Annotated in this window: 54 protein-coding genes and 1 riboswitch; of the genes, 40 read left to right on the top strand and 14 right to left on the bottom strand. The window is 66.2% G+C overall.

Going from position 1 to position 57241, the window contains the following annotated elements; all coding sequences use genetic code 11:
- The first annotated feature begins 43 nt into the window (after nt 1–43).
- Together J7I92_RS10650 and J7I92_RS10645 are read left to right on the top strand one after the other, a co-directional pair.
- Nucleotides 44–1807, top strand: coding sequence for a dynamin family protein (locus J7I92_RS10650; RefSeq protein ID WP_251039800.1), 1764 nt, complete (start codon nt 44–46; stop codon nt 1805–1807).
- A complete protein-coding gene (locus tag J7I92_RS10645; protein WP_214840298.1) occupies nt 1804–3417 on the top strand; it encodes a GTPase in 1614 nt (537 codons plus the stop codon). Before J7I92_RS10650 ends, J7I92_RS10645 begins: the two co-directional genes overlap by 4 nt.
- 15 nt (nt 3418–3432) lie before the next feature.
- On the opposite strand, the gene J7I92_RS10640 is transcribed toward J7I92_RS10645, so the two are convergent.
- Both J7I92_RS10640 and J7I92_RS10635 read right to left on the bottom strand, forming a co-directional pair.
- The gene (locus tag J7I92_RS10640) at nt 3433–3984 is read right to left on the bottom strand and encodes a DUF1697 domain-containing protein (protein WP_214840291.1); all 552 of its coding nucleotides are present in this window, start codon (nt 3982–3984) and stop codon (nt 3433–3435) included.
- A gap of 92 nt (nt 3985–4076) precedes the next feature.
- The gene (locus J7I92_RS10635; protein WP_011692361.1) at nt 4077–4796 is read right to left on the bottom strand and encodes an IclR family transcriptional regulator; all 720 of its coding nucleotides are present in this window, start codon (nt 4794–4796) and stop codon (nt 4077–4079) included.
- Between the two features lie 112 nt (nt 4797–4908).
- On the opposite strand from J7I92_RS10635, the gene leuC reads away from it, so the two are divergent.
- The 6 genes from leuC (at nt 4909) to J7I92_RS10605 (ending at nt 11491) form a co-directional block, all read left to right on the top strand.
- Complete coding sequence (gene leuC / locus J7I92_RS10630) at nt 4909–6363, top strand: 3-isopropylmalate dehydratase large subunit (RefSeq protein ID WP_214840289.1); 1455 nt, start codon at nt 4909–4911, stop codon at nt 6361–6363.
- 52 nt (nt 6364–6415) lie between these two features.
- On the top strand, nt 6416–7018 hold the full coding sequence (gene leuD / locus J7I92_RS10625) for a 3-isopropylmalate dehydratase small subunit (protein ID WP_214840287.1): 603 nt from the start codon (nt 6416–6418) through the stop codon (nt 7016–7018).
- A 189-nt stretch (nt 7019–7207) separates the two neighbouring features.
- A complete protein-coding gene (gene murA, locus J7I92_RS10620; protein WP_214840285.1) occupies nt 7208–8533 on the top strand; it encodes a UDP-N-acetylglucosamine 1-carboxyvinyltransferase in 1326 nt (441 codons plus the stop codon).
- Nucleotides 8534–8544: 11 nt separating this feature from the next.
- Nucleotides 8545–9291, top strand: coding sequence for a 1-acyl-sn-glycerol-3-phosphate acyltransferase (locus J7I92_RS10615; RefSeq protein ID WP_214840283.1), 747 nt, complete (start codon nt 8545–8547; stop codon nt 9289–9291).
- Nucleotides 9288–10340, top strand: coding sequence for an NAD(P)H-dependent glycerol-3-phosphate dehydrogenase (locus J7I92_RS10610; RefSeq protein ID WP_214840281.1), 1053 nt, complete (start codon nt 9288–9290; stop codon nt 10338–10340). Before J7I92_RS10615 ends, J7I92_RS10610 begins: the two co-directional genes overlap by 4 nt.
- 2 nt (nt 10341–10342) lie before the next feature.
- Entirely contained in the window at nt 10343–11491 is a 1149-nt protein-coding gene (locus tag J7I92_RS10605) for a D-alanine--D-alanine ligase family protein (RefSeq protein ID WP_214840280.1), read from the top strand.
- Nucleotides 11492–11494: 3 nt separating this feature from the next.
- Here J7I92_RS10605 and J7I92_RS10600 read toward each other — a convergent pair whose 3' ends face one another.
- The gene (locus J7I92_RS10600; protein ID WP_214840279.1) at nt 11495–12004 is read right to left on the bottom strand and encodes a DUF3515 domain-containing protein; all 510 of its coding nucleotides are present in this window, start codon (nt 12002–12004) and stop codon (nt 11495–11497) included.
- A 104-nt stretch (nt 12005–12108) separates the two neighbouring features.
- Here J7I92_RS10600 and J7I92_RS10595 point away from each other — a divergent pair, with 104 nt between their 5' ends.
- The 4 genes from J7I92_RS10595 to rsmD are packed head-to-tail and all read left to right on the top strand — an operon-like array spanning nt 12109 to nt 17027.
- Nucleotides 12109–13134 carry a thiamine-phosphate kinase gene (locus tag J7I92_RS10595; RefSeq protein ID WP_214840278.1) on the top strand — a complete coding sequence of 342 codons (1026 nt, stop codon included), beginning with the start codon at nt 12109–12111 and terminating at the stop codon, nt 13132–13134.
- Between the two features lie 22 nt (nt 13135–13156).
- Nucleotides 13157–14158: a DAK2 domain-containing protein gene (locus J7I92_RS10590; protein WP_214840539.1), complete on the top strand. Its 1002-nt coding sequence runs from the start codon at nt 13157–13159 to the stop codon at nt 14156–14158.
- Complete coding sequence (locus tag J7I92_RS10585; protein ID WP_214840277.1) at nt 14148–16409, top strand: ATP-dependent DNA helicase RecG; 2262 nt, start codon at nt 14148–14150, stop codon at nt 16407–16409. Before J7I92_RS10590 ends, J7I92_RS10585 begins: the two co-directional genes overlap by 11 nt.
- A 39-nt stretch (nt 16410–16448) precedes the next feature.
- Nucleotides 16449–17027, top strand: coding sequence for a 16S rRNA (guanine(966)-N(2))-methyltransferase RsmD (rsmD, locus tag J7I92_RS10580; protein ID WP_214840276.1), 579 nt, complete (start codon nt 16449–16451; stop codon nt 17025–17027).
- Nucleotides 17028–17081: 54 nt separating this feature from the next.
- Here the strand turns inward: rsmD and J7I92_RS10575 are convergent, their stop codons facing one another.
- Together J7I92_RS10575 and J7I92_RS10570 are read right to left on the bottom strand one after the other, a co-directional pair.
- A complete protein-coding gene (locus J7I92_RS10575) occupies nt 17082–17867 on the bottom strand; it encodes a spermidine synthase (protein WP_214840275.1) in 786 nt (261 codons plus the stop codon).
- A gap of 2 nt (nt 17868–17869) precedes the next feature.
- On the bottom strand, nt 17870–19105 hold the full coding sequence (locus J7I92_RS10570; protein WP_214840273.1) for an aminotransferase class I/II-fold pyridoxal phosphate-dependent enzyme: 1236 nt from the start codon (nt 19103–19105) through the stop codon (nt 17870–17872).
- 43 nt (nt 19106–19148) lie between these two features.
- On the opposite strand from J7I92_RS10570, the gene coaD reads away from it, so the two are divergent.
- From coaD to ftsY, 7 genes are all read left to right on the top strand, one after another.
- On the top strand, nt 19149–19649 hold the full coding sequence (coaD, locus tag J7I92_RS10565; protein ID WP_214840271.1) for a pantetheine-phosphate adenylyltransferase: 501 nt from the start codon (nt 19149–19151) through the stop codon (nt 19647–19649).
- Between the two features lie 175 nt (nt 19650–19824).
- A complete protein-coding gene (locus J7I92_RS10560) occupies nt 19825–20349 on the top strand; it encodes a DUF177 domain-containing protein (RefSeq protein WP_214840537.1) in 525 nt (174 codons plus the stop codon).
- A gap of 36 nt (nt 20350–20385) precedes the next feature.
- Nucleotides 20386–20589: a 50S ribosomal protein L32 gene (rpmF, locus tag J7I92_RS10555; protein WP_003806041.1), complete on the top strand. Its 204-nt coding sequence runs from the start codon at nt 20386–20388 to the stop codon at nt 20587–20589.
- An 18-nt stretch (nt 20590–20607) separates the two neighbouring features.
- Nucleotides 20608–21330: a ribonuclease III gene (rnc, locus tag J7I92_RS10550; RefSeq protein WP_214840269.1), complete on the top strand. Its 723-nt coding sequence runs from the start codon at nt 20608–20610 to the stop codon at nt 21328–21330.
- Between the two features lie 7 nt (nt 21331–21337).
- Complete coding sequence (gene mutM / locus J7I92_RS10545) at nt 21338–22336, top strand: bifunctional DNA-formamidopyrimidine glycosylase/DNA-(apurinic or apyrimidinic site) lyase (protein WP_214840267.1); 999 nt, start codon at nt 21338–21340, stop codon at nt 22334–22336.
- A gap of 96 nt (nt 22337–22432) precedes the next feature.
- On the top strand, nt 22433–26050 hold the full coding sequence (gene smc / locus J7I92_RS10540) for a chromosome segregation protein SMC (protein ID WP_214840265.1): 3618 nt from the start codon (nt 22433–22435) through the stop codon (nt 26048–26050).
- A 74-nt stretch (nt 26051–26124) separates the two neighbouring features.
- Complete coding sequence (gene ftsY, locus J7I92_RS10535) at nt 26125–27339, top strand: signal recognition particle-docking protein FtsY (RefSeq protein WP_214840263.1); 1215 nt, start codon at nt 26125–26127, stop codon at nt 27337–27339.
- 11 nt (nt 27340–27350) lie between these two features.
- Here ftsY and J7I92_RS10530 read toward each other — a convergent pair whose 3' ends face one another.
- A complete protein-coding gene (locus J7I92_RS10530; protein WP_396020371.1) occupies nt 27351–28625 on the bottom strand; it encodes an MFS transporter in 1275 nt (424 codons plus the stop codon).
- A 237-nt stretch (nt 28626–28862) separates the two neighbouring features.
- Between J7I92_RS10530 and J7I92_RS10525 the strand changes: the two genes are divergently transcribed.
- Complete coding sequence (locus tag J7I92_RS10525) at nt 28863–30215, top strand: ammonium transporter (RefSeq protein WP_214840261.1); 1353 nt, start codon at nt 28863–28865, stop codon at nt 30213–30215.
- The gene (locus J7I92_RS10520) at nt 30212–30550 is read left to right on the top strand and encodes a P-II family nitrogen regulator (RefSeq protein ID WP_011692333.1); all 339 of its coding nucleotides are present in this window, start codon (nt 30212–30214) and stop codon (nt 30548–30550) included. The genes J7I92_RS10525 and J7I92_RS10520 overlap by 4 nt, the downstream gene beginning before the upstream one ends.
- A gap of 81 nt (nt 30551–30631) precedes the next feature.
- Here the strand turns inward: J7I92_RS10520 and J7I92_RS10515 are convergent, their stop codons facing one another.
- Nucleotides 30632–32020: a glucose-6-phosphate dehydrogenase gene (locus J7I92_RS10515; protein ID WP_214840259.1), complete on the bottom strand. Its 1389-nt coding sequence runs from the start codon at nt 32018–32020 to the stop codon at nt 30632–30634.
- Nucleotides 32021–32171: 151 nt separating this feature from the next.
- On the opposite strand from J7I92_RS10515, the gene ffh reads away from it, so the two are divergent.
- Together ffh and J7I92_RS10505 are read left to right on the top strand one after the other, a co-directional pair.
- Nucleotides 32172–33761 carry a signal recognition particle protein gene (ffh, locus tag J7I92_RS10510; protein ID WP_214840257.1) on the top strand — a complete coding sequence of 530 codons (1590 nt, stop codon included), beginning with the start codon at nt 32172–32174 and terminating at the stop codon, nt 33759–33761.
- A 123-nt stretch (nt 33762–33884) separates the two neighbouring features.
- Nucleotides 33885–34517, top strand: a complete 633-nt coding sequence (locus J7I92_RS10505; RefSeq protein ID WP_214840256.1) for an alpha/beta fold hydrolase — start codon at nt 33885–33887, stop codon at nt 34515–34517.
- Between the two features lie 22 nt (nt 34518–34539).
- Here the strand turns inward: J7I92_RS10505 and thiC are convergent, their stop codons facing one another.
- Entirely contained in the window at nt 34540–36354 is a 1815-nt protein-coding gene (thiC, locus tag J7I92_RS10500; protein ID WP_214840254.1) for a phosphomethylpyrimidine synthase ThiC, read from the bottom strand.
- Nucleotides 36350–36457: riboswitch (TPP riboswitch) on the bottom strand. It overlaps the preceding gene by 5 nt.
- 101 nt (nt 36458–36558) lie before the next feature.
- Here thiC and J7I92_RS10495 point away from each other — a divergent pair.
- The 17 genes from J7I92_RS10495 (at nt 36559) to J7I92_RS10415 (ending at nt 50313) form a co-directional block, all read left to right on the top strand.
- Nucleotides 36559–37641 (top strand): amidohydrolase family protein, encoded by a 1083-nt coding sequence (locus tag J7I92_RS10495; RefSeq protein ID WP_214840252.1) that lies wholly within the window; start codon nt 36559–36561, stop codon nt 37639–37641.
- 84 nt (nt 37642–37725) lie between these two features.
- Nucleotides 37726–38601: a VOC family protein gene (locus J7I92_RS10490; protein WP_214840244.1), complete on the top strand. Its 876-nt coding sequence runs from the start codon at nt 37726–37728 to the stop codon at nt 38599–38601.
- A 111-nt stretch (nt 38602–38712) separates the two neighbouring features.
- A complete protein-coding gene (locus J7I92_RS10485; RefSeq protein WP_214840242.1) occupies nt 38713–39150 on the top strand; it encodes a hypothetical protein in 438 nt (145 codons plus the stop codon).
- A gap of 183 nt (nt 39151–39333) precedes the next feature.
- Nucleotides 39334–39756 (top strand): 30S ribosomal protein S16, encoded by a 423-nt coding sequence (gene rpsP, locus J7I92_RS10480; RefSeq protein ID WP_214840240.1) that lies wholly within the window; start codon nt 39334–39336, stop codon nt 39754–39756.
- Nucleotide 39757: 1 nt separating this feature from the next.
- Complete coding sequence (locus J7I92_RS10475) at nt 39758–40000, top strand: RNA-binding protein (protein WP_011692324.1); 243 nt, start codon at nt 39758–39760, stop codon at nt 39998–40000.
- Nucleotides 40001–40139: 139 nt separating this feature from the next.
- On the top strand, nt 40140–40718 hold the full coding sequence (gene rimM, locus J7I92_RS10470) for a ribosome maturation factor RimM (protein WP_214840237.1): 579 nt from the start codon (nt 40140–40142) through the stop codon (nt 40716–40718).
- On the top strand, nt 40719–41543 hold the full coding sequence (gene trmD / locus J7I92_RS10465; RefSeq protein ID WP_214840236.1) for a tRNA (guanosine(37)-N1)-methyltransferase TrmD: 825 nt from the start codon (nt 40719–40721) through the stop codon (nt 41541–41543). It begins immediately after the preceding gene.
- 256 nt (nt 41544–41799) lie between these two features.
- Complete coding sequence (gene rplS / locus J7I92_RS10460; protein ID WP_214840235.1) at nt 41800–42159, top strand: 50S ribosomal protein L19; 360 nt, start codon at nt 41800–41802, stop codon at nt 42157–42159.
- An 83-nt stretch (nt 42160–42242) separates the two neighbouring features.
- The gene (gene lepB, locus J7I92_RS10455) at nt 42243–42938 is read left to right on the top strand and encodes a signal peptidase I (RefSeq protein ID WP_214840234.1); all 696 of its coding nucleotides are present in this window, start codon (nt 42243–42245) and stop codon (nt 42936–42938) included.
- On the top strand, nt 42939–43859 hold the full coding sequence (gene lepB / locus J7I92_RS10450) for a signal peptidase I (protein WP_251039783.1): 921 nt from the start codon (nt 42939–42941) through the stop codon (nt 43857–43859).
- Nucleotides 43860–44525 carry a ribonuclease HII gene (locus J7I92_RS10445; RefSeq protein WP_214840233.1) on the top strand — a complete coding sequence of 222 codons (666 nt, stop codon included), beginning with the start codon at nt 43860–43862 and terminating at the stop codon, nt 44523–44525.
- 41 nt (nt 44526–44566) lie between these two features.
- On the top strand, nt 44567–44893 hold the full coding sequence (locus J7I92_RS10440) for a DUF2469 domain-containing protein (RefSeq protein ID WP_003806068.1): 327 nt from the start codon (nt 44567–44569) through the stop codon (nt 44891–44893).
- Between the two features lie 488 nt (nt 44894–45381).
- On the top strand, nt 45382–45738 hold the full coding sequence (locus tag J7I92_RS10435; protein ID WP_214840230.1) for a YraN family protein: 357 nt from the start codon (nt 45382–45384) through the stop codon (nt 45736–45738).
- Nucleotides 45739–47283 carry a YifB family Mg chelatase-like AAA ATPase gene (locus J7I92_RS10430; RefSeq protein ID WP_214840229.1) on the top strand — a complete coding sequence of 515 codons (1545 nt, stop codon included), beginning with the start codon at nt 45739–45741 and terminating at the stop codon, nt 47281–47283.
- Between the two features lie 9 nt (nt 47284–47292).
- A complete protein-coding gene (dprA, locus tag J7I92_RS10425; RefSeq protein WP_214840228.1) occupies nt 47293–48477 on the top strand; it encodes a DNA-processing protein DprA in 1185 nt (394 codons plus the stop codon).
- A gap of 87 nt (nt 48478–48564) precedes the next feature.
- Entirely contained in the window at nt 48565–49494 is a 930-nt protein-coding gene (locus J7I92_RS10420; RefSeq protein WP_214840226.1) for a tyrosine recombinase XerC, read from the top strand.
- A gap of 315 nt (nt 49495–49809) precedes the next feature.
- Nucleotides 49810–50313: a DUF3145 domain-containing protein gene (locus J7I92_RS10415; RefSeq protein ID WP_214840224.1), complete on the top strand. Its 504-nt coding sequence runs from the start codon at nt 49810–49812 to the stop codon at nt 50311–50313.
- Between the two features lie 82 nt (nt 50314–50395).
- On the opposite strand, the gene J7I92_RS10410 is transcribed toward J7I92_RS10415, so the two are convergent.
- The 6 genes from J7I92_RS10410 to J7I92_RS10385 all read right to left on the bottom strand — a co-directional run.
- Entirely contained in the window at nt 50396–51634 is a 1239-nt protein-coding gene (locus J7I92_RS10410; protein WP_214840222.1) for a beta-ketoacyl synthase, read from the bottom strand.
- Between the two features lie 159 nt (nt 51635–51793).
- Nucleotides 51794–52039, bottom strand: coding sequence for an acyl carrier protein (locus J7I92_RS10405; protein WP_214840220.1), 246 nt, complete (start codon nt 52037–52039; stop codon nt 51794–51796).
- A 122-nt stretch (nt 52040–52161) separates the two neighbouring features.
- Nucleotides 52162–53223 carry a beta-ketoacyl-ACP synthase III gene (locus J7I92_RS10400; protein ID WP_214840218.1) on the bottom strand — a complete coding sequence of 354 codons (1062 nt, stop codon included), beginning with the start codon at nt 53221–53223 and terminating at the stop codon, nt 52162–52164.
- A complete protein-coding gene (locus J7I92_RS10395; RefSeq protein WP_214840216.1) occupies nt 53220–54149 on the bottom strand; it encodes an ACP S-malonyltransferase in 930 nt (309 codons plus the stop codon). The genes J7I92_RS10400 and J7I92_RS10395 overlap by 4 nt, the downstream gene beginning before the upstream one ends.
- An 87-nt stretch (nt 54150–54236) precedes the next feature.
- Nucleotides 54237–55481: a CdaR family transcriptional regulator gene (locus J7I92_RS10390; protein WP_214840214.1), complete on the bottom strand. Its 1245-nt coding sequence runs from the start codon at nt 55479–55481 to the stop codon at nt 54237–54239.
- A 292-nt stretch (nt 55482–55773) separates the two neighbouring features.
- The coding region (locus tag J7I92_RS10385) for a transketolase-like TK C-terminal-containing protein (protein ID WP_396020370.1) at nt 55774–57241 on the bottom strand (1468 nt) is incomplete at its 5' end.

Below are 57241 nucleotides of genomic sequence, written 5' to 3'. Positions count from 1 at the left end.
CGGCGACGCGCTGTTTCCGAACAGTGCATCCCCTGCCGACGCACTGCCCGGCGGCCGGAAGCAGTCATCCCCGGGGCAGGCAGCTGAAGCTGTGGCCGTTCTGGAGGACGTTCACCGTGATCTGGCCGCCCTCTCGCTTCCGCTGGCCCTGCCCGGCGTCGAGGAAGCCCGGCTGGACATCCGCAAATCCGTGGCGCAGCTCGAGGATTACATCCTGCCCCGATACCGAAGCCTGGACGCGCCGCTGCTGGCCGTAGTCGGCGGCTCCACGGGCGCGGGCAAATCCACACTGGTCAACGCCCTCGTTGGCCATCCCGTGACACGGGCAGGAGCAATCCGGCCCACCACACGGCAGCCCATCCTCCTCCATCATCCTGCCGATGCTGCCTGGTTTGAGGACCAGCGTGTCCTGCCGCACCTCAGCCGCATCCGCGGCGCCGTCGTCTCCACCCGGATCCCGGCCAACCAGGCCGGGCCGGCTCCGGACCCGGCCTCGATCCCTTCGCTCGTTCTGGTGGGCGACACCGCCGTGCCTGCAGGAATAGCCCTTCTTGACGCCCCGGACGTTGATTCCGTCTCCGATGAAAACCGCAGGCTCGCGGGCCAACTGCTGGCAGCGGCTGACCTGTGGGTTTTTGTCACCACTGCCAACCGCTATGCAGACGCGGTGCCGTGGAAGCTGCTGCTGGACGCTGCTGCCCGGGACATTATGGTTGCCGTGGTGCTCGACCGGGTTCCCGCGGCCGCGGAAGAGGAAGTCAGCGCTGACCTGCGTGCCATGCTGGCACGCGAGGGGCTTGGCGAGGCGGAACTGTTCATCGTCCCCGAAGTCGTCCTTGACGCCCTCGGCATGCTTCCGGCTGCCGCCGTCGAACCGTTGAAGACCTGGCTGACAGGTCTTGCCGCCGATGCCGCGGCCCGCGGGGACATCGCCCGGCGCACCCTCAATGGGACAGTGAGGGCATTGGGACAGCGGGTCCTATCCGCTGCGGATGCAGCCGGCGGGCAGAAGAGGGCAGCCGGGTTGCTTGCCGCCGATGCCCGGAGCGCATACCAGGACGCAGTGGCCAGGATTCTCAATGCCACCAAGGACGGTGCCCTCCTGCGGGGCGAAGTGCTGGCACGCTGGCAGGACTTCGTCGGAACCGGCGAATTCTTCCGCAATGTCGAACAGAACATCGGCAGGCTCAGGGACCGGATGGGAGCATTTTTCCGGGGTGAGCCCCCTCCTGCGGTCAAGGTGGAAACTGCCATCGAAACGGGGCTGCAGGCCGTTATCCTCGACGAAGCAGCCAACGCGGCGGAAGACACGGACCAGCGCTGGCGCTCCCACCCGGCGGGCAGGCAGCTGCTCGGAACAGATGACCTCTCGGGAACGGCCCCGGGCTTTGCCGATGATGTTGCGGCCGAAATCCGGGCGTGGCAGGGGAGCCTGATGGAACTGATCCGGACCGAAGGACAGGACAAGCGGACCCAGGCCAGATGGCTGTCGTTTGGCATCAACGGCCTCGGCGCGGCCCTCATGATTGTGGTGTTTTCGATGACTGCGGGCCTGACCGGACTGGAAATCGGCTTGGCGGGCGGCACCGCCGTTGTTGGTCAGAGGCTGCTCGAGGCCTTCTTTGGCGAGGACGCCGTGCGCCGCCTTGCCCAGACCGCCCGTGAGGACCTCCATGCCCGGTGCCAGAAACTTCTGCAGGGCGAGCAGGAGCGGTTCCTGGAACGGCTGGACTTTGATGAGGGCCCCTCGGCCGAGGTCCTGGCCGGACACGCAAGGTCACTGGCCCGGCTGGCGGACGCCGCATGAGCCGCCACGGCCTGGCCCGGGAAGCCACCCGACTGGGAGCCAGGCTGGAGGCGCTCAACAGAGCCCGGGAACTGGCCGAAGGGGTGCTGCCGGATACGGCGCTGGACGACGTCTTTCAGGTGCTGGACCGTGCCGGTTCGCGGCGCTCCCTGTCGGCGGATCACACCGTGGTGGGGTTTTTCGGTGCCACGGGCAGCGGCAAGTCAACGCTGTTCAATGCGGTCAACGGGGCTGAAATAGCGACGGCGGCGGCGCGCCGGCCCACCACATCGGAACCGCTGGCCAGTGTCTGGGGAGCCGAGGGCAGCGAGCCTCTCCTTGACTGGCTGGATGTACGCCAGCGCCATTATGCCGATCCGGTCCCGGGGTTCGCAGACGAATCCAGCGGGCTGATCCTCCTGGACTTGCCGGACTTCGATTCGACGAGGACCGCCAACCGGGAAACGGTGCAGCGGCTCGTGGGCATGGTGGACGTCCTCGTCTGGGTGCTCGATCCGCAAAAGTACGCCGACGCGGCCGTGCATCAGGATTTCCTCACCCCACTGGCGTCCCATGGCGCCGTAACACTGGTGGTGCTGAACCAGATCGACAGGCTCCCCGCAGCCGATGTGCCGCTGGTCTTGGAATCACTGAAGGGAATCCTCGCGCAGGACGGCCTGGGCAAAGTCCAGGTCATTGGGGCTTCTGCGCTTTCCGGTGCGGGGGTTGACAAGGTCCGGGCTGCAATCCGTGGAGTCGTCGCGCAGAGGGCGGCCCTTTCCTTGCGCCTCTCCGCCGATGTCACCCGGGCCGCTGCCCGCCTGCTTGAGGTCTCCGGTGACGGGGAGGCTGCCGGGGTGAAAGGAAGCGCCCGCTCCCGGCTTGCCGAAGAGCTGGCAGTGGCAGCCAATGTCCCCCTTGTGGTCGACGCAGTAGGCCGGTCCTACAGGCAGGAGTCTGCCCGCCGCACCGGCTGGCCGGTCACAAGGTGGCTCGTGCGGTTCAGGCCGGACCCGCTGCGGCGCCTGAACCTGCGAAGCGATACCAGCCCGGAAGTAAACAGAACCTCGCTGCCAGCGGCGGGAGCGCCGGAACGGGCCCGGACCGACGCTGCAGTCCGGGAATTTGCAGACACCGCGAGTGACGGCGCGCCCGGTCCTTGGCGGGCATCGATCCGGAGTGTTGCCCGTGCGGGCCGCGACAGGCTTCCGGACGCCTTGGACCAGGCGATTGCGGGCACTGACCTGAAGGCCGGAAGGAAATCCTGGTGGTGGGGCCTCTTCAACGTGGTCCAGTGGCTGGCGCTGCTGACAGCCGTGGGCGGTCTGGCATGGCTCGGTGTACTCGCCGTCCTAGGCTACCTGCAGCTGCCGGTCCCCGAGGTGCCCCGGGTGGAGGGCTGGCCAATCCCCACTCTCATGATCGCGGGCGGGGTGCTGCTGGGGATCCTGCTCGCCGTCACCGCGAAATTCATTACCGCGGGATTTGCACGTGCGCGGGCAACGGCGGCGGGTAAACGCCTTAAGGCGGCAGTCAGCCGGGTGGCGGGGCAACACGTCATCGAGCCGGTGGAAGCGGAAATCGGCCGATTGAGTGCCTTCAACGAGGCACTCAAGGCTGCCGGCAAGTAGCCGGGCTGCGGGTAGTCAGGCGGCGCCGGGTTCGGTGGCGGCTGCCGCGTCGCGGACCTTGATCATGGTGCGGAGGTTCCGCGTCGTCGTTGAGGCCTTGTACCTTGGCTTGGCGGCGAGCTTGCTGAAGGGGCTCTCCAGGGTTCCTCCGGCCGGTGCCAGCCATGCTGTGGCTTCCGGCCCCAGCCTGGCCTGTTCCACCCCGCCAAGTCCCGCCGCGGCGTCGAAAAGTTCGTCAAGTGCCGCGGGGTCCGAAGCCAGGGTGATATACGTATGCGTCGCCTTGTCATCGGCAGGGTAGGGGCAGGCCTGCACCAGTTCGGCCACCCGGTCCGCAGTCAGTACCACCACCCAGGCGACGTAGCCGAAAGAGTCCCGGAGGCAGGCCTCGAAAACGCCTTTGACGGCGGCAGGGTCCAGCTCGCTCGCCAGCACCACGTTGCCGCTGGCCAGCAGCGTCTTCACACCCTCGAAGGGGCATGCCTTGAGGGCCGTCTTGAGATCCGCCATCTTGATGTTGATGCCACCCACGTTGATGCCGCGGAGGAAGACTGCATAGCTGGTCATCGGCCCAGAATACTGCCTGCACGGCTGATGAGGCTCAGGCGGGACCCGCTGTGGCCAGCTGCGCCACGATGCCGGTCCCGGGTCTGGTGCACCTAGTCGTTGTTCTTGCGGAGCGCCTCTGTGAGCACGCGGGCGGCGTTGCAGACGACTTCGGCGTGCAGCCTGCCCGGCTGGCGGGTCAGTCGTTCGATCGGACCGGAAATGGAAACCGCGGCAATCACCCGTCCGGACGGTCCGCGGACAGGCGCCGAAACGGAGGCGACTCCAGGCTCGCGTTCGCCGAGGCTCTGGCCCCAGCCCCGCCGTCGTACCCCTGCCAGGACGGTGGGCGTGAAACGCGCCGCCTGCAGCCCTTCCAGGAGCCGGTCGTGGTCCTCCCAGGCGAGCAGCACCTGGGCCGCGGAGCCGGCCTTCATGGAGAGCTGCGTTCCCACCGGAATGGTGTCGCGGAGGCCGATGGGGCGCTCGGCGGAAGCGACGCAAACGCGCCAGTCACCCTGCCGGCGGAAGATCTGCGCGCTTTCGCCGGTGGCGTCGCGCAGCTGCATCAGGACCGGTCCGGCGGAGGCGATCAGCCGGTCCTCGCCGGCGGCGGAGGCGAGCTCCACCAGGCGGCTCCCCAGCACAAAGCGTCCCTGGATGTCGCGGCTGACAAGCCGGTGGTGAACCAAAGCCAGGGCAAGCCTGTGTACCGTCGGCCTGGCGAGGCCGGTGGCCGCCACCAGCTGCGCCAGAGTGGTGGGGCCAGCCTCAAGTGCGTCAAGCACATGGGCCGCTTTATCGATGACACCGACTCCACTAGAATTGTCCATGTACTGATATTGCCGTCTCAATATCTGAGATGCAAATCATTTCGCTGGCGTAGGGCAAGGGCGTGCTGGTTCAGTGGATACAAACAGCCAACAGCAGTGAAGGGAGATGGCCATGGCAAAGACATTGGCCGAGAAAGTCTGGGACGCGCACGTGGTGCGCAAAGGCGACGGTGAAGGTGCCAACGCTCAGCCGGACCTTCTCTACATCGACCTCCACCTGGTGCACGAAGTCACCTCGCCGCAGGCCTTCGAAGGACTGCGCCTGGCCGGCCGCCGGCTGCGCCGCCCCGACCTCACCATTGCCACCGAGGACCACAACACCCCCACGCTGGACATCGATAAGCCTATCGCGGATCTCACCAGCCGGACCCAGATCCAGACCCTCCGCAACAACTGCGAGGAATTCGGCGTCCGGCTGCACAGCCTCGGCGACGCCGAGCAGGGCATTGTCCATGTGGTCGGCCCGCAGCTCGGGCTGACCCAGCCCGGTATGACGGTGGTCTGCGGCGACTCGCACACCTCCACGCACGGAGCTTTCGGCGCGCTGGCCATGGGCATCGGCACGTCCGAGGTGGAGCACGTCATGGCTACCCAGACGCTGTCCCTGAAGCCGTTCAAAACCATGGCGATCAACGTCGAGGGCACGCTCCGCCCCGGCGTTTCCGCGAAGGACATCATCCTGGCGGTCATCGCGAAGATCGGCACCGGCGGCGGCCAGGGCTATGTGCTCGAGTACCGCGGCTCCGCGATCCGCGCGCTGTCCATGGAAGCCCGGATGACCATCTGCAACATGTCCATCGAGGCCGGTGCACGTGCAGGCCTGGTGGCCCCGGACCAGACCACGTACGACTACATGTACGGACGCCCGCACGCGCCGCAGGGCGCGGAGTGGGACGCCGCCGTCGAGTACTGGAACACGCTCCGCTCCGAAGACGACGCGACGTTCGACGTGGAAGTGGACCTTGACGCCGACACCCTGGAGCCGTTTGTTACCTGGGGAACCAACCCGGGCCAGGGCGTTTCGCTGTCATCCAATGTTCCTTCGCCCGAGGACTTCGGCGACGAGAACGCCAAGGCAGCTGCCGAACGCGCCCTGCAGTACATGGGCCTGGAGGCCGGCACGCCGATGAAGGAGATCCGGGTGGACACGGTCTTCCTGGGCTCCTGCACCAACTCCCGGATGGAAGACCTGCGCGCCGCCGCGGACATCATCCGCGGCCGCATCAAGGACCCGAAGATCCGGATGCTCGTTGTTCCCGGCTCGGCACGCGTCCGGCTTGAGGCTGAAGCGGAAGGCCTGGACAAGGTCTTCAAGGACTTCGGTGCCGAATGGCGCTTCGCAGGGTGCTCCATGTGCCTGGGCATGAACCCGGACCAGCTGGAGCCGGGCGAACGCTGTGCGTCGACGTCGAACCGCAACTTCGAGGGACGCCAGGGCAAGGGCGGCCGCACGCACCTCGTCTCACCGGTTGTGGCCGCAGCCACGGCCGTCCGCGGCACGCTCAGCTCGCCGTCGGACCTGGACCCCGCTCCGGAGTCCGCCGCCGTGCGCATCGATGCAGCTTAGACGCGCAGCCTAGCCACGCCTCCCAGACCTCCCCAGCACCGAAGGATCCGCCATGGAAAAGTTCAGCACCCACACCGGGATCGGCGTACCGCTGCGCCAGAGCAACGTGGACACCGACCAGATCATCCCCGCCGTCTACCTCAAGCGCATTACCCGCACCGGCTTCGAGGACGCCCTGTTCGCGGCCTGGCGCAAGGACCCGGCCTTCATCCTGAACCAGGAACCCTTCAACGCCGGCTCCGTCCTGGTGGCCGGACCCGACTTCGGCACCGGTTCCTCCCGTGAGCACGCCGTCTGGGCCCTGAAGGACTACGGCTTCAAGGCAGTCCTTTCCTCCCGGTTTGCCGATATCTTCCGCGGCAACTCGGGCAAGCAGGGCCTCCTGGCAGCCGAAGTGGCACAGGACGACATCGAACTCATCTGGAAGGTGCTGGAGAACGCGCCCGGCACCGAAGTGACCGTGGACCTGGTTTCGAAGACCGTCATGTGCGGCAACGTCGTGGCACCGTTCGAGATCGACGACTACACGCGCTGGCGCCTCCTGGAAGGCCTGGACGACATCGGCCTGACCCTCCAGCACGAAGAGGACATCACGGCCTACGAGGCCACCAGGCCCGCTTTCAAGCCCAAAACCCTGCCCGCGCGCCTGTCCTGAACCTGGGCCGGACGCCGCTCCGAAGCCTGTGCCGGGACGGTCCGAAAGCGGGCGGTATTACCGGACCGGCCCGGCACGCCACGGGCGCGTCCGGCATGCCCTTATTTCTGATCGGTAACGCTAGCTCCTATGCTTAGCTGGAGCCTTTGTAAGGATTTGGGGGGCGAGTAGTCGTGAGGAAACCGGTACATGAGTAGTGTTTTGACAATCCGCGGAGGCGTCCCGCTGACTGGACGCGTCACCGTTCGCGGGGCCAAGAATCTTGTCCCCAAGGCCATGGTGGCCGCCCTGCTGGGCAACGAGCCGTCCGTTTTGCGCAACGTTCCTGAGATCAAGGACGTTGAGGTTGTCACCAGCCTGCTCCAGCTTCACGGCGTCACCGTGGAAAAGGACCCGGTCAGCGGGGACCTGACCCTGGATCCGAAGGGTGCCAAGACCGCGTCCAGCACGGCCATTGACGCCCACGCGGGCGACTCCAGGATCCCGATCCTGCTGTGCGGTCCGCTGATCCATGCCATCGGTGAAGCCTTCATTCCCGACCTTGGCGGGTGCAAGATCGGCGACCGGCCCATCGACTACCACCTGAACGTCCTGCGGCAGTTCGGCGCCGTCGTCGAAAAGCGTCCGGGCGGGATCCACATTTCGGCGCCCAAGGGACTCCAGGGGGCCAAGATCTCCCTGCCGTACCCGTCCGTGGGAGCCACCGAGCAGGTCCTGCTCAGCGCCACCCGGGCCGAGGGCATCACGGAACTTTCCGGCGCAGCCACGGAACCGGAAATCATCGACCTCATCGCGGTGCTGCAGAAGATGGGCGCCATCATCAGCGTCCAGACGGACCGCACCATCCGGATCGAAGGCGTGAAGGACCTTGGCGGCTACAACCACCGGGCCCTTTCGGACCGGAATGAGTCCGCGTCCTGGGCATCCGCCGCTCTTGTCACGCGCGGGGACATCTTCGTGGAAGGCGCTTCGCAGCGCGACATGATGACCTTCCTGAACACCTACCGCAAGGTGGGCGGTGGCATGGACATCGGTGAGGACGGCATCCGTTTTTACCACCACGGCGGCAAACTGGCCCCGCTCGTCCTTGAAACAGACGTGCACCCGGGCTTCATGACCGACTGGCAGCAGCCCCTCGTTGTGGCGCTCACCCAGGCGGAGGGCGTGTCAATCGTCCATGAGACCGTCTACGAGAACCGTTTCGGCTTCACCGATGCGCTGATCCGGATGGGTGCCAACATCCAGGTACACCGCGAATGCCTCGGCAGCGTCCCGTGCCGGTTCGGCCAGCGCAACTTCCTGCACTCAGCCGTCATCTCGGGATCCACGCAGCTCAAAGGCACTGACATTGACGTCCCGGACCTTCGGGGCGGCTTCAGCCACCTGATCGCCGCGCTCGCCGCCACAGGCACGTCCCGTGTGACCGGAATCGACATCATCAACCGCGGCTACGAGCGCTTCACCGAGAAGCTCGCCGGCCTGGGCGCCGATTTCGACATCACCGCAGCCAAGTAAACGGGGTCCCAGTGAAGGAAACGGCCAAGAGCCGCATCACCTTTGTCATCGTCGCCGGGATCGTCAGGCCCGTGATGAACCTGCTCATGAACAAGAAGTGGGAAGGGCTGGACAAGCTCCCGGCCGGCGGCTTTATCGCCGCGCCCAACCATTGCACCGAGATCGACCCACTGGTCATCGGGCACATGCTATACAACCAGAAGCGGATGCCCCACTTCCTCGCCAAGGCCGGGCTGTTTAAGGTGCCGGTGGTCGGGGCGGTGCTGCGGGCCACCAAGCAGATCCCGGTGGAACGCTCGACGGCGGGTGCCAACCGTTCGCTGAACGTCGCCAGGGAAGTGGTTGACGAGGGCGGTGCAATCATCATCTACCCGGAAGGCACCCTGACGCGGGACCCGGAGCTGTGGCCGATGAAGGGGCACACCGGCGCCGCCAGGATGGCGCTCGAAAGCGGAATTCCGGTGGTTCCCATGGCCCACTGGGGAGCCCACCAGGTGTTCCCGCGCTACGCGAAGCGCTTCCACCTGTTCCCCCGGCGGACTTCCCGCGTCATCGTCGGCGATCCCGTGGACCTCAGCGCCTTTGAGGGCCGCCCGCTGGACAAAGCCACGCTGACGGCTGCCACCGCCCTCATCATGGATGCTGTCACCGGGCTGCTGGCAACCCTGCGGTCGGAGCAGCCTCCGGCAGAGCGGTGGGATCCGGCCGCCCACAGCCGGAGCAAACACGGACGCAACATCGAGCGGGGTCGCAAATGAGCCCTGAACAGGCCGCAGCGGGCTCAGCGCTGTCGGTAGCCGTCCTCGGAGCAGGCTCCTGGGGCACCACGTTTGCCAAGATCCTCGCCGATGCTGCCACGGCATCAGGCGTTCAACGGAGCATCAGGCTCTGGGGACGCCGCAGCGAGGTTGTTGAGCAGATCAACTCCGAACACCGGAATCCGCAGTACCTGAAGGAAATCGACCTCCCGCACAGCATCACCGCATCCACTGACGTGGCCGAGGTGCTGTCCGGCGCCGACCTCGTGGTCCTGGCGGTTCCCGCCCAGTCCCTGCGGCTGCAGCTTCGCGAGTGGCGGCACCTGATTTCGCCCGATGCCCTGGTCGTCTCGCTGATGAAGGGCCTGGAGCTCAGTTCGGACGCCCGGATGAGCGAGGTCATCTCCGAGGAACTCGGAATTAAAGCCGGCCGGATTGCCGTGGTATCCGGACCGAACCTGGCCATGGAAATCGCCCGGGAAGAACCGACCGCATCGGTGGTGGCCTGCTCTGACGCCGAGGTGGCGTCATGGATCGCCCGCAGCTGCACCGCACCGTATTTCCGCCCGTACACCACCACCGACGTCATCGGGGTTGAAATCGGCGGCATCGTCAAGAACGTCATAGCCCTGGCGGTGGGCATCTGCGAAGGCAAGCGGATGGGCGACAACACCAAGGCATCGGTCATCACCCGCGGGCTCGCGGAAACGTCCAGGCTTGCCCTGGCCCTGGGCGGCGAGGCGCAGACCATGGCCGGGCTGGCCGGCCTGGGAGACCTCGTTGCCACCTGCTCATCGCCGTTGTCCCGGAACCATACCGCCGGACGGCTGCTCGGCAAAGGCCTGACCCTGGAAGAAGTGGCCGCGGAAATGACGCAGACGGCCGAAGGCATCAAGTCCGGGCAGGCGGTGCATGAGCTCGCCGGAAAGCTCGGCGTCGAGATGCCGATCACCGCGGCTGTCGTGGCCGTGCTGGACGGAAAATTGTCCGTTGACCAACTGGGACCGCTGCTGCTGGCCCGGGACCTGAAACCCGAAGGCGATTACTGACTGTGTCGGAAGAAATTTTGAACAAGAACACCGGGCACGGCCACGTCAAACCCCGGGTCGCCGTTTTGTTTGGCGGCCGCTCCAGTGAGCACGCCGTCAGCTGCGTAACGGCTGCCGGTGTGCTGGGTGCCATCGACTACGACAAGTACGACGTCATTCCCATCGGCATCGCCAGGACGGGCCAGTGGGTGCTCGTGTCGGGCGACATCCGTCAATGGTCCCTCTCGGCCTCTGCACTTCCGGAAGTGGCGCCGTCGGCCCGTACGGTGGCACTCGCTGAGATCGGCGGTGAGCACCAGCTGATCGTGGCATCTCCGAACGAAGTCCCGCAGGAACTCGGCACGGTGGACGTCGTCTTTCCGCTGCTCCACGGCCCGTTCGGTGAGGACGGCACCATCCAGGGGTTGCTGGAACTCTCGGACACCCGTTACGTGGGCGCCGGAGTCCTCGCGTCGGCCGTCGGGATGGACAAGCACTACATGAAGGTCGTTTTCGAAGCGGCCGGACTGCAGGTCGGCCCCTACATCGCGGTGACGGACCGGCAATGGGTCACGGACCCGGAATCCGTCCGCAAACGCGTTGACCTGCTGGGCTACCCGGTGTTCGTGAAGCCCGCGCGGGCCGGATCCTCCATGGGCATCTCCAAAGTGGACTCACTGGAGGGCCTGGATGCCGCCATCGAGGCTGCCCGCGAGCACGACCTCAAGCTGGTGATCGAAGCGGGGATCGTGGGCCGCGAAATCGAGTGCGCGGTCCTCGAGGGGCGCGGCACCGACGCTCCGCGGACTTCCATGCCCGGCGAGATCGTCGTCGCGCCGGGAGAGCACCAGTTCTATGACTTCAATGCAAAGTACGTGGAAGACGACGCCGCCTCGCTGAGCTGCCCGGCCGACATCCCCGACGAAGCAATCGTCCGGGTCCGCGAGCTTGCCGCCGCCGCGTTCGACGCCGTGGGGGCGGAGGGCCTCAGCCGGGTGGACTTCTTCTACACTCCCGACGGTGGGCTGATCATCAACGAAATCAACACCATGCCCGGCTTCACGCCGAAAAGCATGTATCCGCAGATGTGGGCGGCCTCGGGACTGGCCTACGCGGACCTCATTGATGAACTGATCCACCTGGCGCTGAACCGGAAGACCGGGCTGCGCTAGCCGCTATTGACCGGTGGGCAGGTTCTGCAGTTCTTCCTGGCCCACGCAGTTCCTGGTGGCCTTGATCTTTCCGGCGGCGGCGGAGAGTTCGGCCAGGACGGTCGCGGAACTGATCTGGTCCGAGTCAGGGTCCATGAGGATTTCAGTGGCCGGTTCGCGGCCGAATGTTGTCAGCGTCCACACGGAGTCGCCTTCCTTGATGACCCAGTCGACACCGTTGACGCTGACGCAACGGTCGGTGGTGGGGCCCGGAACGTTGACCCCGCAGCGCAGGATCACTTTGGACGGGTCGCCCCAGGCCGCAGTCCCCTGGCTGTTGGTCTTCCGCAGATGCTCATCACCCATGGTGTCCGGAAGTGCCACCATCATGGGAGCGCAGGCGGGGTTGGCTGCATCCTTGGCCGGTGCGACGTCCACTGCCGGGGTGCACGCGCTCAATGCCAGGACCAACGCCGCGGCCGTTGCCGGCAGGCGAAGCGAGCGTAAGGAAACAAGGGTGCGCGGCTGGTGCATGGTTTAAGCCTATCCCGGTCCGGCCGGCCCGCCGGACGGGGAGCCCGCAGGCCGCCCGCCGTTCCGCGGGACCGGATGTCGGTCCCTGACGGTACCGTAGTGCTGTGCCTGAAACTCACCTTACCGTCGCCGGACTTTCCGAATCCGAGCTCCTTGCCAAGATCTTTCCGCGCCTCAACAACGGATCCGTTCAAGGCACCATGCTCCTGCTTGGGCCGGGGGACGACGCCGCCATCGTAGCGGCTCCGGACGGCCGGACGGTGGTCAGCATCGACACCCAGGTCCAGGACCAGGATTTCAGGCTGGAGTGGAACAACGGATACCGGACCACAGGTTTCGACGTCGGCTGGAAAGCCGCGGCCCAGAACCTCAGCGACATCAACGCCATGGGCGCACGGTCCACCTCCATGGTGGTAAGCCTTACCCTGCCGCCGGATACGCCGGTTTCCTGGGTGGAGGAATTTGCGGACGGCCTCTCCCATGCCATCCGGGACCTTGGTGCGGCCGGATGCTCCGTGGCCGGCGGGGACCTCGGCCGTGGACGGGAACTGGCTGTGACAGTGGCCATCCTGGGGACCCTGGACGGACAGGATGCCGTGTTGCGCTCCGGTGCCCGGCCCGGCGATACGGTTGCCCTGGCCGGAACGGTGGGCCATGCCGCTGCCGGGCTGGCCCTGCTTGAATCCGCGCGGAGCGTTGATCAGCTGACCGCGGAGCAGCGAACCATCATGGACAGGCAGTGCCGGCCCCTGCCGCCGCTGGCGGCCGGGCCGTCGGCGCTCGCTGCCGGAGCCTCGGCCATGATGGACATTTCCGACGGCCTGGTCCGCGACGGCAGCAGGCTGGCTGCCGCCAGCGGCGTTGTCCTGAACCTGGATCAGGACGCCCTGAAGCAGCTCACCGGGCCGCTGTCAGCGGCCGCTGACGCAGTCGGAGGGGATCCCATGGCCTGGGTGCTCGGGGGCGGGGAAGATCATGGACTTCTTGCCACATTCCCTCCGGATGTTCAGCTGCCTCCGGGTTTCGCTGCGATAGGCTCAGTAGAGGCCCTTGCACCAACGGAAAGCACTGGCGTAAAAATTGCGGGCCGGCCCGCGGACGCTGTGGGATGGGATCACTTTGCAGACTAAGATTGCCGCCAACGCGCAAGCGATGAAGCGGTGGTTGGGCAAAGCCGAAACAGCGCTGGGCAACCACAGCGACCGCCTCAACGCCATCAACATTTTTCCCGTGGCCGATGGCGATACCGGCACCAACCTCTACCTGACGGTGCGTGCGGCTGCGCAGGCGCTCAGCAGTACTCCGGCGTCGCCCGACGCCGGAGGTGCGCACCCGCCGGAGGGGCCGCCGGGTCAGCAGGACGTAGGGGCGGTGCTTGCCCGGGCGGGCCAGGCAGCCATGGAACAGGCACGCGGCAACTCCGGAACCTTGTTCTCTGTCTTCCTGTGCGCCGCGGCGGAGCCCCTGATGGGCCATGCGCGCCTGAGCTCGCCCTTGCTGGCCGCCGCGTTGAACCGCGCCCAGATCCGGGCGTGGTCAGCCCTCAGCGATCCTGTCCCGGGGACCATGCTCTCGGTGATGGAGGCGGCTGCCCGCGCCGCGGCCGCAGTGGACGCGGACCAGAACGGCGACGACAGCAACCACGCCCTGGGCCTCGCCCTCGATGCGGCCGTTGAAGCGGCACTGGAGGCGGTTGTCCTCACCGAGGACCAGTTGGCGGCGCTGCACGAGGCCCATGTTGTCGACGCCGGCGGGGTGGGTATGCTCCTTATCCTGGACTGCCTGCGATCAGCCGTGCTGGGCGAAGAACTCCAAAGCGATCTGCTCGACGGACTGCACGGCTACGATGTGCAGGATCCGCACATCCACGCGGACATGCCCGACGACGACGGCGTGGAAGTCATGTGCACCATCAACCTTTCGCCGCTGGATGCAGCCACGCTCCGTCAGCGGCTGGACGAAATGGGCGATTCGGTGATCATGAGCCAGGTGGGCGGTGCAATGGACGCGGACGGAACCTACCGTTGGCGCGTGCATGTCCATGTTGCCGCTGCCGAACCGGCCGTCGCCCTGATCGGCTCCCTGGGCGAACCCACGGAAATTTCGGTAAGCCAGCTCGCCCTGCCGAGGAACCCCGACGGAAATGACCGCTGAGCTGCACCTGGGCCTGGAACGCCGCATCGGCAAGCGTTCCGCAGCGGTCATCGAAAAGCACCTGGGCATCACCACGGTCGGCGGCCTGCTCAACTACTTTCCCCGCCGGTACCTCACCCGCGGCGAGCTGACGCCCATCAGCGAAGTTCCGCTGGATGAAGAGATCACCCTGATCGCGCGCGTCGTGACCACCAGCACGCGCGCCATGCGTGCGCGCCGCGGCACCCTGACCGACGTCATCATTACCGATGACTCGGCCCAGGACTCCGGCGCGCCGGCCAGGCTGCCCGGCGCCGGGATCCCGGGCACCCTGAAAGTGAGCTTTTTCAACGGACACCGCGCCAAAGCGGAGCTGCTGCCGGGACGGCGGGCAATGTTCTCGGGCAAGGTCACCCGCTTCGGCCGGGCCCTTAGCCTCACCAACCCCGACTTCCAGCTGCTGGACGAGGATCCGGACACGCCGGCAACGGACCCGGAGAAGCTCGCCGGCATGCCCATCCCGGTCTACCCGGCCACTGCCAAGCTCACCAGCTGGTCCATCCAGAAAGTGATCTCCACACTGCTGGACACTGCCGATCTTGACGACCTGGACGACCCCCTGCCCGCCGAGGTGTCGGCCAGGGAGAAGTTCCTTCCGGCTGCCGAAGCGTACCGGCTGATCCACGTCCCGGAGGTGCCGGCGGACTGGCAGCGGGCACGGGACAGGTTCCGCTACCAGGAGGCGCTGGTGCTGCAGTCCGCCCTCGCCCGGCGCCGCGCCCAGCTGGCCGCGGAGGAGGCCACGGCCCGCCGGCCCGTCGCTGACGGACTGCTGAATGCGTTTGACCGCCAGCTGCCGTTTACGCTCACTGCCGGCCAGTCCGCCGTCGGCAAGACATTGGCGGAGGAACTGTCGCAGGACAGCCCCATGAACCGCCTCCTCCAGGGCGAGGTGGGATCAGGCAAAACCATCGTTGCCCTGCGCGCCATGCTCCAGGTTGTGGACGCCGGGGGACAGGCCGCCCTTTTGGCCCCCACGGAAGTCCTGGCGGCCCAGCACTTCGAATCCATCCGCCGTACGCTCGGTCCGCTGTCCCGCGACGGACTCCTGGGCGGATTGGGCCCCGACGCAGTGCAAGTCACGCTGCTCACGGGCTCCATGCCCGCGGCGGCCCGCAAACAGGCCATGCTGGACGCAGCTTCCGGCACCGCCGGCATTGTCATCGGCACGCACGCGCTGCTGGGTGACACGGTCTCGTTCTACGACCTCGGGCTCATCGTGGTGGATGAACAGCACCGCTTCGGCGTCGAGCAGCGTGACGCCCTCCGCGCCAAGGCGAGCAAACCGCCGCACCTGCTGGTCATGACCGCCACGCCCATCCCGAGGACGGTGGCCATGACCGTTTTCGGAGACCTCGAAACCTCCATACTGGACGAACTTCCCGCGGGACGTGCCCCCATCGCCACGCACGTGGTTGGCCTCGCCGAAAATCCCGGCTGGGCAGGCCGGATCTGGTCCCGCTCCCGGGAGGAGATCGACGCCGGCCACCAGGTTTACGTAGTGTGTCCCAAGATCGGAGAGGACGACGACGGCGACTTCAGCCCCGGGGAAGCGGAGCCGTCCGCAGCGGACCTGGAAGGGGAGGGGCCGGCGCGCGAACTCGCGTCCGTCACGGCCGTCGTCGAACACCTCCAGGACGAACCGGCCCTGGCCGGTGTGCCCCTCGCTCCTTTGCACGGCAGGCAGGATCCCGTGCTGAAGTCCGCCACCATGGCCTCGTTCACCGCGAATGAGACGAAGCTGCTCGTCTCCACCACGGTGATCGAGGTGGGCGTCGACGTCCACAACGCCACGCTTATGGTGATCCTGGATGCGGACAGGTTCGGTATTTCCCAGCTGCACCAGCTGCGCGGCCGCGTGGGCCGGGGCGGACTGCCCGGTACCTGCCTCCTGGTGACCACACTGGAAACCGGACACCCCAGCCGCCGCCGGCTGGACGCCGTCGCCGCCACCACGGACGGCTTTGTGCTGTCCCAGGAGGACCTGAAGCTTCGGCGCGAGGGAGACATCCTGGGCGCCTCACAGTCCGGTGGACGGTCCGCGCTCAAACTGCTGCGGGTACTGGAGCATGAGGCCGTCATTGCGAAGGCACGCCAGGACGCGCAGCGGATTGTGGCCGCCGATCCCGGCCTGGTGGATCATTCCGCCCTTGCGGTCGCGATCGAAGAATACTTGAACCCTGAAAAGGAGGCGTTCCTTGAGCGTGGCTAAGGGATGGCGCGCGGCGGCGACGGGCCGTAGGGCGCGGGCATGAGCCGCATCATCGCCGGCTCTGGCGGCGGCATGCCCCTGGCGAGCGTGCCCGGTTCCATGACACGTCCCACCACGGACCGTGTCAAGGAAGCACTCTTCTCCCGGCTCGACGCCTTCAATGTGGTGGCGGGCGCCCGTGTCCTTGACCTTTACGCCGGCTCCGGTTCGCTGGGAGTCGAGAGCGCCAGCCGCGGCGCGGAAACAGTTGACCTCGTGGAGTTCGGCGGCAAAGCCAGCGAGGTCTGCCAGCGCAACGCCGACCTTATTAACGGTGCGGTGGGCCGGAAAGTGGTTTCGGTGCACCGCTCCCGGGTGGAGTCGTTCCTCGAAAGGACCGTCCCGGGTACGCTGTGGGACCTCGTGTTCCTGGATCCGCCTTATCCGCTCGACGAGCCAGCCATGGGTTCGGTTCTGGAAGAGCTATCGCCGTACCTGGCGGAGGGCGCCGTTGTGGTAGTGGAGCGCTCATCCCGCAGCCCGGAACCGGCGTGGCCGGCGTCCCTCGAACGGTTCGCCGAGAAGAAATACGGCGAAACCAAACTGTGGTTTGCCGAACCCGTGGGCGGGGGCAGCTGACAGGCCCGGACTCACCCAGCCGGAAGCAAAGCGGCCCGGGGGATGTGCCGCGGACTAGTCGGAGAGCGCGTCGAGGTCCACGCCGGCCAGCACCCTCGCCGGGTGCGGGCCGCGTGCCGTCAGCTCCGTGGTCCATTCCGCGGGCCACGCACCCTGGGTCCCGATGAGGATGATGTTGCCCGGATGGCGGCCAGCAAACATGCCGGACTCGGCGAACGCGGCAACCCCGTTCACCGCGTGCCCCAATGCTGCGACCTGGCTCCGCACCAGCGTCAGGCCCGGCTCGTCGCCCACGTTGACAATGAGCACCCCTTGCGGCGTCAGTTTTGCCGCCGCTTCCCGGTAGAACCCGGTGCAGGCGATGTGCTCCGGCGCATCCGGGCCGGAGAAGATGTCCAGGATCACGACGTCGAAACGCAGGTCCGCCGGCAGCTCCGCCAGGGCGTCCCGGGCGTCCGCGATCAGGGTGTGCAGCACGGTTCCGTCGGGCAGCGGCAGGTGCTGCAGGACGAAGTCCAGCAGTTCGCGCTCGAGCTCCACGGCATATTGCAGGGATCCCGGGCGGGTCGCCTGGATGTAGCGGGCCAAGGTCAGGGCGCCGGCGCCGAGATGCAGGGCGGTAACGGGCTCGCCGGCAGGGGCCGCCAGGTCCACAACGTGCCCGATCCGGCGAAGGTACTCGTAGAAGATTTCGCCCGGTTCCGCAAGATTCACGTGGGACTGTTCCGCCCCGCCGATGCTGAGCACGTAGGCGCCGTCGGTAAAAGCGTCCGGTTCGATGGCAGCGTGCCGGCCCGTGGTCCGGAGGAAGCGGGAGGCGGCCCCCGGCGCTACTGCCATTGTCAGAGCCTGTCGCGGAGCGTCGCGAGCCTGGCTGCGGCCTCTTCGAGGACTTCGGTCTTCTTGCAGAAGGCAAAGCGGAGCAGGCTGCGGGTCCGTTCGGCGCCTTCGGGATGGCAGAAGACGGGCACCGGGATAGCGGCAACGCCCACAAGTTCCGGAAGCCTCCGCGCCAGGTCCACCGAGTCGGAGATCCCCAGGGGGGCCGTGTCCACATTCACGAAGTACGTTCCCTGCGGTGTGAAGACGTCCAGGCCGGCGGCTTTCAGCCCGTCACTGAGGATGTCCCGTTTGTGCCTGAGCGTGGCGGCTATTCCCGCGTAGAAATCGTCGGGCAGGCCCAGCCCCACCGCGATGGCGGACTGGAACGGCGTACCGGAGCTGTAGCTCAGGAACTGTTTCACCGTCCGGATGGCCGCCACGAGGTGTTCCGGCCCGCTCAGCCAGCCGATTTTCCAGCCCGTGAAGGAGAACGTCTTGCCGGCGGAGGAAATGGTGACCGTCCGGCCGGCAGCGCCGGGCAAAGTGGCGACGGGAATGTGCTGCGCGCCGAACGTCAGGTGCTCATAAACCTCATCGGTGACGATCACGGCGTCGTGCCTTGCAGCGAGCTCGACGACGCGTTGAAGCATTTCACGGGGAAACACCGCGCCCGTGGGGTTGTGCGGATTGTTGATCAGCACCACTTTGGTGCGGCTGCTGAAGGCCGCCTCCAAAGCGGCCATGTCCGGCATGAAATCGGGCGCAAGCAGCGGCGCCGTCACATGGGTCGCTCCCGCCAGTCCGATGATGGCGCCGTAGGAGTCGTAGAACGGTTCGAAGGTGAGCACTTCGTCACCGGCTTCCACGAGCGCCATCAAGGAAGCGGCAATGGCTTCGGTGGCCCCGGTGGTGATGATGACCTCCGTCTCGGGGTCGGGCGTCAGCCCGTAGAACCGCTGCTGGTGCGCCGAGACGGCCTCACGCAGGGGAAGGATTCCCTTTCCCGGTGCGTACTGGTTGGCGCCGGAAGCGATGGCCGCCTGTGCAGCCGCTTTGATCTCCGCCGGGCCGTCCTCATCGGGGAAGCCCTGCCCCAGGTTGATCGCGCCGGTCCGGACCGCAAGGGTGGTCATCTCCTCGAAGATGGTGACGCCCAGGGTGCCGTTGGCTGCCAGCAGGTTGGCTCCCGAGGCCGCCCGTTGCCACGGTGCCGGAACAGTCGTGGTCACGGTGGAGGGAATGTTCGACTCGGCCATCCAGTCATGTTATCCCGGCCAGCGGATGCGGTAGGTTCGAAGAATGAGACGTGCCGTATGCCCAGGCTCCTTCGATCCGATTCACAATGGCCACCTGGAAGTCATCGCCAGGGCCGCGGGCCTCTTTGACGAAGTCATCGTGGCCGTGTCCACCAACTACGCGAAGAAGTACCGCTTCCCGCTCGAGGAGCGGATCGACATGGCGCGGGAGACGCTCGCTTCGCTGCGCGGCATTGTGGTCGAACCCGTGGGGGAGGGCCTGCTGGCGGAATACTGCAAGCAACGGGGTGTGTCTGCAATCGTAAAAGGCCTGCGCTCGTCGTCGGACTTTGACTACGAGCTGCCGATGGCAACCATGAACAGGCAGCTAAGCGGCGTGGAAACGGTCTTCCTTCCCACTGAGGGCAACTACCTCCACTTGTCGTCGACGCTCATCAAGGAAGTCTTCACACTCGGCGGCAGCGTCTCCGACTACGTGCCCCGGTCCGTATTGAAACGGCTGCTGGCAGGCGAGTCGTCCTCGGATCAGCCCGGCAGAGGGTAGGCTTGACCGGTACGCAACGGCCCCTGCCGGTTTTGCGACCCATTCCCTGATTGTCCCGCGGTGCTGAACTGTGTGGCGTTCGGCCGGTTTGAGTCCGCCCGGGAGATCAGGCTAAGATAGTACGTCGGTCATATGTTCAACAGGAGTTCTCATTAAACGAGATGCTAGTTCGCCCCTGGCGTTCGACGTCAAGGACCTCGGACGCAGTCCGGGGAGCATGCGGACGCTGAAGGAACATGTACCTGCACCAAGTGATCTTGGTGTGGCACTCATTGGCGTGCAGGAAGGTTCGGAGATCGAGCTGGATCTGCGGCTGGAGGCCGTACACGAAGGAATTCTGGTATCAGGAACCGTTCTCGTCGAAGTAACCGGCGAGTGCGGCCGATGCCTGGATCCCCTTGCGTATGACCTTGAGGTCGATGTGCAAGAACTTTTCTTCTACGAGGACGCCCAGTTCTCCGGCGAAGAAGACGAAGAAGAGCAATATCGAATCGAGCACGATTTAATCGATCTTGAGCCGGTGTTGCGGGACGCGGTTGTCACCAACCTGCCGTTCCAGCCGGTGTGCCGGGAAGACTGCCAGGGCCTTTGTTCCGAATGCGGAATACGCCTGGAAGACGAGCCGGGGCACCACCACGAGGTCGTAGATCCTCGCTGGGCTGCCCTAGCTGATCTGGCTAAGCCTGACCGGCAAAATTGATTTGTAAGTGTTTTTCTAGAGAGAAATGAGTTAGCCGTGGCTGTTCCCAAGCGGAAAATGTCTCGCTCGAATACCCGCGCCCGCCGCTCCCAGTGGAAGGCAACTGCCCCCCACCTGGTGAAGACCATTGAGAACGGCCAGGTTACCTACAGCCTGCCGCACCAGGCAAAGGTCGTTACCGACTCGGCTGGCACTGCGCTGTTCCTTGAGTACAAGGGCCGCAAGGTCGCAGACGTCTAATCGGCCCACTGGCTGAAAATGACGTCTTCAACTGAAGAGCTTTTGAAGCGTCTCGGTGTCTCCATTGACGCCGGGACGCTTCGTCTTGCTCTGACACATCGTTCGTACGCCTACGAAAACGGCGGCATCCCCACCAACGAGCGCCTCGAGTTCCTGGGCGATTCCATCCTGGGCTTCTCCGTGACGGACGCGCTGTACCGTGACAACCCCGAACTGCCTGAAGGCGACCTCGCCAAGCGGCGTTCGGCCGTCGTGAGCACCCGGGCGCTGGCAGGTATCGGCCGCAGCCTTGGCATCGGCGAATACATCTACCTCGGACAGGGCGAAAAGCTCACCGACGGTAAGAACAAGTCGTCCATCCTCGCGGACACCATGGAGGCGCTGATCGGTGCCACGTACGTGTCCAACGACATCGAGACTGCCCGCCAGCTGGTGATGCGCCTGATCGGTCCGCTGCTCCAGGACGCCGCCGCCCTGGGCGCAGGAACCGACTGGAAAACCAGCATCCAGGAGCTCGCGGCAAGCCGCCAGCTGGGCAGCATCTACTACGCCGTGGAGGGTTCAGGCCCGGACCACGCACGGACTTTCATCGCCGTGCTCCGGATCGGCGGCACCGACTGCGGTCAGGGTACGGGACGCTCCAAGAAGGAAGCCGAACAGGAAGCCGCCGCTGATGCCTGGCGGAAGCTGTCAGCAGCCGGCACGGCAAGCATCCCGGCGGAATCCGAAGCCGGCATCTAGGCTTTCCGTGCCCGAACTGCCGGAAGTCGAAGTTGTCCGCCGCGGCCTGGTGAGCTGGGTCCGCGGCAGGACAATCACCTCTGTTGACGTCCTGGACCCACGGTCCATCCGCCGGCACGCGCTCGGCGCAGGGGATTTTGCCGGGAACCTCGAAGGTGCCCGGGTGGTGGACGTGGTGCGCCGTGGAAAGTTCCTCTGGCTTCCGCTGGAAGAGGCAGCAGCGGTGCATCCGCGGACGGACACCGCGGACGGTATCCCCGTCCATGCTGTGGAGGGTAATGCGCGCCCGCCGGTGGCCCTGATGGCCCATCTGGGCATGAGCGGCCAGCTGCTGATGCAGGATTCCGCTGTGCCGGACGAGAAACACCTGAAGATCCGGCTGCGGCTGAGCCCGGCGGAAGGAATGCCGGAACAGCTGAGATTTGTGGACCAGCGGATTTTCGGCGGCCTGTTTGTGACTTCCCTGGTCCCCACTGCCGACGGCGGTCCCGGCGGCCTCGGGGAGTCTCCGGCTCCGCTTATCGCCGAGGAAGCCGCCCATATTGCCCGGGACCCCCTGGACCCCCACTTCTCCTTCGATTCCTTTTACCGCCGGCTACGGATCCGGAAGACCGGCCTGAAACGCGCGCTGCTGGACCAGGGCCTGGTCTCCGGGATCGGCAACATCTACGCGGATGAGGCACTGTGGCGGGCGCGGCTCCATTACGCGCGGCCCACGGATACGCTCCGCCGCAGCGAAGCATTGCGGGTGATCGATGCCGCCCGCGACGTGATGCTGGACGCCCTGGACGCCGGCGGCACCAGCTTCGACTCGCTGTACGTCAACGTGAACGGCGCGTCCGGGTACTTTGACCGATCCCTCAACGCCTACGGCAGGGAAAGCCAGGAGTGCAGGCGCTGTGCGGCAGCAGGAATAGTCAGCCTCATGAAACGCGAACAGTTCATGAACCGCTCCTCCTACACCTGCCCCGTCTGCCAGCCGCGTCCCCGCAACGGCCGCTGGTAAGCGCGGGAAGGCTGCAAATCCGGGTTTTGTCGTTCCCGCGCAGTAGATTTAGGGCAGGAACCAGCCGCATCAGCCAACCAGGAGATCCGAACCACCTTGCACCTCAAGAGCCTGACCGTCCGCGGATTTAAGTCGTTCGCGTCAGCCACGACGTTCGACTTTGAGCCGGGCGTCACCGCAGTGGTCGGCCCGAACGGCTCCGGCAAATCCAACGTGGTGGATGCCCTCTCCTGGGTCATGGGGGAACAAGGGGCCAAGACCCTGCGCGGCGGCAAGATGGAAGACGTTATTTTCGCGGGCACGTCCGGCCGCCCGCCGCTGGGCCGTGCGCACGTCTCGCTGACCATCGACAACACCGACGGCGCCCTGCCGATCGACTACAGCGAAGTGACCATATCGCGGACCCTCTTCCGGACCGGGGGATCAGAATACGCAATCAACGGTGCCGGCTGCCGGCTCCTCGACATCCAGGAACTGCTGTCCGATTCGGGCCTCGGCCGTGAAATGCACGTCATTGTGGGGCAGGGCCAGCTGGACAGGGTCCTCCATGCCACTCCCGAGGACCGGCGCGGCTTCATTGAAGAAGCGGCCGGCATCCTCAAGCACCGCAGGCGCAAGGAAAAGACGGTGCGGAAGCTGGAAGCCATGCAGGCGAACCTGCAGAGGCTGAGCGACCTCACGAGCGAAATCCGGCGCCAGCTGACCCCGCTTGGCAAGCAGGCCGAAGTGGCGCGCCGGGCCCAGGGCGTCCAGTTCGAGGTCCGGGATGCCCGGGCGCGGCTCCTTGCCGACGACCTGGTCCAGCTGCAGTCCGCATTGGCGCAGGACGTCGCTGACGAGTCTGCGTTGAAAGCACGCAGGGCAGTGGTGGAGCAGTGCCTGGAAGCCGGCCGCCGGCGGCAGGCGGATTTGGAGCGGCTCGCCGCCGAAGCAACGCCTAAGCTCAACGCTGCCCGGGACGCGTGGTACCAGCTCTCGGCCGGGCGGGAGCGGCTGCGGTCCCTCGGTTCCCTGGCCGGGGAACGGCGGCGGTTGCTGGGTGCTGCGGATGGTGTACCGGACGCCGGCCGGGACCCGGAGCAGCTTGAAAGGAATGCCGCGCGGGTCCGCGCAGAACAGGCTGCCCTGGAACATGGGATCGTGGAAAAGCGCGCAGCGCTGGAAGCCGCAACAGCAGCCAAAGCCGAAGCCGAAAACGCGGCCGCCGCGGAAGACAAAAGGTTTGCCGCGGTACTCCGCGCAGCTGCCGACCGCCGTGAAGGGCTGGCAAAGCTGGCCGGCCAGGTGGGGGCCGCCCGCTCCCGGGTGGAGTCGGCGCAGGCCGAACTTGGCCGGCTCCGGGAATCGCAGGCTGCCGGTGACGAGCGGCGCCGGCGCGCCCAAAGCGAGTTCGCAGCACTGGAATCCCAGGTGGCAGGCGTCGAAGAGGGCGAGGAATCCCTTGATGCCGACTACGAGGACGCCGGCGCCGCCCTGGACGCCGTCCTGGCGGACATCGATACGCTGAAATCCGCCGAGCGTGAGGGCGAACGGGAACGTGACGCCCTGATCGCCCGTCGGGACGCCCTGCAGCTCGGGCTCAACCGGAAGGACGGCTCGGGCCGGGTGGCGGACTCGGGGCTGCCGGGGATCGTGGGGCCCCTCGCGTCGATGCTTACCGTCGAAGCCGGCTACGAAGCGGCTGTTGCCGCCGCATTGGGCGCTTCCTCGGAAGCCGTAGTGGTCAGGGACGCCGCAACCGCCGTCGGGGCCCTCCACCTGCTAAAGGACGACGACGCCGGCGTCGCCTCGCTGCTTCTTGCGGGCCCTGCCGGATCACCCGTTCCGGACCCGGAGTCCGGGGCCCCGGCGCCACAGGCACTGCCACGAGGCGAGCTTCCGGCCGGTGGCCGCTGGGCAGCGGAACTTGTCACTGCCTCGGACGGGTTGGACGGCGTCCTGCGCAGGCTGCTGGCGGGAACCGCGGTTGTTGAAGACCTCGAGTCCGCGGCCGGCCTGATCCAGGCCCACCCCGGCCTGACAGCGGTCACTCGGGCGGGCGACGTCTTCACCGCCTTCACTGTCCGGGGCGGCTCGGCAAACGCACCGTCGCTACTGGAAGTCCAGGCCGCCGTCGACGACGCCGAAGCGCGGCTCGCCACGGTGGGCGCGGAACTTGAGCGGAACCGGTTCGCGCTGGCCTCCGCCCAGGCCCGCCGGACGGAAGCCCAGGAGCGCGCCGATGCCGCGCTGGACCGGCTCCACGAATCTGATGCCCGGTTCGCGGCCGTGGCCGAACGGCTCGGCCATCTGAACTCGGTGCTGCGCAGTGCAGTCGGCGAAAGCGAGAGACTGGGGGCCTCGCTGGCCAAGGCGGAAGCCAATATTACTTCCGAGCAGGAGGCACTGAGGGCGGCGGCGGATCGCCTGGATGCCGCCCAGCAGGCCCCGGCGGATGAGGAGCCGTCCGCCGAACTGCGCGATGAACTGGCGGCGGCAGCCGCTGCCTCGAGGGCGGCCGAGATGGAGGCCAGGCTGTCCCTGCGGAGCGCGGAGGAGCAGTTGACCGCCACCCGCAACCGTGCGCTTTCCTTGGAACGGGCGGCCGCAGCCGAGCGCCGGGCACGGGAAGAGGCCGCGGAGCGCGCCCGCCGGCGGAAGCTCCAGGCCGGCCGGGCCGCTGCGGTATCGGCTGCCGTTGAGCAGATCATCGGGTTCATGGACGTGTCCGTGTCCTTGGCCCTCCGTGCGCGAGACCTCGCGGAGGAAGAGCGGGAACACCGGGACCGCGAACTCGTGGAAGTCAGGTCACAGAACGACGCCCTGGCCCGGGAACTGGCGGAACTGACTGACTCGGTCCACCGCGACGAACTTGCCCGCACCCAGCAGCGGGTGCGGATCGAAGCCCTTGAACTCCGTTCGGTCGAGGAGCTCGGGTTGTCGCCGGACCAGCTGGTGGCCGACTACGGGCCGGACCAGCCCGTCCCCGTGGCCGCGCGGGAGTCCGGCGACAAGTGGGCGGCACTCCGGGCGCCGGTGACCGAAGACGGCACGCCGATTGTCGAGGGCAAGCCGTTCGTCCGTGAAGAGCAGGAAAAACGGCTCAGGAAGGCCGAGCGGGACTTGGCCTCGCTGGGCCGCGTGAATCCGCTGGCACTGGAGGAATTCGCCGCCCTTGAGGAACGGCACCAGTTCCTCAACACCCAGCTTGAGGACCTCAAGTCCAGCCGCAAGGACTTGCTGGACATCATCAAGGAAGTGGACGACCGCGTCCAGAAAGTGTTCGCCGAAGCGTTCGCGGACACCTCGGCGCAGTTCGTCCGTGTTTTCGCACGGCTTTTCCCCGGCGGTGAAGGCCGGCTCGTGCTGACCGATCCCTCGGATATGCTCACCACCGGGATAGAGGTAGAGGCCCGGCCGGCAGGCAAGAAGATCAAGCGGCTCTCCCTGCTGTCCGGGGGTGAGCGTTCGCTGACCGCGGTGGCCCTGCTCGTGGCCATCTTCAAGGCAAGGCCATCGCCGTTCTACGTGATGGACGAGGTCGAGGCCGCCCTGGACGACACCAATCTCGGCCGACTCATCACCATCTTCGAGGAACTGCGCGAGTCCAGCCAGCTGATCGTCATCACGCACCAGAAGCGGACGATGGAAGTAGCGGACGCGCTGTACGGGGTCACCATGCGCGGCGACGGAGTTTCGACGGTCATCAGCCAGCGGCTCGGCGCGGACGTCTAATTAGCCCTGACCAGCCCCGGGGCCCCGCCCTGAGGCTCCGGCAGTGTCCCGGGCGATTGTGAGAAGCTAGGGGAGTGAATGACATCCTCCCCATAATTCTTGCCATCCTCGCTGCCCTGGTGGTCATTGGCGGGCTGATCCCGGTCCTCATGAAGACCCGCCGGAACATCACCAAGTACCCGGGCACCCGTGACGCCAACGATCCAGGCGAACCCGTGCGCGGCGCGGGCGGAACGCTGGTGGAGGACCGCCCGGCGGTGACAACTGATCGCTCGGTGACCGACGCCGTCGACCTTGAAGGCCTGGAAACGGCCCAGGTCCCCGACGACGCCGCCGGCCTTGAAACCATCGCCGTGGAGACCCCGCTTCCTGTTGCGGGACGGTTGACCAGGCTCCGCGAACGCCTGGTCCGGTCCAACAACATCCTCGGCAAGGGCCTGCTCGCGCTCCTGTCGAGCGACAACATTGATGAAAACGTCTGGGACGAGGTCGAAGAAACCCTCCTGCTGGCGGATCTCGGAACCGAACCCACCATGCAGCTGGTGGATGCCCTCCGTGAGCGCGTCAAGGTCCTGGGCACCAGGACCCCGGAGCAGGTCAAAGCACTCCTGCGCGAAGAACTGATCAAGCTCGTGGACCCGACGATGGACCGGAGCCTGCGCACGGAACGCCACGCGGACAAGCCCTCCGTCATGATGGTGGTCGGCGTCAACGGCGTGGGCAAGACCACCACCGTCGGCAAACTGGCGCGCGTGCTCGTGGCGGAGGACAAGGACGTCCTGCTGGGCGCCGCGGACACCTTCCGCGCGGCCGCCGCCGAACAGCTCGCCACGTGGGGCCAGCGGGTGGGCGTGCCCACCGTCAAGTCCGACGTCGACGGCGCCGATCCCGCCTCCGTCGCCTATGAGGCGGTCAAGGCCGGAATCGACCAGGAGGTCGACGTGGTGATGATCGATACGGCCGGCCGGCTCCAGAACAAAGTGGGCCTGATGGACGAACTCGGCAAGGTGAAGCGTGTCATCGAGAAGCTAGCCGAAGTGGACGAGGTCCTCCTGGTGCTTGACGCCACCACCGGACAAAACGGCCTGAACCAGGCCCGCGTCTTCTCCGAGGTGGTCAACATCACCGGCATCGTGCTCACCAAGCTGGACGGCACCGCCAAGGGCGGCATCGTGGTGGCCATCCAGAAGTCGCTCGGCGTACCGGTCAAGCTCATCGGGCTGGGTGAGGGCGCGGACGACCTCGCCCCGTTCGAAGCCGAGAGCTTCGTGGACGCGCTGCTGAACTAGGTGCAGTACAACTAAGCCCGCGAATCAACCGGCCGCCGGAAGGTTTCCCGCGCGGGCAGCCAACCGGCAGCAGCAATAACCAGCACGGCCCCAGTCACGCCGAATGCCCAGCCGTACCCCAGCCGGTCGGCGAGGAGGCCAGCGAGGACCGGGCCAATAATGGCGCCCGCGTCGGACACCATCTGGAAGACAGCCAGCACGCGGCCGCCGGAGCGTTCACTGCCGATCACGTCGGCGATGGCGGCCTGCTGTGCCGGGCCCAGCAGGCCCGAGCCGATGCCGGCGGCTGCGGAGGCAGCAAGGAACCACACCATGTCGTGGGTCAGTCCGATGCCCGCCGTCGCCACGCCCGTCAGGACGAGTCCCGAAATCAGGAGCGGCTTGCGGCCCAGCGAATCGGCGAGTTTTCCCGAGACGGTGAGTGCGGCCGCGTTGCCGCCGGCAAAGACCGCCAGCGCCCAGCCGGCCGCAGTTGTCCCGCCACCAAGCGCCGCCACAGCGAAGAGCGGCACGGTGGCCATGCGGACGCCGAACGTTGCCCAGCCGTTGGCGAAGCTCGAGAACAGTCCGGCCCGGTAGGCGCTGTCATGCAAGGCCTCACGAAGGCCCATGGCCGACGGCTGGCTGCCGTCCTTCCGGGACGCACCGGGCACGTGGCTGAGCTGGGTCTGCACTACCAGGGCAGCGAGGACCAGCGCAGCGGCGTACGCCAGGAACGGAATGCGGAGGCCGAAACCGGCAAGGAGCCCGCCGACGATGGGGCCGCAGACATTGCCGATCAGGAAAGCGGAAGCGTACGCGCCGGACACCCGGCCACGGCTTTCCGGCGGTGCAAGCCGGACGACGAGCGCCATTGACGCGACCGTGAACATTACCGACCCCGCGCCGCCCAGTCCCCGGAAAATGAGCAGCTGCCAGTAGTTCTGGGCGAACGCACACGCCGCTGTCGAGGCGGCAACGATCAGCAGCCCTGCCACATAGACGGGCCGTTCCCCCAGCTTCACGATGAGGGCGCCGCCGGCAGGTGCGAAGAGCAGCCGCATGAAGGCGAAAATGCTCACGATCACGGCGGCGGCAGTGGCGCCGACGTCGAAAGTGGTGGCGAATTGTGGCAACACCGGCGCCACCAGCCCGAAACCGAGCGCGATCAGGAACGCAGCGGCCAGCATCACCTTAATGTCGCGGGGGAGCCCTGCGGCGGCGGGCTGTGGCGCCCCGTCCGTGCGGCCTGGTTGCCCGCTATTCTGGCGCCGGAGGGCCTTGCCCGGCCGGAAACGATCGCTCATGATGCCGTCGTCCTTGGTGTGCTGTGGAAGTGGGGTTTGGGACTGCTGAAACATATCTGTAACAAGCAGGATATGCACCATTTACTTCCGGGAGGTTGTTGTAACAACCCGGACATCTAATTCCTCCGCCGGCGAAACACAGCCCGGGAAAAATCTTCTTAGAACGCAAAAAGGCGTTGGGAACGCGGAAGGGTCCGCGGGATCAACTAAGCATCTAGGCAAGGGAGGACGTGCACCATGGAACTTACCGCAGGTCACGTATGGCTCATGGTTGCGGCGGCACTCGTGCTGTTCATGACACCAGGACTGGCATTTTTCTACGGCGGCATGACACGTGCGAAGGCCGCGCTGAACATGATGATGATGAGCTTCATCTCCATCGGCATGGTCGGCGTGGTGTGGGTGCTCTGGGGCGCATCGATGAGCTCCGGCGAAGGCTTCATGGAGATCGTCGGCAACCCGTTCGCAACGTTCGGACTTGAAGGCATCACCACTCCGGACGGACTCATCAAGGTCGGCTACGCCGCAACCTTCGCCATCATCACGGTGGCACTGATCAGCGGTGCCATCGCGGACCGCGCAAAGTTTGGTGCATGGACGGTGTTCGTTCCCGTCTGGGTCACGTTGGTGTACTGCCCGATCGCCTACATGGTGTGGGGCGGCGGTCTCTTCGGTGCTGAAGGCGCGATCGGCAAGGCGCTCGGCCCGGCCATCGACTTCGCCGGCGGCACAGTCGTTCACATCAACGCCGGTGTTGCAGCGCTCATCCTCGTCCTGATCATCGGCAACCGCAGGGGCTTCGGCAAGGACCCGAACCACCGCCCGCACAACATCCCGTTCGTGATGCTCGGTGCAGCCATCCTGTGGTTCGGCTGGTTCGGCTTCAACGGCGGCGCGGCAACCACCGCCGAACAGGGCGGCCTGATCTGGATCAACACCCTCGCAGCTCCGGCGGCGGCAATGCTGGGCTGGCTCGTTACCGAACGCGTCCGTGACGGCCACCCGACTTCGCTTGGTGCCGCATCAGGCGTCGTGGCCGGCCTTGTTGCCATCACGCCGGCCTGTGCCAACGTCAGCCCGGTCGGCGCCCTCGGACTCGGTGTCGTGGCAGGTGTGGCTTCCGCCCTCGCCGTCGGCCTGAAGTTCCGCTGGGGCTTCGATGACTCCCTGGACGTTGTGGGCGTCCACCTTGTTTCCGGCATCATCGGCACCGTGGCGCTGGGCTTCATCGCCCTTCCGGTTGAGGGCGTCGGCGGCGGTCTCTTCTACGGCGGCGGACCCACCCAGCTGTGGGCCCAGCTTGCAGCGGCAGGCATCGCCATCGCGTACTCGGCAGTCCTGACCACCATCATCGCGCTGGCCATCCACAAGACCATGGGCTTCCGGGTCTCCCAGGAGCAGGAAGTTGTGGGCGTGGACCTCAGCCTGCACGCAGAAACCGCGTACGAATTCGGCGTCGGCGGCCACGGCGGGAGCTTCCAGCCGCTGCATGAACTGATCACCGGCAAGCAGGGCGACGGCTCCGCTCCGGCATCCGAAGACGGCAAGAAGACTGATGCAGCAACAGGCAAGGAAAGCGTGGGGGCATGAAACTGATTACAGCAATCGTCCGGCCGGAAAAGCTCGACTCCATCCGGGAGGGGCTTGAATCCTACGGCGTGCAGGGCCTCACGGTCAGCGCCGCCAGCGGATACGGCAGGCAGCGCGGCTACACCGAGGTGTACCGCGGGGCTGAGTACAACGTGGACCTGCTTCCCAAGATCCGCGTAGAGGTGCTGGCCACGGACGAACAGGCGGACGACATCCTGGATGTCATCATCGCCAGCTCCAACACCGGCCGTGCCGGTGACGGAAAGGTCTGGACGGTGGATGTTTTTGAAGCTGTCCGGGTGCGGACGGGTGAACGCGGCTCAGCCGCCATCTAGCCCAGGGGCTCGCACAAAGCGGGCCCGGAACCTGAGAAGGTTCCGGGCCCGCTTTGGCGTTGCACCGGGGCCGTGCAGTGCCTAGACGGTCCAGCTTTCGGGACCGGTGGATCCCGCCGGGTATTCTTCCGGCGGGACAGTGTCGCTCGCCCATGCCCTGATCACCGGCTCAAGGATCCGCCAGCAGTCCTCAGCGGTGTCCGCCCGCACGGACAGCAGCGGATCACCGGCGAGGACGCCCTCCAGCACTTCACCGTAGGGCAGCAGTTCGGAGGCGCTGAGTTCGGCATTCAGGGTGATCCGGTCAAGGCTCAGAACGTTTCCCGGACCGTTGACGTCGACGTCGAACTGCAGCGTATCCGGCCCGAAGCCGATGCGGAGCTCGTTGGGCGAATCGACCCCGATGAAGCCTTTGGGCAGGTGCGGAACGGGCTTGAAGGTGACCACGGCTTCCTTGCGTTTAGCCCTCATGGCCTTGCCCGAACGAAGGATGAACGGAACACCCTGCCAGCGCCAGTTATCGATGTCCACCTGCACCTCGGCCAGCGTCTCAGTGTTCCGGGCGGCGTCCACTCCGGTTTCCGCGGCGTAGTCCGGGACCTGCCGTCCTGCGATGGATCCTGCCGTGTACCGGGCGCGCCGGGTGCTTGAACGGTACGGCGCCTTAATGCTGCTGGCGCGCAGGAGCGTTGCCACTGCGTCCCGGAGGTCCCGCTCGTCGATGGATGCCGGCGGCTCCATCGTCATGAGCGCCATGATCTGCAAAAGGTGGCTCTGGATCATGTCCCGGAGCGCGCCGGCGCCGTCGTAATACCGGGCGCGCCCTTCCAGGGCGAGGTCCTCATCAAAGATGACCTCCACCTTCTCGATGAAGTTCCGGTTCCAGACCGGTTCCAGGAACGTGTTCGCGAAGCGCAGACCCAGGATGTTCAGCACCGTTGCCTTGCCCAGGAAGTGGTCCACCCGGTGGATGTGGTCTTCCGGGACCAGCGCCGCCAGGGTCGTGTTGAGGTGGCGGGCGGATTCCTCGCTGGATCCGAACGGCTTCTCCATCACCAGCCGGGTGCCCGCGGGCACCTCCTCCGGGGTCAGCACCTCACACGCCTTCTGGCTGACCTGGGGAGGCAGCGCGAAGTACACCGCCACCGGAGCTGGCAGGCCGGACAGCAGGGCGGAAAGCTCACCGCCGGCCGTCACATCAAGCTGGTGGTAGCTGGTGGAGCCTGCGAGACGTTTGAGTTCGCGCTTGCCCGCTGCATCCGCCTCGGATTCCGCATCGGCAAAGGAGGCCTCGACGCGTTCCAGCCACTGTTCCCGGGTCCAGGGATCCGAGCCCGCTCCAACGAGCGTCAGCCCGTCCGCGCGCCCCTTGGCGGCCAGGCGGGCGAGTCCGGGCAGCAGCAGCCTGCCGGTCAGGTCTCCGGATGCACCAAGGATCAGCAGGGTTTTTACAGTTGTTTGGGTGGCCATCCTGCCAGCATGCCATCTTGAAGGCCTGTCTTGGTACCCTAGATAGTCGAGTCCCGTTGTCGAGGCGGTTGGTCCAGGCCAACAACAGTCACGACTCTGGCGCGCCGCACCGGCCGCCAGCCTCAGATCCACTGAAAGAAGTGCACGGCGCGTGTTCAATTCACTCTCTGACCGGTTGACAGCAACCTTCAAGAATCTCCGTGGCAAGGGCCGCCTCACCGAGGCGGACGTTGACGCCACGGTCCGCGAGATCCGGCGGGCCCTGCTGGACGCCGACGTTGCCGTGCCCGTGGTCCGTGAGTTCACCGGACACGTGCGCGAACGCGCCCTCGGTGCTGAAGTCTCCGGTGCGTTGAACCCGAGCCAGCAGATCGTCAAGATCGTCAACGAGGAACTCGTTGAGATCCTCGGCGGCGAGACCCGCCGAATCCGCCTGGCCAAGACCGGGCCCACCATCATCATGCTTGCCGGCCTGCAGGGTGCCGGTAAGACCACCCTCGCGGGCAAGCTCTCGAAGTGGCTGAAGTCCCAGGGCCACAGCCCCATGCTGGTGGCCTGTGACCTCCAGCGCCCCAATGCCGTCACCCAGCTCCAAGTGGTGGGCCAGCGCGCCGGTGTCCCGGTGTTCGCACCCCACCCCGGCGCCACTTCCATGGAACTGGAGCACCCGGCCGGCGACCCCGTGGCGGTTGCCCGCGCCGGCGTCGAGGAAGCAAAGCAGAAGCTGCACGACGTCGTAATCGTTGACACCGCCGGCCGGCTCGGCGTTGACGCCGAAATGATGGAGCAGGCCCGCCAGATCCGACGCGCCATTGTTCCCAATGAAGTGCTGTTCGTTATCGACGCCATGATCGGCCAGGACGCCGTCAACACGGCGCTCGCCTTCGATGAGGGCGTCAACTTCACCGGCATCGTGCTCTCCAAGCTCGACGGCGACGCCCGCGGCGGTGCCGCACTGTCGGTTGCGTCCGTCACGGGCAAGCCCGTCATGTTCGCGTCGACGGGTGAAGGAGTGGACGACTTTGAGCTGTTCCACCCGGACCGCATGGCCTCCCGCATCCTCGACATGGGCGACGTCCTCACCCTGATCGAACAGGCTGAAAAGTCCTGGGACAAGGACGAAGCTGCCCGGATGGCGAAGAAGTTCGCCGACCAGGAAGACTTCACCCTGGATGACTTCCTGGCCCAGATGCAGCAGATCCGCAACATGGGCTCCATGAAGAAAATGCTCATGATGATGCCGGGCGCGCAGAACATCCGCCAGCAGCTGGAGCAGTTCGACGAACGCGAAATTGACCGTGTGGAAGCGATTGTCCGCTCCATGACGCCGCACGAGCGCGTCGCCCCGAAAATCATCAACGGCTCGCGCCGGGCGCGCATCGCCAAGGGCTCCGGCATGCACGTGTCGGACGTCAACGGCCTGCTGGAGCGCTTCGCCCAGGCGCAGAAGATGATGAAGAAGATGGCGGCCGGCGGCGGCATGCCAGGAATGCCTGGAATGCCGGGCACGGGCGCCGGCGGAGGAGCCCGCAAGGGCGGCAAGAACGCGCCCAAGAAGAAGGCCAAGTCCGGAAACCCGGCCAAGGCCGCCCAGGAACTGCGTGACGCCGAGGCCCGGCGCGCAAACGCAGCCAAGTCACTGCCCACGGGTGCGGCCTTCGGCCAGCAGTCCGGTGATTTCGATCCGTCGCAGCTGAACCTGCCCAAGGGCTTCGACAAGTTCCTCGGCGGGAGCAAGTAGTTCCGGCAGGAGTAATTCCTGCCGGAGCAGCCTGGCGGAGCAGTTCCGCACGGGCAACTCGGATACGGGCAACTTTCGATGTCGACGGGCCGGATTGTCCGGCGATTGCCATAGGGTTGGGGCATGTTTAAGCAGCGCGTAGTGTTCGTCCACGGTCCGGGGGCCTCAGGCTCAGCCGCGTGGACCAAACAGCACGGCATGGCCCTGGCCTATGACGCGCTGTTCCTGCGCCGCCACGGCTTTGGCGCGCCGGCGGAACCCCTGGAATCGAACGCCTCGGCCAAACCCGTTGAATCGAAACCCCTGGATTTTCAAGCGGACGCCCGGATTGTGCTGGGTGCGCTGGCGGACGAGGGCAGGGGCGCTGCCGGCGGGCATGTGGTGGCCCATTCGCAAGGTGCCATCGGTGCCATGATGGCTGCAGTGGAGCGCCCGGATCTGGTGTTTTCGTTGACCCTCGTGGAACCCGCCTGCCTGTCGCTCACCGCGGACCTGCCGGCGACCGCCGCTCACCGGGCGCAGATGCCTGAGTGTGCCGAAGCGCCGCTGCAGATCGTGCCCGGAGTTCCCACGCTGGTCCTCACCGGAGGCTGGGAGCCGCTGTACGAGGAAATCGCCGGCTACCTCCGGGAGACCGGCGCCCTGCACCGCGTTGCCGCGGGCGGGCACCGGCCCCAGGATTCGGCGGAGGGCGACCGGTACATCCGGTCCTTCATCACGGAGGTCAGCAGGCGCCAGCACTCACGGACGTCGTAACGGCTCCTCCGCCGTTCACCGCCTAGCTTGAAGCCGTCTGCTTCGCGTCCGGCACCTGCAGTTCCGGCAGGTACACCTTGCCTCCCGCGGCCAGGAATTCGTTGCTCTTCTCCCGCATGCCTGCCGCCATTTCGGCCAGCGCCGCCTGGGCCTCCGCGGAGCCGTATTCGTCCCGGATGTCCTGGCTGATGCGCATGGAGCAGAACTTGGGACCGCACATCGAACAGAAGTGTGCCGTCTTGGCCGGCTCGGCCGGCAGTGTCTCGTCGTGGAAGGCTTCTGCCGTGACCGGGTCAAGCGACAGTGCAAACTGGTCGCGCCAGCGGAATTCGAACCGGGCCTTGGACAGCGCGTCGTCCCGTTCGTGCGCGCCGGGGTGGCCCTTGGCGAGGTCGGCCGCGTGGGCGGCGATCTTGTAGGTGATCACACCGGTCTTCACGTCGTCCTTGTTCGGCAGGCCCAGGTGTTCCTTGGGCGTGACGTAGCAAAGCATGGCCGTGCCGTAGCGGGCGATCTCCGTGGCGCCGATGGCGGAGGTGATGTGGTCGTAGCCGGGTGCCACGTCGGTGACCAGGGGGCCGAGTGTGTAGAAGGGTGCGCCCTTGCAGAGTTCCTGCTGGCGTTCCACGTTCTCGCGGACCAGGTGGAACGGCACGTGTCCGGGGCCTTCCACCATCACCTGTACGTCGAACTCCCAGGCCCGCTGCGTCAGTTCAGCCAAGGTGTCCAGCTCGGCGAACTGGGCGGCGTCGTTCGCGTCCGCCGTGGCACCGGGCCGCAGCCCGTCGCCGAGGGAGAAGGCGACGTCATACTTGGCAAAAATTTCGCACAGTTCGTCGAAGTGCGTGTACAGGAAGTTTTCCTGGTGGTGGGCCAGACACCAGCCGGCCATGATGGATCCGCCCCGGGACACGATGCCGGTAACGCGGTTGGCCGTCAGCGGCACGTAGCGCAGCAGGACTCCGGCGTGGATGGTCATATAGTCCACGCCCTGCTCGCACTGCTCGATCACGGTGTCGCGGAAAATCTCCCACGTAAGCTTGTTGGCCTCGCCGTTGACCTTCTCCAGCGCCTGGTAAATGGGCACGGTGCCGATCGGCACGGGGGAGTTGCGGATGATCCATTCCCGCGTGGTGTGGATGTCATCGCCGGTGGACAGGTCCATCACCGTGTCCGCGCCCCACTGGGTGGCCCACTGCAGTTTGTCGACCTCTTCGGCAATGGAGCTGGTAACGGCGGAGTTGCCGATGTTGGCGTTGATCTTGACCAGGAACGCCTTGCCGATGATCATCGGCTCGGATTCCGGGTGGTTGATGTTGTTGGGGATGATGGCGCGGCCGGCAGCCACTTCGCTGCGGACCAGCTCCACATCGCAGTTTTCGCGGAGGGCCACGAACTGCATCTCCGGCGTGATGACGCCCTGCTTCGCATAGTGCATCTGCGTTACGGTCTTGCCTTCGACGGCGCGGCGGGGCACCGGCTGCGCGCCCTTCCACTCCGCGGAGGCGGCGCCGCGGCGCACGGCTGAACGGCCGTCGTCGAGCAGGTTGCGTGCCCGTCCGCTGTACGGTTCGGTGTCGGCCCTGGCCTCAATCCATGCCGAACGGAACGGTTCCAGGCCCACCACGGGATCGCTTCCGGGCCCCGCCGTGCGGTAAACGGTGAACGGCGCGTTGGCCTCCCCGCCCGGGGAATCCTCCAGGGCGATCTCCGTGACCGGCACCCGGATGCCGGTGGCCTCGTCCTCGATGAACGCCAGGGAGTGCGACTTCAGGGACTGGGTGACAGTTTCTGCCTGGTTTTGGGCAGGGATTTGCTGTGTTTCGTTGGTGCTCAAAGGATTACTCACTTCCTTCGCCGGCATTACCCGGACAGGTTCAACGGTCGCAGACTGCGTCAGTCCGATCTCAGCCCCTGCAAGGGCCCCCGTGTGGTCGTAGACGAAGTTACCACAGCCCGCCGCCGCCTCCCCAGTCATATCCGTCTCCGTCATGGCCAACCCCGTCATATCCGGCAACGTCCCGCCGACTAGGCTTTTGCCATGCAGAACATCATCGAATTCAGCGGCTCCATCCTCGTTGCACCGGACGAGGTGCGCCGGGGCCTTTGGGCGGTGGACGGAGCGCTGACGTTCGACCGTCCGGCTGCTGCGCCCGACGTAGTGCTGGACGGCTGGGTAATTCCCGGTCTGGTGGATGCGCACTGCCACATCGGGCTCGGACCCGCCGGCGACGTGGACGACGACACCGCCCATGCCCAGGCCGTCACGGACCGCAATGCCGGCACCCTGCTGGTGCGGGACGCGGGGGCCGTGCACAACACGCGCTGGCTCCAGCAGCGCCCCGAGCTGCCCCGGATCATCCGGGCCGGCCGTCACATCGCAAGGAAACGCCGGTACCTCCGGAACTTTGCCGTGGAGGTCGAGCCGGAAGACCTTGTTGAAGCAGTCCGGAAGCAGGCGCTCGCGGGTGACGGCTGGGTCAAGCTGGTGGGGGACTGGATCGACCGGGACGCCGGCGACCTGGCGCCGTCGTTCCCCGCCGCCGTGGTGCGGGACGCTGTGCGCGCTGCCCACGATGAAGGCGCACGGGTCACTGCGCACTGTTTCGCCGAGGACACGTTGGATGACATGCTCGACGCCGGCATCGACTGCATCGAACACGGAACCGGCCTGCTTCCCCGGCACCTGCCCAGGTTCGTGGAACAGCGCGTTCCGATTGTGCCCACGCTGATCAACATTGCCACGTTCCCGGACATCGCCGATCGGGCGGAAGCGAAGTTCCCGCGCTACGCGGCGCACATGCGGGCTTTGTGGCACGGGCGGAATGGACGGATCCTGGAAGCTTTCGAAGCGGGGGTGGCGATTTTCGCCGGAACCGATGCGGGCAGCGTCATCAGCCATGGCAGGATCGTGGACGAAATCGAGGCGCTCCGTGCCGCAGGCCTGCCGGCGGCGGCGGCCCTTGATGCGGCGTCCTGGGCGGCGCGGGAGTGGCTGGGAGCGGGCGGCATCGCCGAAGGGGCCAGTGCAGACGTCGTACTGTGCGAACAGGATCCACGGCTGGACCTGGCAACGCTGCGGGGGCTAAAGCACATCGTGCTGCGGGGCAGGCAGCTCCGCTAGGAATAAATTGAAGGTTCAAGTAATTTGACTGTATGTAGATCGTCGCCGGAACCGGCGGCGCGCATTCGGAAGACTGGAGTTGCCATGACCACAGAATCCAGCAGCAAGGACCTGCTGCCCGCCGATCTCACCATGGGCACGGTGATGCTCAAGGTGGGGGACATGAAGCTGATGACGGACTATTACCGGCGTGCGCTCGGGCTGGAGACCGTGGCTGAGCAGGACGGCGGCGTATATCTGGGGCGCCGCGGTAAGCCCCTGGTCCATCTGGCGCCGGCGCCCGGCCTCAACCTTCCCGCCCGCGGTGAGGCCGGACTCTTCCATACCGCCCTGCTTTTCGAGGACCGGGCGTCGCTCGCTGCCACTGTGGCCTCGGCCGCCCGCTATGAGCCGCGCCTGTTCACGGGCAGCGCAGACCACCTGGTCAGCGAGGCTTTCTACTTCAGCGACCCCGAAGGCAACGGAATCGAGCTCTACTGGGACCGTCCGCGCGACGCGTGGTCCTGGGAAGGGAACCGGGTGGTCATGGACAGCCTTGCCCTGCCGCCGCAGCGGTATCTGCAGGACTTCCTGACGGAAGAAGCGGTGAGCGGACAGCGCGAATCGAGTGCCGGCGTCGGGCACGTCCACCTGCAGGTTGGGGACGTGCAGTCGGCGCAGGACTTCTACGTGGGCACGCTCGGTTTTGAGAAAACCGCCGGATGGCACGGCCAGGCCCTGTTCGTCTCGGTCGGCGGCTACCACCACCACATGGCCATGAACGTCTGGAACAGCCGGGGTGCAGGGCCCCGGCGGGACACGCTGGGCCTGGGGGAGGTCCTGATTGAAGTGCCGGCAGGGGACGACGTCGGTGCGCTCGCCGACCGTTTGCGGGTTGCCGGCCTGGCGTCGCACCATACCGGTGCGGAGCTGCGGTTTGAGGATCCGTGGCGCAACCGGATCCGGGTCGCGGTCGGCTGAAACCGGACTGACCGGCACGTTCTTCTGGGTTAGGCTGGGTCCGGAACTGCCGGGCGGCTGTGAAGCTGCCCGCCAGGACATCACACCGCCGACGGAATGAGGATGATTTCCATGGGTTTCACCGAAATCTTTGTTTCCACCCACGATGAGGCGCTCAAGCGCGCGGCGGCACTCGACGGCGGGGGACCCGCGGCTCCCGAGGCACTCCGGATTCCGGACATCACCGATTTTGAGGTCGAGCAGCTCGGCGACCTGGCAGGAGCAGCGGTGCACGCCGCGGGCGCCGACTATGAACTCGCGATGGTGGACGTGACCAGTGATTCCCTCCTCGGTGTACCGCCGGCCATGGTGCGGGCGCTGGCGGAACTCCTCAGCTACGAAACCGAGGGTGACGGCAACGTCCTGGAGGATGTGGCTTCCCGCTGGGCGGCCGAGGAGGACATGCCTTTCGGTGCTGAAGAGGCCCTCGGCTATGTGCAGCGGCTGGCCCGGCTGGCCGGCAGCGTGGATCCGAACACGCGCATGGGGCTGTACGTCTGGTCATCCTGACTCCGCCGCCGGGTGTCAAGTCGAAATCCCGGCGCCGATCTGGCACAATGAACAGGTACTTGATCTGCGTGGCCCCTCTCTCCGCGTCCGGATCCTGTCCTTTAGAACCCCCTAGTACGGCCCGCCCCACGGGTGCAGAACGCCGGGCTCGACCCCGTTTCAGAAACAGGAGTGACCACAAAAGTGGCCGTAAAGATTCGCCTTAAGCGCTTCGGTAAGATGCGCGCACCGTACTACCGCATCGTCGTTGCAGATTCCCGCACCAAGCGTGATGGCCGTGCAATCGAAGAAATCGGCAAGTACCACCCCACCGAAGAGCCCTCATACATCGAGGTTGACTCCGAGCGTGCGCAGTACTGGCTGTCCGTTGGCGCCCAGCCGTCCGAGCAGGTTGCCGCGATCCTCAAGATCACCGGTGACTGGCAGAAGTTCAAGGGCCTCCCGGGCCAGGAAGGCACCCTGAAGACCAAAGCTCCGAAGGAAGCCTTCGTCACCCCGGAAAAGGGTTCCGTGATCATCCCGGAAGCCATCACCAAGAAGGCCAAGAAGGACGAGGCCGCCGAAGCTTCCACCGAAGCTGAAGCAGAGACCACCGAGGCTGAGTAAATTGCTGGCAGAAGCGCTCGAACACCTTGTCCGCGGGATCGTTGACAGTCCTGAGGACGTCAAGGTCAGCGCCAAGAACAACCGCCGCGGGGACACCCTCGAGGTGCGCGTTCACCAGGACGACCTCGGACGGGTGATCGGACGTCAGGGCCGCACGGCACGCGCACTGCGCACCGTCGTGGCGGCGCTGGCCGGCGGCGAACAGGTCAGGGTCGACGTCGTCGACACCGACCGCCGCCGGTAAACGCCTCCGCAATATTTGTCTCAAGTCCGGCCCCTCCACCAGATTTCGGTGGAGGGGCCGGACTGTTTTCAGCAGTAAACCCGCGCCGCAGCGCGCGCAGCAGAACCAGCACAGAACGAATCCCGGAACAGAGGAACAGATGCAGCTTCAGGTGGCACGAATCGGCAAACCGCACGGCATCCGCGGCGAAGTGACCGTCCAGGTCCTGACCGACGCGCCGGAGGACCGCTTCATTCCGGGTGCCGAATTCCTGGTGGAGCCTGCGTCGCTGGGAACTCTTACTGTGGACAGCGCCCGCTGGAACAAGGACATCCTGCTGCTGGGCTTTGAGGGCGTTGGCACCCGGAACCAGGCCGAAGCACTGCGCGGCGCCAGACTGTTCATCGAGACGGAAGAGCTTGCCGAGGACGACGACGAGGGCTGGTACGAGCACGAGCTCGTCGGACTCGATGTCCGCGTGGGAGACGCCGTGGTCGGAAAGGTTTCCGGGCTGCACACGCTTCCGGTCCAGGACCTCATTGTCGTGGAATCGAACGACGGCAACGAGATCCTGATTCCCTTCGTGGAGGAGATCGTTCCCGAGGTCAACGTCGGCGGGAAGTACATCCTGGTCACCCCGCCCCCCGGACTGTTCGAGATCAACACCGAGGACGCCGGAGATGCCGGCCAGGCCGGTGACGCCGGTCGAGGCAAGACCGAGGCCGGAGACAACGCCTAGATGAGGATCGACGTCGTCAGCATTTTTCCGGAGTACCTTGCGCCCCTGGAACTGTCCCTGATCGGAAAGGCCCGACAGGACGGCCTCATGGACCTGAATGTCCATGACCTCCGGGAGTTCACCGCGGACAAGCACCGCACGGTGGACGACACCCCGTACGGTGGCGGAGCCGGCATGGTCATGAAAGCGGAACCCTGGGCGCAGGCGCTGGAGTCGGTAGCCGCGGCACACGGCGGTACTGCCGGCCGGAAGCCGGTGCTGATCGTTCCGTCCCCGGCGGGGGAGCGGTTCACCCAGGCACTGGCGCACAAACTGGCGGAGGAAGAGCAGCTGGTCTTCGCCTGCGGCCGCTATGAGGGCATCGACGAACGCGTGATCGAGTGGGCCGGGGAGCACTTTGTGGTCCGGCCCATGAGCCTGGGGGATTATGTCCTCAACGGCGGCGAAGTGGCCGTCCTGGCCATGACGGAAGCCATCGTCCGGCTCCTTCCGGGCGTTGTGGGCAACCCGGAGTCGCTTGTTGAGGAATCGCACTCTGACGGCCTGCTCGAGTACCCCGTCTACACCAAGCCCTCGTCCTGGCGCGACCGCGAAGTTCCACCGGTGCTCCTGAGCGGAAACCACGGCAAGATTGCCCAGTGGCGCCGCCACGAGCAGTACCGGCGGACCGCCGAACGCCGCCCGGACCTTCTGGAAACGTTCGACGCCGGCAGTCTTCCCCGAGCGGACCGCACCGCGCTCGGGGACCTGGGGTACGACGTCGTCGACGGTCACCTCCGGCTAAGGCCCGACGCGCGCGGAGAAGGCACCGCGACGCAAGCGTAAGCACCGCTGCGCAGCGGTTGGCGACCCGCAGTTCCGGATTCGCCGGAATCCTCCGAATGTGGCAAAATTAGTCCTTGTGCCTGCTGGGTACGCACCTGCCACAGGGGGAGCGTCACCAACAGCCCGGCACCCCGGTCCCGTCAATCAGTGATGGAGCCGGAACAGAAACTTTCGGCGGCAATTTCCGGGCCAGATCCCGGGCTTGGCCGCCGTGACCCAAAGTGAATGACCTGTGGCGTTCACCAGGAGTGGATCAATGCATATCCTCGATACCGTAGATGCAGCCTCGCTGCGCAGCGACGTTCCCGAGTTCCGCGCGGGTGACACCCTCAAGGTTCACGTGAACATCATCGAAGGCAAGAACTCCCGTGTCCAGGTATTCCAGGGCTTCGTCCTGGGTCGCCAGGGTGACGGCATCCGCGAAACCTTCACCGTCCGCAAGGTTTCCTTCGGTGTCGGCGTAGAGCGTACCTTCCCGGTGCACTCCCCGATCATCGACAAGATCGAGGTTGTCACCAAGGGTGACGTCCGCCGCGCCAAGCTTTACTACATGCGCGCACTGCGCGGTAAGGCTGCGAAGATCAAGGAAAAGCGCGACTTCAGCACCGCCAAGTAAGTCCTCCGGACTTCCACGGCAGGTCCAGCACCCGGATCCGGCAGCGCCGGAGCCTTCCGCAACAGCGCCACAGGATACGGATCATGGACCAGCCAGAACGCCAGCCCAGGAAACTGGGCTGGCGTTTTGCGTTGCTGGCCGTTGCGCTGGCCATGCTCATCAGCGGCTTCGTCCGCGCCCTTTGGCTGGACGTGTACTACATCCCGTCCGCCTCCATGGAGCCCCTCCTCGGCGCGGGGGATAGGATCCTGGTTTCCCGTACCGACTTCCAGTCCGAGCCCATCAGGCGCGGTGACGTGGTGGTCTTCGACGGCCGTGGGTCCTTCGCCCCACTCAACAGCGGCAACGGGCCGATCCAGGACGCCGTCGCGGCCGCCGGAAACTGGCTTGGCATCACGGGCAGTGATACAACCTACATAAAGCGGGTAATCGGGCTGCCCGGCGATCAGGTGGTCTGCTGCGATGACCAGCAGCGGCTCACAGTGAACGGTCAGGCGCTTGAGGAACCATACCTTTATGAAGGGGACGCGGCGAGTAAGCAGAAGTTCAATGTGATCGTTCCGGCCGGACGGTTATGGTTGCTTGGAGACCACCGGTCCATGTCCGCCGATTCGCGCAGCCTGCTGGGCGCGCCGGGCGGCGGCATGGTTCCCCTGGACCGGGTCATTGGCCGGCCGGTCCAGATCATCTGGCCACTCGACAGAATTGCGGCCGTGCCCCGGCCCGCAGAAGTCAGCACAACAGCAGTAGCCAGCACAATAACGAAGGACGGACACTAGATGCCCGAGAGCGATCCCCGGACTCCTGATCCGATCAAGCACGCCACCTTAGGTGAGAAGACCGCAGGCGAGCAGACGGCAGGCGAATCCGAGCTGTCCGCTGAGTCGGGTCCGGCTGGTGTGTCCAATCCGGCTGCTGAGTCCGGTCGGTCTGGTGAGCCGGATCCGTCCGTCCGTGCGGAGGTCCGGGCGGCAGGTATAAGAGGCGCCCATTCGAAGGCCGGACCGTCAAAGCCCGCCAAAGCCCACAGCCCGGTCTACCTCTGGCTCAAGGAGGTGGCCACCGTGGTGGCCATCGCGGTGGTGCTGTCCTTCCTGATCAAGACTTTCCTTTTCCGGGCGTTCTATATCCCGTCCGAATCCATGGTCAGCACTCTCGACGTGAACGACCGCATCTTCGTGAACCTGCTCGTGCCGGAGCCCTTTGCCCTTGAACGGGGCGATGTGGTTGTCTTCAAGGACACCAAGGGGTGGCTGGTGCCGACGCCGGAGAAGGCGGACGGCCCGTTCACCTGGGTCCAGGACGGCCTGACTTTCGTTGGCCTGCTGCCTGACAATTCCGAGCAGCACCTGGTCAAGCGCGTGATCGGCCTCCCGGGCGACCATGTGGTGTGCTGCGACGTCGGCGGCAAACTCACCATCAACGGCCAGGAAGTGAAGGAGACGTACGTCAACCCCGCCGAGGTGCCGGACATCCGCAACTTCGACGTCGTTGTCCCTGAGGGTAAGATCTGGGTCATGGGAGACAACCGGAACCACTCGGCGGATTCCCGCGCCCACCAGGAAAGCAACGGCGGTTTCATCGATATGCCGGACATTGAGGGCAAGGCAGCGGTCATCGCCTGGCCCCTCAACCGGCTGACAGCTCTGGGAAACTATCCCGAGGTCTTCCGGAACGTTCCCGCACCGACTGGAAATTAGATGTCCATTGCACCGACCCTCGATTACGAGCACCGGTTCCTGAGCTCCGGTGCCAGGCTGCTGGCCGGCATCGACGAAGTCGGCCGCGGCGCCATCGCGGGGCCCGTGACTGTCGGAATCGCCGTCGTGGACCTGAGCCGGCCGGTGCTGCTCGACGACGTCCGGGACAGCAAGCTCCTCAAGGAATCCGACCGTGAGCGGCTTGAACCGCTCGTCCGCAGCTGGAGCGTCGCGTCGGCCGTGGGCCACGCCTCCGCCGTCGAGATCGATTCCATGGGCATCATCGCGGCCCTTCGGACCGCGGGGACGCGGGCCTGGCTCCAGATTTTGGCGGCCGGCATCACCCCTGATGTTGTCCTGCTGGACGGCAGCCACAACTGGCTCTCACCAGAGGCCCAGGCGTCACTTTTCGATGACGCCCCGGCGGGCCCCGGCTGTGACGCGCCGGTCTACACCCTGGTCAAGGCGGACATGCAGTGCCTGAGCGTCGCCGCCGCCAGCATCCTGGCAAAGGTGCAGCGGGACCGGCTGATGCGTTCCCTGCACGAGGAGTACCCGGCGTTCGCCTGGAATGAAAACAAAGGCTATGGAACGGCGTCACACAAAGAGGCACTGCGGGTCGCGGGACCCACGCCGCACCACCGCGTCAGCTGGCAGATTCTCTGACGTCGGCCCACGCGGTGGGCAGAATAGTGCAAGATGGAACCATGAGTGCCGAGGATCTTGAGAACTATGAAACCGACATGGAACTGCAGCTTTACCGCGAATACCGTGACGTCGTCGGGCTGTTCAGCTACGTAGTCGAGACCGAGCGGCGTTTCTACCTAGCCAACCACGTTGATCTGCAGGCCCGCAGCGCCGACGGCGAAGTCTACTTCGACCTCACGCTCCAGGACGCGTGGGTGTGGGACGTCTACCGGTCGGCCCGGTTCGTCAAGAGCGTCCGGGTGATCACGTTCAAGGACGTCAACGTCGAGGAGCTGCCGCGCAACGAGGAGCTCGCACTCCCCAAGGACGTGGATCTCGGCAACTGATCACTGGAATCAGAGGTTGGCACTACCTGTTTTTTGGGCAGGGTCTGGCATCCCTGCCGTCCTTGGCGCCAGACTACTGTAGGGAATTGATTCGTAGTTCTGTTTCGACGGCCTACCGCGTTGCGGAGGGGTCTCGCGTCCAGCAGGCAAATACTGGCGGTGCTGGAGTCGGGCCCCGCGGAACTCGTATTGGCACCGCCGACCAGGCCGAAATCAGAGAAGATCGCACCATGAAAGTACTCTGCTGGTTCCTTGGGCACATCTGGAGCAGCCATGCCGGCTTCTACGATGAACGGCCGCATCAGTCCGCCCATTGCATGAGGTGCGGAACCCGCGCCTAGCCTGGGCTGTGAAGTGCTGGCGATGCCTGCAGGAGCGCCGCCACTTCTCCTCCACACCGCCACCGCTTTCCCCGGGTTTTTCACATAGCGCCCTCCGCCGATGTCCCTGCCTGCGCCGCTCCCGCAGTCTGGTGGCGGAGGTAAGACATGAGAGCCAAAGACTTGCTTGGCCGGCGCGGCGAAGAACTTGCTGCCGGATACCTGGAATCCCAGGGCATGCGGATCGTGGACCGCAACTGGCGCTGTTCCGAGGGCGAAATCGACATCGTGGCGCTCGACGGCGACGCGCTGGTGATCGCCGAGGTGAAGACGCGGAAGTCCCTCGCCTACGGGCACCCTTTTGAAGCTGTTGGGGTTGCCAAACTGGCACGGCTGCACCGGCTGGCGTCCGCGTGGTGCCGGGACCACGAGCTGCGGATGCCGTTCCGTCGGGTGGACGTCGTTGCCGTCCTTGACGACGGCATCGGCCACCCCCGCGTGGAGCACCTCAAGGGTGTGGGCTAGATGGCCTTGGGCAGGACGTATTCCGTGGCGCTTGTCGGGCTCAACGGCTACATCGTGGAAGTCGAAGCGGACATCGGCCAGACCCTCCCGGCCTTTGTGATCCTGGGGCTGCCGGATGCGTCACTGAATGAAGCCAAGGAACGGATCCGGTCCGCGGCGCAAAATTCGGGCATCCCGCTGAGCCGGCGCAAGATCACGGCCAACCTCATCCCGGCGTCGCTGCCTAAACGCGGGTCCGGGTTCGACCTGGCCATCACCATGGCCGTGCTTCGCGCCGCGAATGACGTCGGATCGACGGCGCGGACGGTCTTCATCGCCGAGCTGGGCCTCGATGGCAGGCTCCGGCCCGTCCGCGGGATCCTGCCAGCCGTGATGGCCGCCGTGCAGGCCGGGTATCCGGACGTCGTTGTAGCCCAGGCGAATGCCGCGGAGGCGGAACTTGTACCTGGCGCCCGGGTCCGCGGCTACCGCACCCTGGCCCGCCTCGCGTGCGACTTCGGGGCGGACCCGCTGGAGCTCGATCTGGACTTCGAACCCGAAGACGAGGAATCCGCCGGAGACGCGGCGGACGTTCCCAGGGTACCACCGGACATGTGCGACGTTTCGGGGCAGGGAGAGGCCCGGAGGGCTCTCGAAGTCGCTGCCGCCGGTGCCCACCACCTGCTCCTGTCCGGTCCTCCCGGCGCCGGGAAGACAATGCTCGCCGAGCGGCTTCCGGGCCTCCTGCCGGACCTGGCCGACACCGAAGCGATGGAGGTCACCGCCATCCATTCCCTGTGCGCCCTGCCGTCGGCCGGGGTGCGACTGCTTCGACGGCCGCCGTTTGAGAACCCCCACCACAGCGCCACCGCGGCCGCCATCATCGGAGGAGGCTCAGGCCTGCCCCGGCCGGGCGCGGCGTCGCGGGCGCACCGTGGCGTGTTGTTCCTTGACGAGGCACCGGAATATGAACGGCGGGTCCTTGACGCGCTCAGGCAACCCCTGGAGAGCGGGGAACTGGTGATCCACCGGTCGGCCGGCACGGCCGCCTACCCGGCGAGGTTCCAACTCGTGCTGGCTGCCAACCCCTGCCCCTGCGGAAAGGCCTCGGGAAAGGGACTCGACTGCACCTGCACCCCGATGATGCGCCGCCGGTACCTGGCCCGGATGTCAGGTCCTTTGCTGGACCGCGTGGACATCCAGTTGCAGGTGGAGCGGGTTTCGTTGACGGACTTCGGCCGGGCGGGTGCCGAGGAGGACACTCCCACGGTCGCCGCGAGGGTCCGGGAAGCCCGCATGCGCCAGTTGGAGAGACTCCGTCCCTTGGGGCTGGAAACCAACGCACAGGTGCCGGGGCGTGTCCTTCGCGGCACGTTGCGGCTCGCACCTCCCACCACACGGATCTTGGACCACTCGCTGGAACGCGGTGTGCTCACCGCCCGGGGATATGACCGGGTCCTGCGGCTCGCCTGGACGCTGGCCGACCTGGCGAACCGTGACGCCCCGGACGACAACGACATCGGGCAGGCGCTGGGACTCCGGCAGGCTGCCTCGGCTGCGGCCTGAAAGGAAACGATGATTGACTCTGAACGCCTGGCGCGGGCGGCCCTGTCGCGTCTTCTGGAGCCGCAGGACGCCGTCGGCCTTGCGCTGGTGAGGGCCGCCGGGGCGGTTGATGCCCTTCGGATCGCGACCGGCCGGCTCGCGTCCGGTCCGGAGCTGGAACGGGATGTCACCGCTTTGCTGGCCGACAACGGCACTGGCAGCTGGCCCGGAATGAACGCCTCGCTCAAGCGCTGGGCCCCGCGCATTCCGGATCTGGCCCCGGAGCGGGATCTCGCTACCATGCATCGGCTGGGCGGCCGCCTGATCATCCCGTCCGATGCACTGTGGCCCGGCCAGCTGGCTGACCTGGACCTTCATGAACCGCTCTGTCTCTGGTGGCGCGGGATGGAGCATCCTCTACCCGCAGCCGCGAAGTCCGTTGCGCTGGTCGGGTCCCGTGACAGTACCAGCTACGGCGCTTCTGTCACGGGAGACCTCGCCTATTGGCTGGCCCAGCGGGGTTTCACCATCGTGTCAGGCGGAGCGTACGGGATCGACGCACACGCCCACCGCGCCGCCCTGGCTGGAGCCGGTGAGACCATGCCCACCATCGCCGTGATGGCCGGGGGAGTGGACCGCTTCTATCCGTCCGGAAACGAAGATCTGCTCAGGACTGTAGCAAACCAGGGCGCGGTCCTGGCCGAGGTCCCGCCCGGTTCCGCTCCCACCCGATATCGCTTCCTTCAGCGGAACCGCCTCATCGCCGCACTCTCGTCGGTAACTGTGGTGGTGGAGGCCCGCTGGCGCTCGGGTGCTCTGAACACGGCACATCATGCGGAGACCCTGGGCAGGGCCGTCGGTGCCGTTCCCGGATCGGTGCACAGCGCCAATTCAGCCGGCTGCCACCGGCTGATCCGTGAAGGAGGAGCTGTGTGCGTCACGGACGCCGGTGAGGTGGCCGAACTTGCCTCGCCCAGCGGTCAATCGATGGCTGAGCCGGCACCGGATCAGCGCGCCGACCACGACGGACTCACCCTGGAGGACCTCATCCTGCTTGACGCCCTGCCGTTGCGGTCTACCAGCTCGGTCGAAAAGCTGACCACCGTCGCGGGACTGAGCGCCGAATCCGTCAGGGCGGGACTGGGCAGGCTGGGACTGCTGGGGCTGGCTGAATCCGAACGCGGGGGCTGGAAACGCTCACGGAAGGCCTGCTGAATGCAGGGCAACCCCTTGGGGCGGGGAACTGGATGCCACATCTGCGTGGTGCCTTGATTGGCGCGTGAATGGTGGGAAAGTTGGATCGTGGACACCCCAGAACTTCCGGCCGCCCTCGCTGCGGCCGCGCACGGCTTTGGCCGCTACCTCGAAGGTGAACGGGCCAGGTCGCTCCACACCGTGCGCGCCTACCTCTCAGACGTCCAGAGCCTGCTGGCGGCGGCAGCAGCAGACGGCATCACCGACCTCGACGGGCTCGACCTGGCAACCTTGCGCCGCTGGCTCGGCGGGCAAAGCGAAACGGGCATGTCCCGCTCCACGCTCGCCCGGCGCGCTGCCACGGCCCGCTCTTTCACCGCATGGGCGGTGCGGGAAGAACTTCTTGAAGCAGATCCCGCACTGCGCCTGAAGGCGCCGAAGCGCGAGAAGTCCCTGCCCGGCGTCCTCCACCAGCAACAGGTTGTGCGCGTCCTCGACGGACTGGCTGCGGCGGCGGAGGAGGAGGGCGGGGCGCTCGCCCTTCGGAACCGGGCCATGGTGGAGCTGCTCTACGCCACAGGGGTCCGGGTCGGGGAGCTGGCGGGCCTGGACGTGGACGATCTCGACCCCGACCGCCGTACACTCAGGGTGGTCGGAAAAGGCAACAAGGAACGGACGGTGCCCTACGGTCTTCCGGCCGCGGTTGCCGTGGACGACTGGCTGCGCCGCGGACGCCCGCTGCTGGCCGCGGACGGGAGCGGTCCGGCGCTCTTCCTTGGCGTGAGGGGCAGAAGGGTCGACCAGCGGCAGGTTCGTGCCGTGGTGAAGGACCTGCTGGACGCCTTGGGCGACACCGCTGCCACGGGCCCGCACGCGCTGCGGCATTCCGCGGCCACCCATTTGCTGGACGGCGGGGCGGATCTGCGGGCGGTGCAGGAGATCCTGGGCCACAGCAGCCTGGCCACGACGCAGATCTACACCCACGTCTCCGTGGACCGGTTGCGGCGAAGTTACCAGCAGGCGCATCCGCGTGCCTGAGCACGCTCCGACGGCCGCTGTCCCGTAACACAACCCAAGCCGGCGTTCCGCTGCAGAATTTATTGATCGCATCCGGCGCGCCGAATTGCACTGGCGTAATTAGGCGGGGTACGGCACAATAAGAGTCATGCCCGGCAACTTTCAAGTCCGACTTGAAGCTCGCCCATCAGGCGGGGCACGGTTAGCCGGTCACTAATTTCATAGTTTGAACACCAGCTTTGCACGGACCACCAGCAGCACGCGGGCCCGGCGTGGCAGGCAGACATTCAGGCAGAGGTCGTTGGGGAAGACGTACCTACAGCTATGGAGGATGGAATGTCTGTTGCAATGACCCGCGGTGTATTGTTCGTTCACTCGGCCCCAACCGCCCTGTGCCCCCACGTTGAGTGGGCGATCGGGTCGGTTGTGGACAAGCGCACGGACCTGGAGTGGACCCCTCAGCCTGCTGCGCCCGGAATGTTCCGATCGGAGCTGTCGTGGACCGGCAGCCCGGGCACGGGGGCGCTATTGGCGTCCGCCCTGCGAGGGTGGGCGCACCTGCGTTATGAGGTCACTGAAGAGCCCAGCCAGGGTGTTGACGGCGGCAGATGGTCGCACACGCCCGAGCTCGGAATCTTCCATGCCGTTACCGATGTGCACGGGAACATCATGGTTTCCGAGGACCGCATCCGCTACGCCTACGAGTCAGGTGCGGGCGACCCCTCTGCCGTCTACCACGAGCTCTCCCTTGCCCTCGGCGAAGCCTGGGACGAAGAGCTGGAGCCGTTCAGGCACGCTGCCGAGGGTGCTCCCGTGCGCTGGCTTCACCAGGTGGGCTAACCGCCACGTCCTCCAACAAACCTCCATAACGCAAGAGGCCCCCGCCGGATGGCAGGGGCCTCTTGCGATCAAGGCAGCGAATCTAGATGCTGCGGACTGCGATGACGGCGTTGTGGCCGCCGAACCCGAACGAGTTGCTCAGCGCCACGATGCTGCCCGAAGGAAGGTCGCGTGCGGTTTTGGTGACAACGTCGAGCGGGATCTCCGGGTCCTGGTTGTCCAGGTTGATGGTCACCGGAGCCTTGCGCTCGTAAACCGCCAGGACGGTCAGCACGGCTTCGACAGCGCCGGAAGCACCCAGCAGGTGGCCCATCTGGGATTTCGTCGCGGAGACCGCGACATTATCCACGTGCCCTCCGAGGGCGGCACGTAGGGCGGTGTACTCAGGCTTGTCACCGACGGGGGTGGATGTGGCGTGCGCGTTCACGTGGACTACTTCCTCCGCCTGGATGCGGCCGTCAAACATCGCCGCCTTCAAAGCACGGGTGGCGCCCAGGCCCTGGGGGTCCGGGGCCGTGATGTGGTAGGCGTCGGCCGTGACTGAGGTGCCGGCCAGTTCACAGTAGATCCGGGCGCCGCGGGCAAGCGCGTGTTCCTCGGCCTCGATGACCAGGGCGCCGGCGCCTTCGCCCATGACGAAGCCGTCCCGGGCGGTGTCGTAAGGCCGTGATGCGCCCGCGGGATCGTCATTGCGCCTGGACAGGGCCTGCATGGAGGCGAAGGCTGCGATGGGCATGGGGTGGATCGCCGCTTCGGCGCCGCCGCAGACTACGACGTCGGCCTTGCCGGAGCGGATCAGGTCCAGGCCAAGGTGCAGGGCCTCGGTGCCGGATGCGCAGGCGGACACCGGGGTGTGGGCACCGGCGCGGGCGCCGAGATCCAGGCTGACAGCTGCTGCCACACCATTGGGCATCAGCATCGGCACTGTCATGGGCAGGACGCGTCGCGGGCCTTTTTCGCGCAGGGTGTCCCAGGCGTCCAGGAGGGTCCAGACGCCGCCGATGCCGGTTGCGAAAGCTACCGCAAGGCGGTCGTGGTCGATTTCAGCGATGCCGGAGTCAGCCCAGGCTTCGCGTGCGGCCACAACGCCGAACTGCGTGGACGGGTCCATCCGCTTGGCCTCGACGCGGCCCAGGACGTCCAGTGCGGGGGTCGAGGCGCGGGCTGCGAAGTGGACGGGCAGCTCGTACTTGGCCACCCAGTCGTCCTCAAGCGTTTGCGCGCCGGAGACACCCTTCAGCGCGTTCTTCCACATTGTGGGGACATCGCCGCCAATGGGCGTGGTGGCACCCAGACCGGTAATGACTACTTTGCGTGCCATGGGATCACTCTCTATCGGTGCGCATGCCGTCTCCGGGAAATGCCTGGGCCGGGGATGCGTGGGGAAAACTTGAGGTCATTCGGCGGTGGGCGGTCCGGAGCGCTGGGTTAGCGCCCCGGACCGGCTACCGGGTTCGGCCGTTGCCGGCAGAAGCCAGGACTAGGCCTGTGCGTTTGAGATGAAGCTGACAGCGTCACCGACGGTCTTGAGGTTCTTGACCTCTTCGTCCGGGATGCGTACGCCGAACTTTTCCTCGGCGTTGACCACGATGGTCATCATGGAGATGGAGTCGATGTCCAGGTCCTCGGTGAAGGACTTGTCCAGCTCGACAGCTTCGGTGGCGAGGCCGGTCTCTTCGTTGACGATTTCAGCCAGGCCGGCCAGGATTTCTTCGTTGCTAGCCATTGATGGCTCCTTTTCTGTTGTTGCCGGCAGGTGCTGCCGGAAATGATTCAAGCCGAGATTACGGCTTGGTTCGCGAATCCGTGCTGTGCAGAACGTATTCAGTTGTGGGTAAAGGGGTGCGGCTACGGGAGCACTACTACCTGTGCTCCGAAGACCAGGCCTGCGCCGAATCCGATCTGCAGGGCGAGTCCGCCGCTGAGCTCCGGGTTTTCCTGCAGCAGACGGTGCGTGGCCAGCGGAATGGAGGCCGCCGATGTGTTTCCGGCCTCGGCGATGTCCCGGGCCACCTTGACGGTCTCGGGAAGCTTCAGCTTTTTGACCATCTCGTCGATGATGCGCATGTTGGCCTGGTGGGGGATGAAGGCCACCAAATCATCGGCCGCGATGCCGGCGGCGTCGAGCGCCTGCTGGGCCACCTTGGCCATTTCCCACACCGCCCAGCGGAAGACAGTCTGGCCGTCCTGGCGCAGGGTTGGCCAGATCGCGGCTTCGGCCGCCTCGGCCTGCCCGCTGCCCGGCGCACCGGATTTGTTCGCGGCCAGGGCGAGTTCACGGACATCGATCAGGGAATGGGTCATGCCGATGGCGTCCCACTTGCTGCCGTCCGAGCCCCACACCGACGGACCGATGCCGGGGGTGGCCGAGGGGCCGATCACCACGGCGCCGGCGCCGTCGCCCAGCAGGAAGGAAATGGTGCGTTCCGTGTTGTCGATGACGTCGGAAAGCTTCTCGGCACCGACTACCAGAACGTAGTCTGCAGCACCGGAACGGACCAGGGCGTCGCCCTGGGCGATGCCGTAGCAGTAGCCGGCGCAGGCAGCGGAGATGTCGAAAGCCGGAGCCGGGGTTGCACCGAGGCGGTCGGCCAGGCTCGCGGCAGCGGACGGCGTCGCGTAGGGGTGGGTGACCGTGGAAACGATGACCGCGCCCAGTTGTGCCGGTTCGATCCCGGCTTTGGCCAGGGCTTCGCGGGCCGCGCCTTCGGCCATGTCGATGACGCTGACGTCTTCTGCAGCGCGGTGCCGGGTCACGATGCCGGTGCGCTGCCGGATCCACTCATCCGAGGAATCGATCCACTGGCAGACGTCCTCGTTGGTGACGATCACGTCGGGGCGGTAGGCGCCCACGCCCAGGATGCGGGTGTGTTCCCGCAGCGGTGCCTGCTTGAGTACGGGTGCGCTCATGCCTGTCCCTCCAGTTCCGCGAATAGTGCAAGGGCGGCGGTGAGATCGTCCGGAGTCTTGACGGCCACCGTCTTGACGCCCGGCATACCCCTCTTGGCAAGTCCGGCCAGGGTTCCGGCCGGTGCAAGTTCGATGACGCCCGTGACGCCGCGCTGAACCAGTGTTTCCATGCACAGGTCCCAGCGGACAGGCCGGGAGACCTGGGCGATAAGGCTGCCCACTGCGGCGCCGCCGTCGGTCACTTCCTTGCCGTCGAAGTTGGACAGCAGGGGCACCTGCGGGTTCTGCGGCTGAAGCGACGGCTTCAGCGCTTCCAGCGCCGCAACTGCGGGTGACATGTGTGAGGTGTGGAAGGCACCGGCCACCTTCAGGGGGATCACGCGGGCCTTGGCCGGGGGATTCTCGGCCAGCGCCTTGAGCTGTTCAAACGTGCCGGCCGCGACGGTCTGGCCGGCTCCGTTCACGTTGGCCGGCGTCGCGCCCGAGGCCTCAATCGCGGAAAGGACCTCGGCGGGGTCGCCGCCGACTACGGCGCTCATCCCCGTGGGGGTGACGGCGGCAGCAGCGGCCATGCTGTTGGCGCGTTCCCGCACGAACGTGACGGCCTCGGTCTCGGTCAGGACGCCGGCAAGCGCCGATGCCGTGATCTCGCCGACCGAATGTCCGGCGAGGATGACCGGAAGTGTGTTGAGTTCGACGTCGAACAGCGATTTGGCGGCCACCAGTCCGGCCGCAACGATCAGCGGCTGCGCCACCGCCGTGTCCTTGATGGTTTCCTCATCCGACGTGGTGCCGTGGGCGGTGAGGTCGATGCCTGCTATCTCACTGAGTGAGGCCAAATGGCCGGCGACGGAAGGCAGTTCCAGCCAGGGGGCGAGAAAACCAGGGGTCTGGGAGCCCTGTCCAGGGCAGACGATTGCAAGCACGTATCCAGCTTTCCAAATTACCGCGTGATTCTCGGTGCATTCATACACCAAGCTCACTGGGTCAGTTTGTAGGAAGTCTACAACGGTTCAGTTGCCGTTCCGGGACGGCTGGCGTTCGGTAGGGGCCTTGGGAGGAACGGAAAGACGCCCCACCACGAGGGCCGCCTGCAGTACGAACGCCTCACGGGGAAGGAGCGGATCCCAGCCGGTGACGTCACAAACCCGCTTGAGCCGGTAACGGACCGTGTTGGCGTGCACGAAGAGTTCCCGGGCCGTGGCTTCCAGTGAATGGCCGAGCTCGAGGTAGGTGCCCAGGGTCTCCACCAGCCCGTTGGATGCAGCGAGCAGCGGCCGGTAGATGTTTTTGATGAGGGACCGGCGCGCGGCGTCGTCGCCGGAAATGACCCGCTCGGGCAGCAGGTCGTCGGCAGCCACCGGACGCGGCGCAGAGGGCCAGGCGCGTGCCGCCGTCAGTCCCGCGAACGCGGATTGAGCCGAGCCGCTGGCCTCCAGCAGGGAGCCGGCTTCGGGTCCGTAGACAACAGGGCCGGGGGCGAAAAGCTCGCTGAGTTTCAGGTAGGCGCTCTCCCGGTCCTGGACGCCGCCGAGGATCAGGATGAGGCGGTCGCCCTGGATTCCGACCAGGGCGTCTTCAGCGAAGCGGCCGGCTGTGCGGCGCAGCTCGCTGACGTAGCTGGCGCTTGGTTCCGACGGCGAATTGCCCACCATGACGGTAAAACGCTCCTGTGCTTTCCAGCCGAGCGCGGCGATGCGGGAGCGCAAGGCATCGGTGTTCTCGCCGCGCAGGATCGCATCCACTATCAGCGCTTCCAGCCGCGTGTCCCACGAGCCCCTCGATTCCGCGGCCCGTGCGTAGACGTCGGCGGCTGCAAAGGCCACTTCACGTGAATAGCGGAGCACGGCTTCACGGAGGGCCGGCTGGTCCGCCTCCGGAGCGATCACTGGAACCTGGTCCTCGACGACTTCGACAACGATCCTGATGAGCTGCAGCGCCTTTTGCAGGCTGATGGAGCGGGTCAGCTCAGTGGGAGCCGTCCCGAAGACGTCGGTCAGGATCCACGACGGCGAGCTGGGACGTTCGTACCAGGTCACGAACGCGGCGATTCCGTTTTGGGCCACCATGCCGAGGGCGGACCGTTCGTCCGAACTCAGCCTGCTGTACCAGGGCAGCGATTTTTCCAGCTGGCGCATGGTGGTGGTGGACAGCTGCCCCACGGTTGCCCGCAGTTTCTTCAACGTTTGGGCTTTTTCCGGCGTCAGGGCGCGCGAGGCCGGCTTGCGCTTTGTGGGAGTAGGGGTTGGCTCTGCCATGCATCGAGCATACGGTGCGCGCAGGCCAACCTCCATTTGTGCAAAGGCTACAACTCGGTTTGCGCTGCATCACAGCGCGCTGACGTAGTGCCGAAGTAGGGCCGTGATGTGGCGAAAGGAAGTGGCGCCCGGAAGGCGCACGACGCCGGGTCACAACGACGACGGCGGCCCCCACCTTAGGTGAGGACCGCCGTCGTCGACTTCGCTTGCGAGTTTTTGTCCAGATAACGGGCCCAAAGCCCTCGCGAAGGGCGATTATCTGGACAAAAACTCCCCGGCTAGGGGTGGAGCGTCAGGATTCGCCTCCGGCGTTGCCCGTCGAGCCCGCGTTCACGTTGTGCAGGCGGTACTTCTCGATCGCCTGGACCGGGGCCTGGGCGTCCACTTCCCCGCGGCGCGCGAGCATCTCCAGCGAACGGACCACGATGGAGTGGGTGTCGTTCTTGAAGAAGCGGCGGGCTGCGGCGCGGGTGTCGGAGAAGCCGAAGCCGTCGGCGCCGAGGGAGGCGAACTCGTTCGGGAGGAACTGCCGGATCTGGTCGGGCACGGCCTTCATGTAGTCCGAGACCGCCACGATCGGGCCGGTTGCGCCTTGGAGCTGGGCCGTGACGAACGGCACCCGTGCCGGCTGGCCGGGGTTGAGGAATGCTTCCTCTTCCGCTGCCATGCCGTCGCGGCGCAGTTCGTTCCATGAGGTGACGGACCAGACGTCGGCGGAGACTCCCCAGTCCTCGGCGAGGATCCGCTGGGCGTCCAGCGCCCACGGTACGGAAACGCCCGAAGCCAGGATCTGCGTGCGCGGGCCGTCGATCTTGGCCGGTGCCAGCAGGTAGATGCCCTTGATCACGCCTTCAACGTCCAGCTCTTCCGGCTCGGCCGGCTGGATGATGGGTTCGTTGTAGACGGTGATGTAGTACATCAGGTTCCGGTTTTCGGAATCCGCTCCGTACATCCGCTCGATGCCGTCGCGGACGATGTGGCCCATTTCGTAGCCGTAGGCGGGGTCGTAGGTGACCACGGCGGGGTTGGTGGCGGCCAGGATGGGGGAGTGGCCGTCGGCGTGCTGGAGGCCTTCGCCGGTGAGGGTGGTGCGTCCTGCGGTGGCGCCGATGATGAAGCCGCGGGTCATTTGGTCCGCGGCGGCCCAGAAGGCGTCGCCGGTGCGCTGGAAGCCGAACATGGAGTAGAACACGTAGACCGGGATCAGCGGCACGCCGTGGGTGGCGTAGGCGGTGCCGGCTGCGGTGAAGGCTGCGACGGCGCCGGCTTCGTTGATGCCGGGGTGGATCAGCTGGCCCTGGGCGGATTCCTTGTAGGCCAGGACCAGGTCGCGGTCCACCGACAGGTAGTTCTGGCCCTTGGGGTTGTAGATCTTCGCGGTCGGGAAGAACGCGTCCATGCCGAACGTGCGGGCTTCATCGGGGATGATCGGCGCGATGTGCTTTCCGAACTCCTTGTCCCGCATCAGGTCCTTGAGCAGACGTACGAATGCCATGGTGGTGGCGGCCTGCTGCTTGCCCGAACCGCGCTTGGCAACCTCGTACGACTTGGCATCCGGCAGCGAGATGTCGGCGTGCTTGCTGCGGCGTTCGGGAACCGACCCGCCCAGGGCGGCGCGCCGCTCCATCATGTACGCGATTTCCGGCGCATCGTTTCCGGGGTGGAAGTACGGCGGCTGGTACGGATCGCCCTCAAGCTGCTCATCCGTGATCGGAATGCGCAGGTGGTCCCTGAACGACTTGAGGTCGTCCAGGGTGAGT

Source organism: Arthrobacter sp. ISL-72 (assembly GCF_018613755.1).
Taxonomy (GTDB): Bacteria; Actinomycetota; Actinomycetes; order Actinomycetales; family Micrococcaceae; genus Arthrobacter.
Note: the sequence above shows the minus strand (reverse complement) of the source record. Positions and strands in the feature narration are given on the sequence as shown.

Excerpts from the sequence above, each read along its gene's own strand:
- J7I92_RS10440 (WP_003806068.1), top strand. The coding sequence starts at position 44,567 with ATGAGTGCCGAGGATCTTGAGAACTATGAAACCGACATGGAACTGCAG.
- J7I92_RS10590 (WP_214840539.1), top strand. The coding sequence starts at position 13,157 with ATGAAGCGGTGGTTGGGCAAAGCCGAAACAGCGCTGGGCAACCACAGC.
- murA (WP_214840285.1), top strand. The coding sequence starts at position 7,208 with ATGAGTAGTGTTTTGACAATCCGCGGAGGCGTCCCGCTGACTGGACGC.
- J7I92_RS10585 (WP_214840277.1), top strand. The coding sequence starts at position 14,148 with ATGACCGCTGAGCTGCACCTGGGCCTGGAACGCCGCATCGGCAAGCGT.
- J7I92_RS10525 (WP_214840261.1), top strand. The coding sequence starts at position 28,863 with ATGGAACTTACCGCAGGTCACGTATGGCTCATGGTTGCGGCGGCACTC.
- J7I92_RS10400 (WP_214840218.1), bottom strand. The coding sequence starts at position 53,223 with ATGAGCGCACCCGTACTCAAGCAGGCACCGCTGCGGGAACACACCCGC.
- J7I92_RS10445 (WP_214840233.1), top strand. The coding sequence starts at position 43,860 with ATGTCCATTGCACCGACCCTCGATTACGAGCACCGGTTCCTGAGCTCC.
- leuC (WP_214840289.1), top strand. The coding sequence starts at position 4,909 with ATGGCAAAGACATTGGCCGAGAAAGTCTGGGACGCGCACGTGGTGCGC.
- lepB (WP_251039783.1), top strand. The coding sequence starts at position 42,939 with ATGCCCGAGAGCGATCCCCGGACTCCTGATCCGATCAAGCACGCCACC.
- J7I92_RS10410 (WP_214840222.1), bottom strand. The coding sequence starts at position 51,634 with ATGGCACGCAAAGTAGTCATTACCGGTCTGGGTGCCACCACGCCCATT.
- dprA (WP_214840228.1), top strand. The coding sequence starts at position 47,293 with ATGATTGACTCTGAACGCCTGGCGCGGGCGGCCCTGTCGCGTCTTCTG.
- J7I92_RS10520 (WP_011692333.1), top strand. The coding sequence starts at position 30,212 with ATGAAACTGATTACAGCAATCGTCCGGCCGGAAAAGCTCGACTCCATC.
- lepB (WP_214840234.1), top strand. The coding sequence starts at position 42,243 with ATGGACCAGCCAGAACGCCAGCCCAGGAAACTGGGCTGGCGTTTTGCG.
- J7I92_RS10530 (WP_396020371.1), bottom strand. The coding sequence starts at position 28,625 with ATGAGCGATCGTTTCCGGCCGGGCAAGGCCCTCCGGCGCCAGAATAGC.
- rsmD (WP_214840276.1), top strand. The coding sequence starts at position 16,449 with ATGAGCCGCATCATCGCCGGCTCTGGCGGCGGCATGCCCCTGGCGAGC.
- J7I92_RS10645 (WP_214840298.1), top strand. The coding sequence starts at position 1,804 with ATGAGCCGCCACGGCCTGGCCCGGGAAGCCACCCGACTGGGAGCCAGG.
- rimM (WP_214840237.1), top strand. The coding sequence starts at position 40,140 with ATGCAGCTTCAGGTGGCACGAATCGGCAAACCGCACGGCATCCGCGGC.
- rnc (WP_214840269.1), top strand. The coding sequence starts at position 20,608 with ATGACGTCTTCAACTGAAGAGCTTTTGAAGCGTCTCGGTGTCTCCATT.
- J7I92_RS10505 (WP_214840256.1), top strand. The coding sequence starts at position 33,885 with ATGTTTAAGCAGCGCGTAGTGTTCGTCCACGGTCCGGGGGCCTCAGGC.
- J7I92_RS10640 (WP_214840291.1), bottom strand. The coding sequence starts at position 3,984 with ATGACCAGCTATGCAGTCTTCCTCCGCGGCATCAACGTGGGTGGCATC.
- J7I92_RS10570 (WP_214840273.1), bottom strand. The coding sequence starts at position 19,105 with ATGGCCGAGTCGAACATTCCCTCCACCGTGACCACGACTGTTCCGGCA.
- J7I92_RS10495 (WP_214840252.1), top strand. The coding sequence starts at position 36,559 with ATGCAGAACATCATCGAATTCAGCGGCTCCATCCTCGTTGCACCGGAC.
- coaD (WP_214840271.1), top strand. The coding sequence starts at position 19,149 with ATGAGACGTGCCGTATGCCCAGGCTCCTTCGATCCGATTCACAATGGC.
- J7I92_RS10610 (WP_214840281.1), top strand. The coding sequence starts at position 9,288 with ATGAGCCCTGAACAGGCCGCAGCGGGCTCAGCGCTGTCGGTAGCCGTC.
- trmD (WP_214840236.1), top strand. The coding sequence starts at position 40,719 with ATGAGGATCGACGTCGTCAGCATTTTTCCGGAGTACCTTGCGCCCCTG.
- J7I92_RS10575 (WP_214840275.1), bottom strand. The coding sequence starts at position 17,867 with ATGGCAGTAGCGCCGGGGGCCGCCTCCCGCTTCCTCCGGACCACGGGC.
- J7I92_RS10415 (WP_214840224.1), top strand. The coding sequence starts at position 49,810 with ATGTCTGTTGCAATGACCCGCGGTGTATTGTTCGTTCACTCGGCCCCA.
- J7I92_RS10485 (WP_214840242.1), top strand. The coding sequence starts at position 38,713 with ATGGGTTTCACCGAAATCTTTGTTTCCACCCACGATGAGGCGCTCAAG.
- rplS (WP_214840235.1), top strand. The coding sequence starts at position 41,800 with ATGCATATCCTCGATACCGTAGATGCAGCCTCGCTGCGCAGCGACGTT.
- J7I92_RS10435 (WP_214840230.1), top strand. The coding sequence starts at position 45,382 with ATGAGAGCCAAAGACTTGCTTGGCCGGCGCGGCGAAGAACTTGCTGCC.
- J7I92_RS10490 (WP_214840244.1), top strand. The coding sequence starts at position 37,726 with ATGACCACAGAATCCAGCAGCAAGGACCTGCTGCCCGCCGATCTCACC.
- J7I92_RS10635 (WP_011692361.1), bottom strand. The coding sequence starts at position 4,796 with ATGGACAATTCTAGTGGAGTCGGTGTCATCGATAAAGCGGCCCATGTG.
- J7I92_RS10390 (WP_214840214.1), bottom strand. The coding sequence starts at position 55,481 with ATGGCAGAGCCAACCCCTACTCCCACAAAGCGCAAGCCGGCCTCGCGC.
- J7I92_RS10600 (WP_214840279.1), bottom strand. The coding sequence starts at position 12,004 with ATGCACCAGCCGCGCACCCTTGTTTCCTTACGCTCGCTTCGCCTGCCG.
- J7I92_RS10430 (WP_214840229.1), top strand. The coding sequence starts at position 45,739 with ATGGCCTTGGGCAGGACGTATTCCGTGGCGCTTGTCGGGCTCAACGGC.
- J7I92_RS10515 (WP_214840259.1), bottom strand. The coding sequence starts at position 32,020 with ATGGCCACCCAAACAACTGTAAAAACCCTGCTGATCCTTGGTGCATCC.
- J7I92_RS10405 (WP_214840220.1), bottom strand. The coding sequence starts at position 52,039 with ATGGCTAGCAACGAAGAAATCCTGGCCGGCCTGGCTGAAATCGTCAAC.
- leuD (WP_214840287.1), top strand. The coding sequence starts at position 6,416 with ATGGAAAAGTTCAGCACCCACACCGGGATCGGCGTACCGCTGCGCCAG.